General features: G+C 53.9%; 50 protein-coding genes and 2 tRNA genes (2 of these 52 cut by a window edge). 24 read left to right on the top strand and 28 right to left on the bottom strand.

Features of this window, described 5'->3' with window-relative positions:
* Window positions 1–3,389, bottom strand: partial view of an FISUMP domain-containing protein gene (locus BUA44_RS07290; protein WP_083579524.1) — the 5' portion only. It extends 466 nt beyond the left edge of the window; 3,389 of the gene's 3,855 nt are visible here — the first part of the coding sequence; it begins with the start codon at window positions 3,387–3,389; the stop codon falls past the left edge of the window.
* A 205-nt stretch (window positions 3,390–3,594) separates the two neighbouring features.
* Here BUA44_RS07290 and BUA44_RS07285 point away from each other — a divergent pair, with 205 nt between their 5' ends.
* Window positions 3,595–4,308: an Rpn family recombination-promoting nuclease/putative transposase gene (locus BUA44_RS07285; protein WP_072810285.1), complete on the top strand. Its 714-nt coding sequence runs from the start codon at window positions 3,595–3,597 to the stop codon at window positions 4,306–4,308.
* A gap of 83 nt (window positions 4,309–4,391) precedes the next feature.
* Here BUA44_RS07285 and BUA44_RS15790 read toward each other — a convergent pair whose 3' ends face one another.
* The 7 genes from BUA44_RS15790 to BUA44_RS07250 form a co-directional block, all read right to left on the bottom strand.
* Window positions 4,392–8,297 (bottom strand): fibrobacter succinogenes major paralogous domain-containing protein, encoded by a 3,906-nt coding sequence (locus BUA44_RS15790; RefSeq protein ID WP_072810282.1) that lies wholly within the window; start codon window positions 8,295–8,297, stop codon window positions 4,392–4,394.
* Between the two features lie 22 nt (window positions 8,298–8,319).
* Window positions 8,320–11,109 carry an FISUMP domain-containing protein gene (locus tag BUA44_RS07275; protein ID WP_178348762.1) on the bottom strand — a complete coding sequence of 930 codons (2,790 nt, stop codon included), beginning with the start codon at window positions 11,107–11,109 and terminating at the stop codon, window positions 8,320–8,322.
* An 11-nt stretch (window positions 11,110–11,120) separates the two neighbouring features.
* Window positions 11,121–12,803 carry a hypothetical protein gene (locus BUA44_RS15630; protein ID WP_072810277.1) on the bottom strand — a complete coding sequence of 561 codons (1,683 nt, stop codon included), beginning with the start codon at window positions 12,801–12,803 and terminating at the stop codon, window positions 11,121–11,123.
* 150 nt (window positions 12,804–12,953) lie between these two features.
* Window positions 12,954–13,400 carry a hypothetical protein gene (locus tag BUA44_RS07265; RefSeq protein ID WP_072810275.1) on the bottom strand — a complete coding sequence of 149 codons (447 nt, stop codon included), beginning with the start codon at window positions 13,398–13,400 and terminating at the stop codon, window positions 12,954–12,956.
* Window positions 13,397–15,253: a c-type cytochrome gene (locus BUA44_RS07260; RefSeq protein ID WP_072810272.1), complete on the bottom strand. Its 1,857-nt coding sequence runs from the start codon at window positions 15,251–15,253 to the stop codon at window positions 13,397–13,399. Before BUA44_RS07260 ends, BUA44_RS07265 begins: the two co-directional genes overlap by 4 nt.
* Window positions 15,250–16,125: a 4Fe-4S dicluster domain-containing protein gene (locus BUA44_RS07255; protein WP_072810270.1), complete on the bottom strand. Its 876-nt coding sequence runs from the start codon at window positions 16,123–16,125 to the stop codon at window positions 15,250–15,252. Before BUA44_RS07255 ends, BUA44_RS07260 begins: the two co-directional genes overlap by 4 nt.
* A 3-nt stretch (window positions 16,126–16,128) precedes the next feature.
* The gene (locus BUA44_RS07250) at window positions 16,129–16,779 is read right to left on the bottom strand and encodes a cytochrome c3 family protein (RefSeq protein WP_178348761.1); all 651 of its coding nucleotides are present in this window, start codon (window positions 16,777–16,779) and stop codon (window positions 16,129–16,131) included.
* A gap of 286 nt (window positions 16,780–17,065) precedes the next feature.
* Between BUA44_RS07250 and BUA44_RS07245 the strand changes: the two genes are divergently transcribed.
* Complete coding sequence (locus tag BUA44_RS07245) at window positions 17,066–17,341, top strand: type II toxin-antitoxin system RelB/DinJ family antitoxin (RefSeq protein ID WP_072810265.1); 276 nt, start codon at window positions 17,066–17,068, stop codon at window positions 17,339–17,341.
* Window positions 17,338–17,640, top strand: coding sequence for a type II toxin-antitoxin system YafQ family toxin (locus tag BUA44_RS07240; RefSeq protein ID WP_072810263.1), 303 nt, complete (start codon window positions 17,338–17,340; stop codon window positions 17,638–17,640). Before BUA44_RS07245 ends, BUA44_RS07240 begins: the two co-directional genes overlap by 4 nt.
* A gap of 9 nt (window positions 17,641–17,649) precedes the next feature.
* On the opposite strand, the gene BUA44_RS07235 is transcribed toward BUA44_RS07240, so the two are convergent.
* Entirely contained in the window at window positions 17,650–18,021 is a 372-nt protein-coding gene (locus BUA44_RS07235; protein ID WP_072810261.1) for a c-type cytochrome, read from the bottom strand.
* Entirely contained in the window at window positions 18,022–19,071 is a 1,050-nt protein-coding gene (locus tag BUA44_RS07230) for an NAD-dependent epimerase (RefSeq protein WP_072810258.1), read from the bottom strand.
* A gap of 206 nt (window positions 19,072–19,277) precedes the next feature.
* Here BUA44_RS07230 and BUA44_RS07225 point away from each other — a divergent pair, with 206 nt between their 5' ends.
* Window positions 19,278–19,571, top strand: coding sequence for a hypothetical protein (locus BUA44_RS07225; RefSeq protein ID WP_072810256.1), 294 nt, complete (start codon window positions 19,278–19,280; stop codon window positions 19,569–19,571).
* A gap of 74 nt (window positions 19,572–19,645) precedes the next feature.
* On the opposite strand, the gene BUA44_RS07220 is transcribed toward BUA44_RS07225, so the two are convergent.
* The 4 genes from BUA44_RS07220 to BUA44_RS07205 all read right to left on the bottom strand — a co-directional run bounded on the left by BUA44_RS07220 (window position 19,646) and on the right by BUA44_RS07205 (window position 26,079).
* Window positions 19,646–20,812, bottom strand: a complete 1,167-nt coding sequence (locus BUA44_RS07220) for a phosphoglycerate dehydrogenase (protein ID WP_072810253.1) — start codon at window positions 20,810–20,812, stop codon at window positions 19,646–19,648.
* Between the two features lie 66 nt (window positions 20,813–20,878).
* Window positions 20,879–22,618 carry a (E)-4-hydroxy-3-methylbut-2-enyl-diphosphate synthase gene (gene ispG / locus BUA44_RS07215; protein ID WP_072810251.1) on the bottom strand — a complete coding sequence of 580 codons (1,740 nt, stop codon included), beginning with the start codon at window positions 22,616–22,618 and terminating at the stop codon, window positions 20,879–20,881.
* A gap of 41 nt (window positions 22,619–22,659) precedes the next feature.
* Window positions 22,660–24,381 carry an HD domain-containing phosphohydrolase gene (locus BUA44_RS07210; protein WP_072810250.1) on the bottom strand — a complete coding sequence of 574 codons (1,722 nt, stop codon included), beginning with the start codon at window positions 24,379–24,381 and terminating at the stop codon, window positions 22,660–22,662.
* 3 nt (window positions 24,382–24,384) lie between these two features.
* Complete coding sequence (locus tag BUA44_RS07205) at window positions 24,385–26,079, bottom strand: HD domain-containing phosphohydrolase (RefSeq protein WP_083579522.1); 1,695 nt, start codon at window positions 26,077–26,079, stop codon at window positions 24,385–24,387.
* 115 nt (window positions 26,080–26,194) lie between these two features.
* On the opposite strand from BUA44_RS07205, the gene BUA44_RS07200 reads away from it, so the two are divergent.
* The gene (locus BUA44_RS07200) at window positions 26,195–26,965 is read left to right on the top strand and encodes a glycosyltransferase family 32 protein (protein WP_083535546.1); all 771 of its coding nucleotides are present in this window, start codon (window positions 26,195–26,197) and stop codon (window positions 26,963–26,965) included.
* 118 nt (window positions 26,966–27,083) lie between these two features.
* On the opposite strand, the gene BUA44_RS07195 is transcribed toward BUA44_RS07200, so the two are convergent.
* The 5 genes from BUA44_RS07195 to BUA44_RS15030 all read right to left on the bottom strand — a co-directional run bounded on the left by BUA44_RS07195 (window position 27,084) and on the right by BUA44_RS15030 (window position 33,636).
* Complete coding sequence (locus BUA44_RS07195) at window positions 27,084–29,009, bottom strand: FISUMP domain-containing protein (RefSeq protein WP_178348759.1); 1,926 nt, start codon at window positions 29,007–29,009, stop codon at window positions 27,084–27,086.
* A gap of 64 nt (window positions 29,010–29,073) precedes the next feature.
* Window positions 29,074–31,296, bottom strand: coding sequence for a polyribonucleotide nucleotidyltransferase (pnp, locus tag BUA44_RS07190; protein WP_369806413.1), 2,223 nt, complete (start codon window positions 31,294–31,296; stop codon window positions 29,074–29,076).
* Between the two features lie 57 nt (window positions 31,297–31,353).
* Window positions 31,354–31,626, bottom strand: a complete 273-nt coding sequence (gene rpsO, locus BUA44_RS07185; RefSeq protein WP_072810239.1) for a 30S ribosomal protein S15 — start codon at window positions 31,624–31,626, stop codon at window positions 31,354–31,356.
* A gap of 684 nt (window positions 31,627–32,310) precedes the next feature.
* The gene (locus tag BUA44_RS15930; RefSeq protein WP_255370480.1) at window positions 32,311–32,433 is read right to left on the bottom strand and encodes a hypothetical protein; all 123 of its coding nucleotides are present in this window, start codon (window positions 32,431–32,433) and stop codon (window positions 32,311–32,313) included.
* Between the two features lie 78 nt (window positions 32,434–32,511).
* On the bottom strand, window positions 32,512–33,636 hold the full coding sequence (locus BUA44_RS15030; RefSeq protein ID WP_083579520.1) for an FISUMP domain-containing protein: 1,125 nt from the start codon (window positions 33,634–33,636) through the stop codon (window positions 32,512–32,514).
* A 95-nt stretch (window positions 33,637–33,731) separates the two neighbouring features.
* Here BUA44_RS15030 and BUA44_RS07175 point away from each other — a divergent pair, with 95 nt between their 5' ends.
* Window positions 33,732–34,694 (top strand): DHH family phosphoesterase, encoded by a 963-nt coding sequence (locus BUA44_RS07175; protein ID WP_072810235.1) that lies wholly within the window; start codon window positions 33,732–33,734, stop codon window positions 34,692–34,694.
* A gap of 82 nt (window positions 34,695–34,776) precedes the next feature.
* Here the strand turns inward: BUA44_RS07175 and BUA44_RS07170 are convergent, their stop codons facing one another.
* Entirely contained in the window at window positions 34,777–35,481 is a 705-nt protein-coding gene (locus tag BUA44_RS07170; RefSeq protein ID WP_072810233.1) for a LysE family translocator, read from the bottom strand.
* 53 nt (window positions 35,482–35,534) lie between these two features.
* Window positions 35,535–35,918, bottom strand: a complete 384-nt coding sequence (locus BUA44_RS07165; protein WP_072810230.1) for a zinc ribbon domain-containing protein — start codon at window positions 35,916–35,918, stop codon at window positions 35,535–35,537.
* A gap of 123 nt (window positions 35,919–36,041) precedes the next feature.
* On the opposite strand from BUA44_RS07165, the gene mraY reads away from it, so the two are divergent.
* The gene (gene mraY / locus BUA44_RS07160) at window positions 36,042–37,190 is read left to right on the top strand and encodes a phospho-N-acetylmuramoyl-pentapeptide-transferase (RefSeq protein ID WP_072810228.1); all 1,149 of its coding nucleotides are present in this window, start codon (window positions 36,042–36,044) and stop codon (window positions 37,188–37,190) included.
* Between the two features lie 17 nt (window positions 37,191–37,207).
* Here the strand turns inward: mraY and BUA44_RS07155 are convergent, their stop codons facing one another.
* Together BUA44_RS07155 and BUA44_RS07150 are read right to left on the bottom strand one after the other, a co-directional pair.
* On the bottom strand, window positions 37,208–38,017 hold the full coding sequence (locus BUA44_RS07155) for a fibrobacter succinogenes major paralogous domain-containing protein (protein ID WP_178348758.1): 810 nt from the start codon (window positions 38,015–38,017) through the stop codon (window positions 37,208–37,210).
* A gap of 10 nt (window positions 38,018–38,027) precedes the next feature.
* Window positions 38,028–38,735 (bottom strand): FISUMP domain-containing protein, encoded by a 708-nt coding sequence (locus BUA44_RS07150; RefSeq protein WP_072810223.1) that lies wholly within the window; start codon window positions 38,733–38,735, stop codon window positions 38,028–38,030.
* 73 nt (window positions 38,736–38,808) lie between these two features.
* On the opposite strand from BUA44_RS07150, the gene BUA44_RS07145 reads away from it, so the two are divergent.
* The 4 genes from BUA44_RS07145 (at window position 38,809) to BUA44_RS07130 (ending at window position 42,053) form a co-directional block, all read left to right on the top strand.
* Complete coding sequence (locus tag BUA44_RS07145; RefSeq protein WP_072810220.1) at window positions 38,809–40,143, top strand: UTP--glucose-1-phosphate uridylyltransferase; 1,335 nt, start codon at window positions 38,809–38,811, stop codon at window positions 40,141–40,143.
* Window positions 40,144–40,170: 27 nt separating this feature from the next.
* Window positions 40,171–41,205: an LpxL/LpxP family acyltransferase gene (locus BUA44_RS07140; protein WP_072810218.1), complete on the top strand. Its 1,035-nt coding sequence runs from the start codon at window positions 40,171–40,173 to the stop codon at window positions 41,203–41,205.
* Between the two features lie 201 nt (window positions 41,206–41,406).
* A complete protein-coding gene (locus BUA44_RS07135) occupies window positions 41,407–41,898 on the top strand; it encodes a Smr/MutS family protein (RefSeq protein ID WP_083579519.1) in 492 nt (163 codons plus the stop codon).
* A gap of 81 nt (window positions 41,899–41,979) precedes the next feature.
* A tRNA-Pro gene (locus BUA44_RS07130) sits at window positions 41,980–42,053 on the top strand.
* 295 nt (window positions 42,054–42,348) lie between these two features.
* Here the strand turns inward: BUA44_RS07130 and BUA44_RS07125 are convergent.
* Complete coding sequence (locus tag BUA44_RS07125) at window positions 42,349–43,476, bottom strand: fibrobacter succinogenes major paralogous domain-containing protein (RefSeq protein WP_072810216.1); 1,128 nt, start codon at window positions 43,474–43,476, stop codon at window positions 42,349–42,351.
* A gap of 191 nt (window positions 43,477–43,667) precedes the next feature.
* Here BUA44_RS07125 and BUA44_RS07120 point away from each other — a divergent pair, with 191 nt between their 5' ends.
* On the top strand, window positions 43,668–44,210 hold the full coding sequence (locus BUA44_RS07120) for a TlpA disulfide reductase family protein (RefSeq protein ID WP_072810212.1): 543 nt from the start codon (window positions 43,668–43,670) through the stop codon (window positions 44,208–44,210).
* A gap of 261 nt (window positions 44,211–44,471) precedes the next feature.
* On the opposite strand, the gene BUA44_RS07115 is transcribed toward BUA44_RS07120, so the two are convergent.
* Window positions 44,472–44,545: transfer RNA gene (locus BUA44_RS07115), tRNA-Arg, on the bottom strand.
* Between the two features lie 96 nt (window positions 44,546–44,641).
* Between BUA44_RS07115 and BUA44_RS07110 the strand changes: the two genes are divergently transcribed.
* The 5 genes from BUA44_RS07110 to BUA44_RS07090 all read left to right on the top strand — a co-directional run bounded on the left by BUA44_RS07110 (window position 44,642) and on the right by BUA44_RS07090 (window position 48,665).
* Window positions 44,642–45,013 (top strand): hypothetical protein, encoded by a 372-nt coding sequence (locus BUA44_RS07110; RefSeq protein ID WP_072810210.1) that lies wholly within the window; start codon window positions 44,642–44,644, stop codon window positions 45,011–45,013.
* Window positions 45,014–45,119: 106 nt separating this feature from the next.
* Window positions 45,120–45,644 carry an HD domain-containing protein gene (locus BUA44_RS07105; RefSeq protein ID WP_072810207.1) on the top strand — a complete coding sequence of 175 codons (525 nt, stop codon included), beginning with the start codon at window positions 45,120–45,122 and terminating at the stop codon, window positions 45,642–45,644.
* 63 nt (window positions 45,645–45,707) lie between these two features.
* Entirely contained in the window at window positions 45,708–46,472 is a 765-nt protein-coding gene (locus BUA44_RS07100) for an EI24 domain-containing protein (RefSeq protein WP_072810204.1), read from the top strand.
* 104 nt (window positions 46,473–46,576) lie between these two features.
* A complete protein-coding gene (gene serC, locus BUA44_RS07095; protein WP_072810201.1) occupies window positions 46,577–47,683 on the top strand; it encodes a 3-phosphoserine/phosphohydroxythreonine transaminase in 1,107 nt (368 codons plus the stop codon).
* Window positions 47,684–47,774: 91 nt separating this feature from the next.
* Window positions 47,775–48,665, top strand: a complete 891-nt coding sequence (locus BUA44_RS07090) for a hypothetical protein (RefSeq protein ID WP_072810199.1) — start codon at window positions 47,775–47,777, stop codon at window positions 48,663–48,665.
* A 27-nt stretch (window positions 48,666–48,692) separates the two neighbouring features.
* On the opposite strand, the gene BUA44_RS07085 is transcribed toward BUA44_RS07090, so the two are convergent.
* Window positions 48,693–49,235, bottom strand: coding sequence for a hypothetical protein (locus tag BUA44_RS07085; protein ID WP_072810196.1), 543 nt, complete (start codon window positions 49,233–49,235; stop codon window positions 48,693–48,695).
* Window positions 49,236–49,513: 278 nt separating this feature from the next.
* Between BUA44_RS07085 and htpG the strand changes: the two genes are divergently transcribed.
* The 7 genes from htpG to BUA44_RS07050 all read left to right on the top strand — a co-directional run bounded on the left by htpG (window position 49,514) and on the right by BUA44_RS07050 (window position 55,064).
* Window positions 49,514–51,400, top strand: a complete 1,887-nt coding sequence (htpG, locus tag BUA44_RS07080; protein ID WP_072810194.1) for a molecular chaperone HtpG — start codon at window positions 49,514–49,516, stop codon at window positions 51,398–51,400.
* A 95-nt stretch (window positions 51,401–51,495) separates the two neighbouring features.
* Window positions 51,496–51,933 carry a Fur family transcriptional regulator gene (locus tag BUA44_RS07075; protein ID WP_143151899.1) on the top strand — a complete coding sequence of 146 codons (438 nt, stop codon included), beginning with the start codon at window positions 51,496–51,498 and terminating at the stop codon, window positions 51,931–51,933.
* On the top strand, window positions 51,926–52,192 hold the full coding sequence (locus BUA44_RS15305) for a hypothetical protein (RefSeq protein WP_143151898.1): 267 nt from the start codon (window positions 51,926–51,928) through the stop codon (window positions 52,190–52,192). The genes BUA44_RS07075 and BUA44_RS15305 overlap by 8 nt, the downstream gene beginning before the upstream one ends.
* Before the next feature lie 84 nt (window positions 52,193–52,276).
* Window positions 52,277–53,305: a metal ABC transporter substrate-binding protein gene (locus tag BUA44_RS07065; RefSeq protein WP_072810189.1), complete on the top strand. Its 1,029-nt coding sequence runs from the start codon at window positions 52,277–52,279 to the stop codon at window positions 53,303–53,305.
* A gap of 1 nt (window position 53,306) precedes the next feature.
* Window positions 53,307–53,963 (top strand): metal ABC transporter ATP-binding protein, encoded by a 657-nt coding sequence (locus tag BUA44_RS07060; protein WP_072810186.1) that lies wholly within the window; start codon window positions 53,307–53,309, stop codon window positions 53,961–53,963.
* Window positions 53,964–54,004: 41 nt separating this feature from the next.
* Window positions 54,005–54,859 (top strand): metal ABC transporter permease, encoded by an 855-nt coding sequence (locus BUA44_RS07055; protein ID WP_178348757.1) that lies wholly within the window; start codon window positions 54,005–54,007, stop codon window positions 54,857–54,859.
* Between the two features lies 1 nt (window position 54,860).
* Window positions 54,861–55,064, top strand: a complete 204-nt coding sequence (locus BUA44_RS07050) for a hypothetical protein (protein WP_072810184.1) — start codon at window positions 54,861–54,863, stop codon at window positions 55,062–55,064.
* A 299-nt stretch (window positions 55,065–55,363) separates the two neighbouring features.
* On the opposite strand, the gene BUA44_RS07045 is transcribed toward BUA44_RS07050, so the two are convergent.
* Entirely contained in the window at window positions 55,364–56,848 is a 1,485-nt protein-coding gene (locus tag BUA44_RS07045; protein ID WP_072810181.1) for a DUF1846 domain-containing protein, read from the bottom strand.
* A 105-nt stretch (window positions 56,849–56,953) separates the two neighbouring features.
* Window positions 56,954–57,671, bottom strand: partial view of a glycosyl hydrolase family 8 gene (locus tag BUA44_RS07040; RefSeq protein WP_072810178.1) — the 3' end only. Its footprint extends 917 nt past the window's final position; only the last 718 of its 1,635 coding nucleotides appear in the window; the start codon falls outside the window, past its right edge; the stop codon is at window positions 56,954–56,956.

Genomic DNA, 57,671 nt, shown 5'->3' with positions numbered 1-57,671 from the left:
GTCATCCATTGTTGAGTTCCAATCACAACCGTTTTGTACTCTTTTCCATAGGCTTTCATGACTGATTCTTCCTTGTCTACAACGCGCTCCCAACCATAACCAGACCAACACCTACGGAATAGTCCGTTCAATTTGTAAATTTGATCATCAATAAAGCTCACGCAAGCTCGGTTATAGCTTATCTCGTCACTATTTGCCGGCCTGAAATTATTTGCGCTCTGGCACGCATACAACTTATCCTTATTTACGCGTCCAGCCATAATGGTGCCATCACCATACGTACCGCTCTCATTGCAAGACGAGCGCGATTCATACGTATCATTGAAAAGATCAGGGGCAGGGACCCACTTGCGTAGGGTATCCGGAGTCGACTGAGCAGTACATACATAATACAGGTTATTGTATTTGTAGGTCTTCAAGGTATCGTTGTTTGTCGTACATGCTCTATAGCCAGCTTTCTTAAAGATGCTATCCAAGGCAGTTCCATGTCTCCATGTAAGGTTTTGGCGAACGTAAGTCAAATTCGCATTTACCTTTCCATTCTTGACATCACCCGTTGAATAGCTATAAGCACCCCAGCCCACGGTATCCTTTTCAATGTCTTTCGCCTTTCGCCAGTTATATGTAACCACAAATCCATCGATACTCGTAGAGAATTCGTTAACGCATTTGTACCAGTCATCAGCAGTACCGCCATTGCTCTGCTTGACATTGTTCTTTTGAGCCTGCGTACAAGCCTCGAGACCGGAGTTCTCCAAATCAGTCGCAGGTCTCCATCCATAAGAATCCATCACATAATGCAGGTTCGTATTCACCGCACCTGCGGAATATGTACCTACCGCTGCCGTAGCCGAAAGCGGATATGCGTCCATTTCGTAGTACGACGCATCAACCCACGCATTATTCCTATAAGCATAGTAATGCGAATGGTCTATGTTACCTTTTCTCACAGAATCAGCCCTTGAAGTCGGGGCGGACCAACCATAAATATCAGCCTCTTCAGCCGTTGAAGCGCGCCAGGCATTTGCAATTTCAACACCATTTTCTACAGTTTTTTCTGTAGAGCACGTGTAATAATACTTGTTGTCCCGAACCCTGATTGTACCTTCCTTTACAGCGATGCAACCTTCGTCAAGAATCAGGTCAAGGTTCGTACCACGACGCCACTCGCCATTTTCAAAGACGTAGACGCGACTCTTATCCATGTCACCCTGCTTTACCGCACCTTCCTGGTCAGGATTCTCGGTAAAGTAGTTGTCGGCCTCCTCGGCGGTAGAGTTTCGCCAGGTTTTACTGACAATCGCACCATCGGATAGGATTTTCGCCTCATCCGTACAGGTGTAGTACTGGCCAGCGGATGTCTTGACTACTTCGCCCTTGATGTCGTCAAGGCAGACCTTGTGCAACAGGTAATCGTTCTCGGTACCGCGACGCCACACGCCGTCATCGAAAACAAAGAAACGTCCCTTGTTGATGTGGCCCTGCTTGATGGAATCTGCCGCGGTTTCGGGGATTCTGAACTGAGCCGTATCGGCCTCTGCTTCCTTGGCGAGCCTCCAAGACGTGGGAATTACATAGTCACCGATTTTGCTGCCGTCCGTCGCACAGATGTACCACGTGGTATCGGTCGCATCGGCCGTAAACGTGGTGGTGTTCTTGATTTCGTTTACACAGGCTTCGAACTTTGCATCGAGTTCGGTGCCGCGGCGCCAAGCGCCATTTTCCGTCACGTACACGAAGTTCGTGTTGATCTTGCCGTTTGCAGCAGAGCCTTCGTCCGCATCACCTGCAAGTGCCGCAACATCCTTCTCGAGGTCAGCCGCATATCGCCATGCGGGAGTTTCGCCGGAGGCGTCGCAAATCAAACGCACCAGGCTGCTGTCGCCGTCGGTGTACACGGAATCGTTCGCGGCGTAGTAGGCGGACTTTGCATTCTTTGTGGCGAACAGCGCACCTTCGTTATCCCCGGTACAGGCGGGCACGCCGAGTTCCTGCATCCAGAAGTTCGTCACGTGCTGTTCGAACGCGGGAGCCTTGCTGTCGGCAAGTTTCCAGCCTTCCACGTTCGCACGGATAGTGGCTAGACGGCCATCAAGGTCAGCCTTCATCGCCCAGTCGGCAACCTGTGCACGGCGCAGGGAATCGTCCCACTTACCGTTGTCGCCCAGGTCAACGCTCAGTGCGGCCAAAAGGGCAGTGAGCTCGGACTCGTTGCGGTCACCCTGGAGCATCGCGGAAATAGCAAGCAGTTCGCCGTTGCCTTCGCCTTCCTTGAGGATGTTGAAGTCTTCCGCGTACCCCTTGAAACCGTCGCCATCGATGCCGAAAGTCCTAAAGAGTTCCCTTTCCGCTGCACGCTTTGCGGCAGGCACAGACATGTTTTCCTTGGTCACGAGGCGCTGCACGCGGTCGTATTCCAGGTGGGTCACCAGGTTGATGTTCGCTGTACGGCGGCCATCCAGGTTCGTGAGGGCACGGAGCTTGATTGTAGCCGCACTGTTCTTGCCCGTAACCTCGTTGCGGTAAAAACCGTCGGCAACAAGGTAGGTGTAGGTGCTCCTGAGCTTGACTGTCCTGATGTTGAAGGAACCGTCCTTGTTCTCGATCTTGCCGCCGAACGTCTTGCCAGTCTGCTTGAGGGACTTGCCGTTTTCCAATTCATAAGCAGTGACATCCGTGCCAGAAACAAACGGACCCTTCTGGCTCACGCCACCAAGTTGCACCTCGCCTTCAGGCACGGTGCAAGCGACGTCGGTGGTGTCGCATTCTTCGGGTACGTCCACATAGCCCGTGAGGTCCATCGTAAATGTTTCCGAACCGCAGGCAATGGTCGCGGTCAATGCAGTGGATTCCTTTATGATACAGCCGGTACCGTTGGCGCCGTCCTTGCCGTTCGTACCGTCGGTTCCGTTCGTGCCAGGTGCGCCGTCGTCGCCCTTGTCGCCCTTTGCACCAGGTTCGCCGTCTTTGCCAGCTTCGCCCGGGTCGCCCTTCGCGCCGTCCTTACCGTCCGAACCATCCTTGCCGTCAGCACCATCTTTGCCGTTCTTCACCATGCCGATGGATTCCCCGTTACAGAAAATCTCGAAACCCGTGCCGTCGCTGAGGCTCGTAGAGGAACAAACGTTGTCGCCCACGTTCACCGTATTGGCGCTCAGAGTCTGCCATTCCTTGCCATCGCAACCCAGGAACTCGTGGGTTTCCGTGACGTAAGCCGTCTGGCCAGCAATATCCTTGGTGCACTCGGGCAAGTCCTTGCTCGATTCCACCGCACCCATGTTGGTGTATATCTGTTCGGTAACTTCGTCACCACAGGCAGAAAGCCCGAAGGCAATGGACCCTATCGCCGCCAAGCGGCTCCAGGGTGACAGGCAATTTAAACACTTCATAGGACGGCTCCTTTTTATATAAGGAAAATGTAATAAATGCACAACTTTTCGCTACTGATTAAAATCGATAAATCAGTGATTTAATCGATTAATCACTAGGTATTCCTTCCTGAGCATGCCGTTTTTCGTTCAAAAAAGGCTTTTTTGTTTTGGCATGAATCTTGCAACTATATAGGCATGGAAAAAATACAAACTGAGGCACTTTATGAAACATAATTTTTCGCACGATTCCTACGTTCGCTCGGTGCTGAAGGATCCCGCACGAACAGCGGAACTGCTCGTCGGCATCATTGAGGAACACAAGAGTTATCCCGAATCAGGAATTGTTCCGCAACTGGTCAAGTATTGGTTCCAGATCATGGTTCGCAATCAAAAGAACATTCCGACACTCGCCATCGTCCTTTACAATGGAAAAGATCCTTGGCGCATTGAAAAAGAAGTCATGTTTCCGAACTATCCCGAATACTATCACAGAATTGGCCTTCCGTTCCTGTTGGAAGTCGTAGACGTGAGCGAGATTTTCGAGGATTATGAAATTCCGCAAATTTCGCCGAAAATTGCACTCGCACTGGTCGCCCTAAAGTATGTTTTTAACGGAGAAAAACTCAAGAAATACCTGAAAGCGGCAATGGCAGGGCTCAAGTCTCTCCCCCGCAATGAAGCGGAAGACCTTTTGTCGCAAACTTTTGTATATTTGAAGCAGTGGTTCAACGGTGATGCCAAGGAGCAGTTCAAAATGGATTTCAAAAAATGCAGCGAAGTTTACGGCTACAAGTCCATCGCCGAAGTCGAGGAAGAAGAGGCAAACAATCGAATCTGCGATTTCGCACAAACATTGATTGATGCCGGTAAAATCACGGCTGACGAAGCAGCCCATTTTTCACATCTTTCCAAAGAACGTTTCAAAGAAAAAAACTAACCTCACAGCAATTCAACAGCAGCCCATTTTAAGACAAAAGCCTCCCGAGGGAGGCTTTTGTCTGCATTATCTTATACCAGGCGTTAGTTTCTAGTGGGAGGGGCAGGAACACCAACAGAAACACAGCGTATGGCGCCCCATTTCACCTTAGATGCACTCACATCACTGAACGTATTATGCTCTTCATTATAAAGGATATGGTAGTTTCCGTCACGAGTTAAAAACAAAGCGCTACTTTCGATAAGAGAAACAGAACCAACCGATGTCGGGCGAGAGCTTGAACCATACCACATAAAAGCATTCCCTGTCGTCCAATATGTATTACCAGAAGGTTCCATTCCAAAGAATGATGAATTTGTCCCTGGGGCGTTCTTCCATTTACTTACTGACTTTAATTCCAGCGGCTCTTTTACATCTTGCCCATACAGTTGTTCCCATTCATCATAACTTGCCAAATGAAAATCATCCCAAGAGTAGTCTTCACTCGTTATTTCTGCACACTTACTTGTTCCCAAATCTCTGTTGAAATATGTTGTAACAACAGCCGTATCTCCGTCCACAACAGATGATACCAAATAAGGGCCACTACTAGTCGGCCATTCCCAGTGTACATTTTCCGCAGTCCAAATCAAGTTACTGATGCCGACAGCACTTCCGTACCACGATCTACCGCTTCCTTCACTTATTGCAAGAGAATTATGGAAGTATTTAGATTCTCCATTCCAAACATACAGACCATTCTTGCAAACAAACTTAGTTAGAACATTTTTTGCAACAATCGTTGAATTTTCATCATCCTTTGAGCATCTAATATTCATAGTGCTTCCATCTTTATTATTATCTAGCGCCCATTGTTCAGACCGGGTTAGCGTCCTGAAGGTATCTGCATCACAAACATAAGCGTACACATTTTCATTTGCCAGTTTCCCCGTATAAGCATACCTTGTATTTTTATAGCACATATTACCATAAGTCTGCCATCTTGCGTCACTTGCTACAGTCCAAACATAGTCGTCCGTTTTTTCATTGTACTTACACAAATACCACTTACTTGTAGTACTGTTTTGTTTTACAACACCCTTCGGATACAAATAATTCGTTCCATCAAAACCATAACCTGTATTAGCCATTTTCTTTGTACATCCAGCACCAATCCCCTGAGCCAATGTGCGCTGGCTCGGCACAGACAAATACCGCCATTTATCTTGCCACGAATCATAAGTATAGACTTTTGACGTAATATAACCTGTTATAAGCTGACCATCTTGCGGGCTAGAGTACGCTTCTCCAACCAGATATTGAATAGTATCTTTATCAGAATTCAATTCCACAACAGCCGATTTAACAGATGTTATAAAGTCCTGCTCGTCAGGGCTCACGACCATTCCATTCCTATACCATGTTTTTGTAACTCTACTTAATTTATACTTGTCTGTAGAAATTCCAATTCCCAATGTATCCATTTCCGCTATCGTCATCTCACGCCATGCTTCATCTGACACATTTGTGCATACAAAGAACATATCACGGTCAACCAAACCTCTATGAACATAATTCGGCCACCAGCAACTAAGACTCCACGTATTTACCTCTACATTGGTTGCAGGGCGCCAAGAATAAGGCTGCAAATTAGCGTCAACTGCATTATTGGCAGCACATTTGTATGAGTTACCATCTACACTTGTGGCAACTTTATTTAGTTTAGCCTTAGTACACGGGCCAAGTTCTGAATCATTGTCAAGAGAATTACCTCTGCGCCATTTATTTGCGGATATATCATAAACGTAATAAATGTCATTATTGACGGTCCCGGCTCTTACGGTATCACTAGAAGGAGCGTTAAGATTCCATCCGACGGTATCCTTTTCAAAATCAGTAGCTTCGCGCCAAGAGTTAATAACCAAAGCGCCTTCTACAGTCACGGCCTTATCGTTCGAACAGCGATACCAGCCATTTTTAGTACCAGTTGCATACGCCATCTGTCGAACCTTTCCAAGATTACTTTCTGTACACGCACCAAGTCCTTCAACAATGTCTTCCGCCGTTCCAAAACGCCACTTATTATCCTCAAAAACATAATAGTGCGACTTATTCACGTTACCAATTCTGACAATCGGGTCGCCTTCGCCGGGGGTGCCGAAGAGCGCGGTATCCGCTTCTGTTGTTGTCGCCTCACGCCATGCATAGGAATCGGACGCAGCATCGTCTTTGTCGCAGATATACCACACAGGTTCGTGCTTTACAATGAGGCTGTCGGTCATGCCCTTGTTATCAGCAACGCAGGCGGCGTCAAGGGAGGCATCAAGTTCGGTGCCACGACGCCAGTCGCCATTTTCCTTCACATACACGAAGCTCGTGTTGATCTTGCCGTTTGCAGCAGAGCCTTCGTCCGCATCACCTGCAAGTGCCGCAACATCCTTCTCGGAGTCCGTCGCAAATCTCCATGCATAAGAATCGCCGGAAGCCGCGCAAATCAAGCGCACCAGGCTGCTGTCGCCATCGGTGTACGCAGAGTCATTCGCGGCGTAGTAGGCGGAGTGATTGTTCTTCACAGCAAAGAGCGCGCCCTCGTTATCGACGGTGCACTCGCCTGCGCCGAGTTCCTGCATCCAGAAGTTCGTCACGTGCTGTTCGAACGCGGGGGCCGCGCTCTCGGCAAGCTTCCAGCCTTCCACGTTCGCACGGATAGTGGCTAGACGGCCATCAAAGTCAGTCTTCATCGCCCAGTCGGCAACCTGAGCACGGCGCAGGGAATCGTCCCACACACCATTGTCGCCCAGGTCAACACTCAGTGCGGCCAAAAGGGCAGTGAGCTCGGACTCGTTGCGGTCACCCTGGAGCATCGCGGAAATAGCAAGCAGTTCGCCGTTGCCTTCGCCTTCCTTGAGGATGTTGAAGTCTTCCGCGTACCCCTTGAAACCGTCGCCATCGATGCCGAACGCGGTGAAAATTTCCCTTTCCGCTGCACGCTTTGCGGCAGGCACAGACATGTTTTCCTTGGTCACGAGGCGCTGCACGCGATCGTATTCCAGGTGGGTCACCAGGTTGATGTTCGCCGTGCGGCGGCCGTCCAGGTTCGTGAGGGCACGGAGCTTGATGGTCGCAGTACTGTTCTTGCCCGTAACCTCGTTGCGGTAGAAGCCGTCTGCAACAAGGTAGGTGTAGGTGCTCCTGAGCTTGACGGTCCTGATGTTGAAGGAACCGTCCTTGTTCTCGATCTTGCCGCCGAACGTCTTGCCCGTCTGCTTGAGGGACTTGCCGTTCTCGAGTTCGTACGCCGTAACATCCGTACCGCTGACAAACGGACCCTTCTGGCTCACGCCACCAAGTTGCACCTCGCCTTCGGGCACTGTGCAGGCGGAGTCAGTGGGGTCGCATTCTTCGGGAACATCCACGTAGCCCGTCAAATCCATCGTGAACGTTTCGGAGCCGCAAGCAATGGTCGCGGTCAATGCAGTGGATTCCTTTATGACACAGCCGGTGCCGTTGGCGCCGTCCTTACCGTCCGTACCCGGCGCTCCGTCCTTGCCATTTGTTCCGTTCGTGCCAGGTGCGCCATCGTCACCTTTCTCGCCCTTCGCACCAGGTGCGCCGTCCTTTCCAGCTTCGCCCGGGTCGCCCTTCGCGCCGTCCTTGCCATCTGCACCGTCCTTGCCGTTCTTCACCGTGCCGATGGATTCCCCATTACAGAAAATCTCGAAGCCCGTGCCGTCGCTGAGGCTCGTGGAGGTACAAACGTTGTCGCCCACGTTCACCGTGTTTGCACTCAGAGCCTGCCATTCCTTGCCGTCGCAACCCAGGAACTCGTGAGTTTCCTTGATGTATACAGTCTGCCCGGCAATGTCTTCAGTACACGCAGGCAGGTCGTCGCTGGACTTGACCGCGCCAACGTTCGCGTTGATTTCGGTGATATCGTCACCGCAGGCAGAGAGCCCGAAGGCAAGCGCTATTGCGGCAAGGAGGTAAGCGAATTTTGCGAGGGCATCCATCGTGAATCTCCTATGGATTGAATTAATCCGGTATCTTTATACAGCGAACCGAGGCTCCGATATGCTTGGAGACATCATCATAAACATAAGCTTCGACATCATCTATAATCATGAGCAGCGCCTTGGTGGCATCATAATCATTACTGAATGTCCACATACCGAACTTGGTGCCAGCCCCAGTATAAGAACCTTCGGCAGTACGGTAACCGGAAGGTATCGCAGAGAATCCAAGCGTATTGTCCGTGTTCTTCCAAACCTTCTGAAGAGCCGTTTTAAGGTTTTTACCATAGGTATCCACCTCTTCCGAAGATAAAACTTTATACGGAATAACCCAGCCATCAGGACAGATTCCCTGATGATGCCACAGATTATCTACCACAGCGTTATCACCGTATTCTGATAGTTCAGGATTGTCATCCCTATAGAATATCACATCATATTTTGACGTTACCTCTATATCGAAATACTTGGTATCAAGATTCATTGCGCCAGTCCAACTGTAAAGCCTGCCACCAATTTCACAGTTGTAGTCCAGGTCGCCATAGCACCAGGACTGGCCATAGGCCTTGTCCGTGGGCTTGGGTTCGTAGTTCAAGTTTTCGGCCATCCAAATGAGGCTGTCTTTTTTACCGATAAAGGTATTATCGTAATAGATCTTGACCGTCCTATACACATGGCCGTCTCTCGGGTCAATCATGGTGTCGTTCACCACGTCGGTTTTGGTGTCATTAAGGAAGGCAATCTTGTCGTCCGGGGTAAACTTGGCGAAGTACGAATTCAGGTTGTGGGTGTTGACCCACTTGGCGCTGTCCATATCGCAGATATACCATTCGCCATCGGTAGCGCTCTTCTTGAGGTCGCGATTGGCCTTGGTATAGCAGGCGCCAATGCCGAGCGTGCTATCCAGCACGTTGCCCTTGCGCCAGGCGGCACCATCGTACACATACACGGAATCCGTATTGACCTTACCATTTTTGACCTGGCCATCCTTACCGGAAGTCCAGCCCTCGGTATCCTTTTCCAGGTCGGTAGCAAGTTCCCAGTTGCCGCTCTTGCAAACAAAGCGTGCCTTGGATTCCTTCTTGTTCTTGCTGTACTTGTTCTCGGTCCAGGTAATCTTGCCCTCGCTTGCACTGGTGCAGGGGTCCATCTCGTACATGGTTAGCCAGAAGTTGGTCAGGTACTTTTCGAAGTTACCCGGCTTGCCCAGGCCCCAGCCTTCCACGTTATCGCGGATGCTCTTGAAGTGGTCCTTGAATTCGGCGTTCGCGACCCAGTCGGCAAGCACAGTCTTGAGCGAATCGTTCTTCCATTCGCCCTTTTCCTGGTCCTTGATTTCATCTTTGAAGGTGTTGATGACATCGGTCAACTGCGCTTCCGTAAAGTCGCCCTGGAAAATCACGGAAAGGGCGAGCAATGCGGCATCTTCGTCGGAGGAGCCTACGACGGAGAGCTTTTCGGCAGCCTTGAATTCCGTGGCGTCGATAAAGAAGTTCTTGAAGATTTCCTTGTCTGCCTGGATCTTGGCCTTGCTCACGCGCATGCCCTTGTTCACCACGAGGTATTCGGCACGGAAGAATTCCAGATGGGTCAGGAGGTTCACGTTGATGGTCTTCATCTTGGTCAAGTCAGATACGGCGCGGAGCGTTATGGGGGCGACGCTTCCCTTGCCCGTAACCTCGTTGCGGTAGTAGCCTTCGGCCACGAGGTACACGAACTGCGACTTCAGCTTGAGGTTGGAGAGTTTGAACTTTCCGTCGTCGGTGGTAATTTCCGTGGGGAAAGCAGTGCCCTTGGGGCTCAGGTTGCGACCGTTATCCAGTTCGTAGACGCTCACCGTTGCACCCTTGATGAACGGGCCCTTCTGCGACACGCCGTCAATGCTCACGTCGTTCTGGGGGACAATGACATCTTCCGGGTCGACTTCTTCGGAAGAGGAGCTCTCGGTATCGGAGGAGCCTTCGGAAGAAGAGCTCTTGACTTCACCGTCCCCTTCGGAACTCGAGGACTTGTCGCCTTCACTGGAAGAAGTGTCGGCCTCTATGGAGTGGTTGGACTCGAGCACGCAGCGGACAGAGAGGCCGATGCCTTCGGAGTTGTAGGCGTCGATGGTTCTGAACTCGTAGAGGTTATCATCGGCGGACATCCTCACGTACTTGAACGAATCCTTGGAGTAGACCCACCAGTGACCATCGTTGTGGAATTCCTCGGTGTACTCTTCCTCGTCATCATCGTAAAAGCCTCCGGGCACGGCGCTGAAGCCGTACTTGTCGGTCGCCTTGGATGCTGTGCCGCCGGCAATCCATTCCTCGGCATTCTTCAGGATGTACGAGGAGTTCTCGTCGGGGTCAACAACCTTGAGCAGGTGTTCCCAGTCTTCCGAGGTAGAAACGCGGGTACCCTCGGGGCACACGCCCTTCTTAATTGCGGAACCCAGGTACAGGCGACCGTAAACCTTGCAGTTCTTCTTGTCGTCGTCGAGGCAGCGGGAATCGTCCTTCGCGTCGTACTTCAGGTTCTGCTTGAACCAGCAGCGGGCCTTGCTGTCGACTTCGGGGTCGTAGATGCGCACGATGTCGTAGACGTTTTCGTCGCGGGTATCCGTGAAGGTCTCGGGGCAGGTCGCGGAGTCGAGGTTCGCGATGGAATCCTTCCTATCCTGTTCGGCCTGCTTCACGGAATCCTTCTCGTCCTGGACAGCCTGTTCGTACCTGTCGACCAGTTCCTGGTCGTATTCATCAACAATAGAGCATGCGGTAAAGGCTATGGAAGCGGCACCGCCGGCAACGAGCAATTTCTTAAAAATCTTCATCTTGCCCTCCATTACATTTCAAAGAAGACGGAAACATAGCCGCCCTGGCCAAAGTTTGTAATCAGGTCGTGGCCGATTTCCACGCCCACGAAGCCGAACTTGTAGAACACGCCGCTCCTGAACTGCATCCATTCCTTGGAGTCATCCTCGGGGATTGCAATCACGGCAGTCTCGCGGATACCGAAGTCCTTGTAGCCCAGTTCGAGCTGTGCGAGAGGCGCCACGTACAAGCGCAGCAGGCCTCCCTTGAACGCGGCACCGATGTAACCGCCCGCGCCCACGGCAATGAAGCCGTCGCCGGTCTCGCCAAAGTTGAGCCTTACGCGCGCGGCGGCGGCACCGTCAGCGAAAATCACGAGGTCGTTCTTCTCTACGTCCTTGAAGCCTATGCGGCTCTTGTCGCCATAGGGAGCGAACACGCCCGAAACCGCGGCCCAGGGAGAGAAGTGCGTACCGCGGCGGCTCTCGATGGCCTTGGATTCCTCGGCGGCCTTTTCCTCGGCAGCCTTCTGCTCGGCGGCCTTCTGTTCGGCCTGCGCGGTGGCAAGCGAATCGGCATCGTAAACCGGTCCAAAGTCAACGCCTTCGGTATTGCCCTGGTTTTCCCAGATCCAGCGACCGTTCATCATCGCGGCCTTCTCGGCGAACTGGACTGCACCCTTGAACTGCTGCGGCTTGCCATGCTGGACAACCACCTCGGCGCCCTCGACCTTGGCAGCACCATTCTCGAACTTGATGCGGATGTTACTTTCGTCTACGGGGCCCGCGGCGATGCGGCTGTGGAACAGCTTGACACCGTTCAGGTAGTAGGCACTGCGGACCGGCTTCGCGATATCCATGTAGACCGTCGGGGCGGCGGCGGTATCTACCTTGTAGATGGCCAGGGAGCCGTCACGGGCAAGGTCCTTGTTCAGCCTATCCAGGCGTTCAATGAAGTACGGGGCAAAGCCTTCCCCATCCTGGCGCACGACCATCTCGCGGCAGGTCTCGCCCCACTTCTGGGCAATAGCGAGAGCGTTCTTGCGGTGGTTGGGCTCGTACTGCAGGGTGAAATCGTAATGGGCCTCGAAGCCCTTGGCGAGCGGTTCCAGGAACACGCCGCCCTTGAGGTTCAGGAACTGGTCCTTAGACGCGGCAAAGCTGTAGAGAGCGTCCACACAGGCGTTAATCTGCAACTTGCGGTCCTCGAGACCGCGGGCGGTTTCCATATGGCCCAGGCGAACCTCGCCGGTAACCTGCATGTACTTTTCTTCGAAGGCGGGCAACTCGACCTGGTAGAAGGTCCAGCACTCGTCGCCCATCACGTCGTTGATGCTCACCGCGGCACACTGGTCGTTCATCTTGGCGATGTGGCTTGCGTCGGCGAGCAGGGAATCAAGCCCCTCGTTCACGTTCTGGAGGCTTCCCTTCAACTTTTCCAAGTCGGCCTGGCGCTGGTGGAATATGGCCGGGTCCTGCACAAAGATAGATGCGGTCTTGGCTTCGCCACCCTCGGTTGCGGCAACTGCCGGCTCAGCCGAAGCGGCGGCGGGCTGTTCTGCAGCGGGGGCTGCGGCAGCCGGTTCGGTTGCAGTTTCAGGTTCAACAGAACCGGCAGGAGCGGCGGCAGGCTCTTGGGCAAACAGCATTGCCGTAGAAGCAAGAGCAAACAGGGCTGCCCTACCGAACAACGAAATCTGGGAATTCTTGTTCATAGGTATTCTCGGTTAATATTTTGTTATAAATCTAAAAAAGAGTTTACCAACATCAATAAAAATGCTTACATAATTATCACAATAAAGGGGATACGGCCTTTGACGGGAGGCTATCGGATCTTATTTGTAAAGTTTTTATTACAAAATCAACTAGAAGAACACCCAGACGGCAATCCAGTAAGCCATCAGGGCGAACTCCATGCCCTGCGAGATGCGCGAGAGGAACGTGGAGCCAAACACGGAGACGGCGATTGCCAAGAGGCGCGTCCACGGCATGTCGAAGCCGTGGTAGAAAAGCGATAAGGAGCCGAAGAACTCGACCCAGAACCACATGACCTGAGCCATGAGCAGGTAACGGCGGCGCTTGACGGGCAGGGCAGTCGTAGAGAAGCACAGGGCCAGCGCGAACATGCGGAAGGGGTAAGATTCCATCGCAGGGTCGTTCATGTCGCCCGAGAAGTAGGCGTAGACGCAGAACACGACTACGGCGGCAAGCAAGAAGAACGCCTCCTTGAACAGGCGGATGGGGCGGCGCCAGAAGAACTGGGCCATGGCGAGCGCGAGGAGGCAGGCGACAGCGTTCATCAGCGGGATCATTGTAGAACCTCCGCCGAATCGTTTGTTTCGGGCGTCGAATTGTTTATCTCGTGCGTCGAATCGTTTATCTCAGGCGCCGACTCGTTTATCTCGGGTGCAGTTTCTTTTATCTCGGGTGCAGGGATGTCCGCCGGGGCAAGCGAGCGCATGTATCGCACGAGGGCGCGGGCATCCGCTTCGGTTATGCGGTCAGCATACGGGTTCATGTTCGTGCGCCCGTACATAATCACGTGTACCAGGGAATCCTCCCCGAGGGAATCGAGACGAGCCGCAGTCAACTTTTGCGGAACCGGGTAGAACTCGCGGACAAACTTCGCGTTGAACTTGCCGTCTTTTCCGTGACATCCGCTGCATCGCGCGTTCCATACCGCGCGCGTCCGCAGCGTATCAAATGCGCCCGCTATTTTCGGGCCATCAGGTGCGATGGCATTTTTCGGGGTGTCAACATAGCTCGTGAATTTCGAGGGCGCAGACGAACCGCCCGCATAAAACACTCCCGCAAAAAACGCAAACATAAGCACACATATAGCAAAGGCGATTTTCAGGTAACGGGAACCGCATCCATCTGCATTATGCGCCGAAACCGCCTGCCATACCGGGCGTATGCATAGGGCAATAGCGGCCACCAGCGCCACAATCGGGTAGAATAGCGGGGCAACGTTCGGGATAGCGACCGCCACCGTATCGAACACGGGCTGCGACACCGCCCAGAGCGTGTAGACAAGCGCCACGAGCACGCCCAGCAACAACGGGAAACGCAACACGATAAACTCGCGGCTCGTGAGCGGTTCCGTATGGGGTTCCACAACCGGCGCAGAAGCCTCTTCCAGTTCGCCGAAAAGAAGTTCCCCACCCTCGATGGGCTTACGCAACTTTACACGCAAAATCACAAGCAACGTTGTAAACAACCCGATGGAAAAAGCGACAAGGCCCGCATCGACATACCCAAAGCCGCGCGGTTCGGCGGGCATTACCAGGTAGAAGCGTTCCAGCCAAAGCCCGAGCAGCACCGAGAGCGAAACCGCAAGCCGCCCGAACGGGCTCACGCGCACGGCAGACACCCACCAGAGCTGCGGTAACAGCGCCCCGAACGCGAACACCGAGAAGTTCCAGTCCCCCTTGAGCGCGAAGTTCCAAGCCCAGAATACGAGCATCACGAAGGAGCCGACCATCATGAGCTTTTCGAGCAGGCGCACGCGGCAGCCTTCCGCAACAAGCAGCACGTTCACCATCGCAAGGCCCGAATAGATGGCACCCGCGATAAAGTACAGCGGGAAAAACGCCCCGCGCCACTCGGGCACGAACGTCACTGCAAAATCGAGACTCACAATCGTGTGCACCCAGAGCACCAGCGGGAAGAGTAGCCATGCCATCGGGCGGCGCACATCTTCCAGCGCCTGCGACCTATCCGCAAACAGGTGAATTGCAAAAAACACGAGCGAGAGCAGCGCATAGATGGCGATGCAGCAGAAGTCCCACACCAGCGGGGAACGCACGTTCGCGAAGTTGCCCCGTGCATCCAGGAACGGGATGACCATGTAGAAATTTTCCACCACGCCGAGATGCATGAGCGGGTATATCGCGGCGACCACGAGCGCGCAGAGAGTCGTGAGTTCGGCAAGCATCGAGGTGCGACGATCGAGCGGCACACCTAGCGCCAGAAGAATTGCCGAAATGAGCGTACCCGCATGGGCGATGCCTATCCAGAAAACGAACAGGCTTACGGGAGTCCCCCAGAAGGTATGCGCGTCCACCGACCACACAGCAGGGCCTTCCCAGAGGGAATACCCTAGCGCGGCAAGGCCGGGCAACAGGAGCGCAAGCCCCGCATATAGGAGGATGCGGAAAATCAACGACGCCCCCTCATGTAGACGATAGCCGGGTCAAGCGCCGCAATAGCCTTCGGGGCATAGAGCACGCGGTTCTTCGCGGCCCTTACCAGCGGGGAACCTTCGTCGAGCCAGTTGCCGAATATAATCGCGTTCTTGGGGCAGGCGGCGGCACAGGCGGTGGTCACGCCGCGCCCGCGGAAACTTTCTCCCGGATGGAGCGCCTTGAAGTCGTGGCGCGCATCCTGCAGGCGCTGCAGGCACAGCGAGCATTTTTCCATCACGCCCTTCTCGCGCACGGGAACGCCAGCGTTAAACTTGAGCGAACGACCCGAAGCCACAGGGTCATCGAAATTGAACTTGCGGGCATGCACGGGGCAGTTCGCCCCGCAGAAGCGGCTCCCGGTGCAGCGCTTGTACATCATCACAGAGACGCCATCGGGAGTGTGGTTCGCGGCCCCCGTCGGGCAGACTTTCTCGCAGGGGGCATCCCCGCAGTGGAAACACATCGCGGGCGCACCGCCGCACATCTCTATCCAGTGCATGAACTGCCCGCGGTTCGCACGCTCGGGAGCACTAAGCGGGATGTTGTTCTCCTGGATGCAGGCAAGCACGCACTTGCCGCAGGCATCGCAGGCATCCAGGTCGATAGCCATGCCAAAACGGTTCTCCTGCGAGGCACCGGGAGTCTTGAGCGCTGCGGGCATCGGCACGCGCACGAGTTCCATACCGGGCTTCATCTTCGAGAGGGCGAGTTTCACCTCGTTCTCGAAGTCAGCAAGCTTGAGGCGCGCGCCCTTGACCGGCATATCGCCGAGCAAGCCGTCGCGGCACCCGAACAGCGCAAAACCCGCTACCGTCGCCGAAAGGATTTTCAAGAACTCGCGCCTATCCATAAACTACCTGTGGCACGCGGCGCAGTACGTTGCCGCCCGCCTGAAATTCTTCTGTTTGAACGTTTCTCCCCTGTGGCAGGCGATGCACATCTGCATGCTGAAATTCTCGCCGCCGTACACGTCGGCCTTCGCGCCAGGCTGAGCTCCGGTCGCGCCCGTGGAAAGGGGCGCGACAGATTTTGCTTTCGCGCCGGGCTGGGCTCCGGCAAAACCGCGGTGGCAATCCGCGCACTCCACCCCGGCGGCCGCGTGTACCCCGTGGTGGAACACCACGTGCTCCGGCAACGCGGACTCGTGCTTCCAGGGGTATGCCGGAGCGGCGGCCAGCGCCGAATCCAGCTTCTCGATGCCGGGATTTTCAGTGAGCGGCAGGCGGTGGCAATCCATGCAATCCGCCTTTGCGGGCATATATGCGCGCGCCCCGGAAACAGCACCCGTATGGCAGTGGCTGCAATCGAGCCCGATGTTTTCGCCGTGAAGTTCGTGCAAAAAGGCTATCGAATTCGGGCCGCCCGCATCGGCACCCACTCGCACAGGAGTCGCCTTCTGGCCGAACAAAAAGTCCGCCAATAAGAACACAAAGACAACCGCAAAAACGAGCCCCGCCCACTTGAACGGGGTTGCTCCGAAAGATGCGCCTTGTCGTTTAAACACACTCATCCCTTTAGCGTAAATCTAATTAAGAAATCGTCCAAATAAAAAGAAAATCCCCAATTTGCTCAAAAATTTCCTGTACCTTCCGGCACGCATTCCAATTTTCCCTTTTTTGTAAAAAAAAGCATGTAACCAAAAATTTCTGGCTTATTTTGGCCGCGAAACCGTTTTATATAGTAGATAGGGAGCCTTTTTCCTATTCGCCGCACTGGGCATCCGTGCATTTTTACAATATATATACTACAAATGCTTTACATTTGGAACTTTTTGTTGTATATTTAGAGGTATGAGTACCGTGGTTACAAATATCCGAATAGATAAAGAGCTCAAGGCTCAAGCTACCGAACTCTTCAACGACCTGGGATTGACCCTTTCCCAGGCGTTCACCGTTTTCCTGAAACAGGCCGTGCTGCATCACGGTCTCCCGTTTGCCGTCACCAGGCCCCCGTCCAAAGAACTCCTCGAAGCGATCAAGGAAGGTGAGCAACTCGCCCACGACCCCAACGCCAAGACGTACGCTACGCACGAAGAGCTTCTTGAAGAACTGGGGATCAAAATATGAGTTCCGAAAACGGATTCAAATACAACTTACGAGTCACAAATCGCTACAAGAAACATATTAAACAAATTGCCAAACGAAATATTGAAAACGTCAAAAAAATCAATGACGTCGTCCATATTTTGCAGAAAGGTGAAACTCTCGAAGAGCGGTTTAAGGACCATCCTTTAGTCGGAAACTGGATCGGGCACAGGGAATGCCATGTACTGCCAGACCTTCTGTTAATCTACAAGATCGTAGAAAATGTTTTGATTCTCGAACTTGTCGATACCGGGACGCATTCCGACCTGTTCGGGAATTAACGTTTCGGCTTACTTCGGTCGGCCCGGGTCATCTGGGTGCTCCAGAATATACAGCAGCCACGACGCCATCATCTTCGCGTCGGCTTCGCTCATGGGCGAAATTTCCATCGGATCCCACTGGTCGGGGTGCTTGGGCTCGGGCTTCATCAGGTACTGCACCAGAGCCTCGGGATTCTCCACATACTGCGCAACGTTATCCTTCATGGGCGGGGCCGCGAACTTGCGCGCCCAGCGGTGGCAGCCCTTGCACTCGTTGTTATAGTATTCCGAGGCCTTCGCCTTGAGTTCGGGCGTCACGGCAGGCAGCACAAACACGTCCGCCGCAAAAAGCGCACAGACAAGCAACAGTACCGCAACAACCGCCCGTGAACCGCGCATCATCTACCTCAGTGGATTCTTGTCGCTCTTGTACCACTTCATGAACTCGGCGATGCCGTCGTGCAGGCTCCAATGCGGCTTGTATCCGCATTCGGCCTCGAGCTTCGTGGTATCGGCGTTCGTCTGGTAAACGTCGCCGGGCTGCATCGGCAAGAATTCCTTCTTCGCGGGCTCGCCGTACGCGTTCTCGATTTCGGCAATGAAGTCCATCAGCTTTACCGGGTGGCTGCAGCCGATGTTGTATACTTTGTACGGAACGCCGTTCGGGCACTTTTCCGCGACAGGCATGTGGTCGAGCGCATGCACACTGCCTTCCGCGATGTCGTCGATGTAGGTGAAATCGCGAATCATGTCACCGTTGTTGAACACCTTGATGGGCTCGCCCTTCGAGATGGCGCGGGCAAAGAGCATCGGGCTCATGTCGGGCCTCCCCCACGGGCCGTAAACCGTAAAGTAGCGCAGACCCGTCATCGGGATGCCGTAAAGCTTCGCGTAGGAATGCGCCATCAGTTCGTTGCTCTTCTTGCTCGCTGCATACAAACTAACCGGATTGTCGACCTTGTCGTCTTCGCTGTACGGGACCTTGCTGTTCAGGCCATAAACAGAACTGGACGACGCATAGAGCAGATGCTTCACCTGATTATGGCGGCAAGCCTCGAGAATGTTGAGGAAACCAACCATGTTGCTCTGCATGTAGGCATACGGGTTCGTGATGGAGTAGCGCACGCCGGCCTGTGCCGCGAGGTTCACCACCTTATCAAACTTTTCTGCGGCAAAGAGCTTGTCGATAGATTCCTTGTCGGCGAGGTCCATGCGCACAAAGCGCGCACCCGCGAGCGTCGTGCTTTCGAGCATCTGCCCGAAGGGGATTTCGGCAAGCGCGCCTCCGTTCGCAGAACGGAAGCCGTTTTCCCACAGGCGCCCGTACTTGAGGCGCACATCGTAATAGTCGTTGATGTTGTCGAGCCCGACAACCTCGTCCCCGCGGGCCGAAAGCATCGCCATGATTTTCGAAGCGATAAAACCCGCCGCACCTGTCACAAGAATCTTCATTTCAGTAGTCCTATTTTGTAAAGAAAAGTAGAAAAAAAAATAGTGCCATTTTGGCTCATTTTCGCCGCGAAACCGTTTTATAGGTAGGAGCACAACTTTTTTCGAGTTATGCCCCTGTCAAAACTTGAAAATGTTGACAATTTCAAAATTTTAGAGTATATTTATCAAATCAAACTAGCCAAGCAGCGGCTAAAGGAGATGTAACGATGTCGTATGTCTATGTCAAAGATTCCGAAGGTTATGTCTTCAAAAAACTCAAGTCTGAAGTCTGCAAGGGCGAGAAGATTATCACAGAGAAGGCCTACCGTAAAGCCTCCGGCCTGGCGACCTATGAAAAGGAGTTCGGGCACGGTGGTGCCAGGGAAAACGCCGGCAGGAAACCCAAATATTCCAAGCCACTGACTATCCAGATGCGCGTTACGCAAGAGGAAAAAGAGTTCCTCGCCTATGCCCGTGAAAACGGGCTCAGTTTCGCCAGCCTGATGAAGACGGACTTTTAAATACATATAAAAATCCCCGCTCGTAGGCGGGGATAAATTTTGGCTAAAGCGAGGGGGATCCCTCCCCCACCTGATTAGAAGTGGATCACGCGGACCTTGATGACCTTGTCGAGCTTGGAGAGTTTCTCGATGATGGAGTCATCCACCTTGCTTTCGACGTCAACAAGGTTGTAGCCGATCTTGCCGTTGCTCTTGTTAGAGAAGCTGGCGATGTTGATGCCTTCGGCGCCGAACACCTTCGTGATTTCGGAAATCATGTTCGGAACATCCTGGTTGATGACCACGACGCGGCTCTTGACGCCAGCGTGCGGGTGATCAACGAGGGCCGGGAAGTTCACGGAATTGCGGACGCAACCGAATTCGATGTAGTCCTTCAGTTCTTCGACGGCCATCACGGCGCAGTTTTCTTCGGCTTCTTCGGTAGAGGCACCGAGGTGCGGGAAGCAGGTCACCTTGTCGTTCTTGATGAGGTCTGCATCCGGGAAGTCGCAGAGGTAGCCCTGGAGGGAACCGGAAGCGAGCATCTCGTTGACCGGGGCCATTTCCACAATGCCACCGCGGGCGAAGTTCATGATGTAGCTGCCCTTGAAGCCGGCGAGGTTCTTGCGGTTGAGCAAGTTCTCGGTAACGCCCTTGATGAACGGAACGTGCACGGTGAGGAAGTCAGACTTCGCAATCACGGTGTCGAGGTCGGCAATTTCCACCTTGTTGGAAAGTTCGTGCATGTTGGCGGCGTTCGGATACGGTTCGTAAGCGATGACGCGCATGTTCTTCCAACGGGCATAGTTAGCGACCAGCACGCCGATCTTGCCGAGGCCGATCACGCCGAGGGTCTTGCCTGCGAGTTCCATGCCGGCGAACTTCTTCTTTCCGCTTTCGACGGTCTTGGCGAGGTCCGGGTCGGTGGTGTCGAGGTTCTTGACCCATGCGGCGGCCTTGTCCACGTTACGGACGGCCATGCCGAGCACGGTCATCACGAGCTCGGCAACGGCGTTGGCGTTTGCACCCGGGGTGTTGAACACGCAGATGCCCTTCGCGGAAGCCTTGTCGATAGTGATGTTGTTCACGCCAGCGCCGGCGCGGGCGACAGCCAGCAAGCCGTCAAAGTTGTCGGTATCAACCTGGGCGGAACGCACCAAGATGGCATCCGGATTTTCGACGGAGTCGGAAACCTGGTAGAACGAGCCAAACAGGCTCAAGCCTTTCTTGGAAATGTTGTTCATCGTCTTAATAGTTGCCATTTTTATGTCCTTTGTTAATGTTTAAAATCTTTTCTTCAATGTCATCCTCGCGAAGGCGAGGATCTTTTAAGGTTCCTGCCAGCGACCGCGATCCTTGATCAAATTCACCAATTCTTCAATCGCGTCTTCTTCGGGGATGTTCTTCTTGACGGCCGTCTTGCCCTCGAACAGCGTAATGCGGCCGGGGCCACCGCCCACGTAACCGAAGTCGGCGTCAGCCATCTCGCCCGGGCCGTTCACGATGCAGCCCATAATGCCGATGGAAATGTCGGAGAGGTGTCCGAAGCGGGCCTTGATCTTGCCCATGACCTGCTGGATGTCGTACAAGGTACGGCCGCAGCTCGGGCAGCTGATAAAGTTCGTCTTGCTGCGGCGGCAGTAGGCGGCCTGCAGGATGTCGAACGCCAGGAGAACGCTTTCCTTCGCGCCCTTGTAGCCGTCGATAACGACGGCATCGCCAAGACCGTCGGTCACCAGGCTTCCGATGTCGGCGGAAACGCGGAGGGTTTCTTTTTCGGTGTCGCCGATTTTTGCGTAAAGCAAAATGGGGTCTTGGCGACCTGCCGCATCCAATGCGGCAGCAAGGGCGCGCACGCCAGAAACCATCTCAGCTCCGGTATAGCAGAACACGGAACCTGCAGGCACGCTCGCCGGATTCGCGGCGAACCCCGCGATGTCCATCGCATCCTTGAACTGCACCACGGGGGCAGCATCCAGGCTCGGCAGGGCAAATTCCGCATTGCGGCGTTCGCCGGTAAGTGCAATCGCATCGGCCTTCACGCCGACCTTCACCGGGTTAGAACCGCCGATTTCCACGCCGGAAACAGCGACGGGCGTCGTTGCCCTGCGCTCGTAATGGTACGGGTCCTTCTCGAGAACCGGCACGTTGTACGCCGTCGGCGCGGCAGGCAAAGCGCATGCCTTGATGAGTTCCTGCGCCACCGGGACTTCGGCTACCGGATCTTCGGTCAGGGACACGCGTATCGTATCTGCCAGGCCATCGAGCAGGAGTGCGCCGATGCCCGCGGCCGACTTGAGTCGTCCGTCGGCACCCGCGCCCGCTTCCGTCACGCCCACGTGGAACGGGTACGGCTTGAAGCCTTCCTGCTTGATACGTGCGGCGAGCATGCGGTAGGCGGCAATCGCCACGCGCGGGTTGCTGCTCTTGAGACTCAATACAACCTGGTCAAAATGTTCGGCCTCGCACACGGCCAGGTATTCCATGGCACTTTCCACCATGCCTTCCACCGTGTCGCCATAGCGGTAAATCATGCGGGCAGAGAGCGAACCGTGGTTCACGCCGATGCGGATGGCGCGTCCCAGGCGCTTGGCCTCCTGCACAAACGGAGTGAAGGCCTCGGCAACCTTTTCCTTGCCCTCGTCAAACGACTTGTCCGTCTGCTGGTCGAGCGTCAAAATGCCCGTGTCGACAAAGTTACCCGGATTGATGCGGACCTTTTCCACCCACTTGAGCGCCTCGAACGCGGCCTTCGGCTGGAAGTGGATGTCGGCGGAAACCGGCACCGTGCAACCGGCGGCACGCACCTGCTTCATCACTTCTTCAAGAGCGGCTGCATCTGCAAATGTCGGAGCGGTAATGCGAACCAGGCCACAACCCACCTTGGCGAGCGCCAAAGTCTCGGCCACCGTCTTTTCGACGTCCTTCGGCTTGGTGGTGGTCATGGACTGAACTAAAATGGGGGCGTTGCCCCCTATCAAAGCCTCGCCAACGCGGACTTGTACAGTTTCCCTGCGGACGGCGTTGAAGCGGTCGGCAACATACGGGAATTCGCTAAACTTTGTCATGCGTACAAAGATAGCAAATTAAAAGCCAAAGCAGGCTATTTTTACTTTTCGTTGGACTCCCAGCCGGGGCTATTCCTGTAATAGTTCTCGAGTTTTTCGCGGCATGCGACAAAACTTGCCTTGAGCCTCGGGTCAAAATGCGTCCCCATGGAATCCATAATCAAATTGTACGCTTCCTCGAACGACATCTGCTCCTTGTAGCAGCGCTTGCTCACCAGCGCGTCGTAAACGTCCGCAATCGCCATTACGCGAGCCTCGAACGGGATATTCGCGCCAAAGAGCCCGTACGGGTAACCGCTCCCGTCAAAACGCTCGTGATGGAAGCACGCCACGTTCTTCGCAATCTCCACAAAGAAGGGTTCCTCGATTTCGGCAAGCAGGTTTTCCACGATGGCGGCCCCCTTCTCGGCATGAGTCTTCATCACCTCGAATTCTTCGGGCGTAAAGCTGCCGGGCTTGCGCAGGATCTTGTCGTCAATCGCAATCTTCCCGAGGTCGTGCATCGGCGCCGCCGCAATCAGCGCATCGTAATATTCCTTCGTGCGCCCAAAACTGGAATCCTTCCTGAGCTCTTCGGCCAGGATTCCCGCGACTGCACTCGAGCGCATGATGTGGCCGCCCGTATTGCTGTCGCGGCTTTCGACCATCTTCGCCATGCCCACAATCATCTGCTCCTGGATGGCGTGAATATGCCTGTCGTTATCCTTGATGACGTCCTTGAGCTTCGTGTTGTGCGTATCGAGTTTCTTGATATAGCGCTGCAGCCTGGTCTCATCTTCGATGCGGAACAGCACGATATGCGAAATCTTGTTGCGGGCGACCTTGCGCACGCACACCCTATAGTTGCGCCTCCCGTACGCGAAGTAGCTGTCGCTCGGGGAATCCTTCCTCACGAACGATTCCATCAGCGAGCCAAAATGCTTGGAGATTTCAAGGTCTTTGGGCATCGCCCTATCCACGCGGAATTCACCAAGTTCCGGGAAGAACTTGTACGCAATGTCGTTGCACCCGAGGTAGATTCCCTTGTCCGAGAAGGCCACAAACGCGTTCTGGTTTTCCGCCTCCAGCGATTCCAGCATAGCATCCGAGATATCGCCCATCCTTACGCGCAGGCACACGAAGAACAAGATGAACTCGTCTATCACGTACACGAGCGGCACCACCATCGTATCGCTCCCGATCTCGCGCGAAATAAGGAACGAGATGATGGAAATGAGCGTCATGAGGGCAACCGCAATCAGGTTCTTGTAACTCACGTTTATGCGGGTACGGGCCGCGTAGGCGATTGTCACGATATTTGCAAGCGTGTAGCCCACCAGCACGACATTCCAGAGGAAATGCAGGGGGCCGTATTCGCAGGCGCAGTACGCCACACCGTACATGTGCGTGTACGTGACCGACTTGTAGTAGATATCGCTATGCCCTATGGTACACGAAAGCAGGAGCACAGTAACCGAAAGCGCCCCCAGCAGGAGTTTCGCCCAGTCAGGGAAGTTGAACTTGCAAATGCGCAGAATCACAAAATACTCGAACATCGGCAAGAACACCGAACCCAGGTAACACGCCTTCGTCGCGATAATGACCGTTTCTTCCGATTCGGCAAGCGCCCCGGTGAGGTAGCCGACGTTCGCCACCAGCACAGATGCAAATATGGACGCGAAATAGAAATTCAGCTGCTTGCGGTACAGGAGTACCAGCGCGAACAGGTTCAGGAACGAGACCACGCACATCAGCACCAAGTAAGAAATTACCATGTTTTCCATACGCTAGTGCTCCACCGTCCTGTAGTATTCACGAAGCTTGGCCTCGCAATCCATGAAATACTTCTGGAGAGTCGGGTCAAACTGGGTCCCCATCCCCGCAAGGATAATCTCCCCCGCCTTGTCGTACGACATGCTGTCCTTGTAGCAGCGGCTGCTCACCAGCGCGTCGTACACGTCCGCGACTGCCATGATGCGGGCTTCCACCGGAATCGCGTCGCCCTTCAGGCCAAGCGGGTAGCCAGTCCCGTCAAAACGTTCGTGATGGAAATTCGCCACGTTCTTCGAAAGTTGCACAAAGAACGGGTCTTCGATACCCGAAAGCAGGTTCTCGACAATCACCGCTCCCTTCTCGGCATGCGTCTTCATTTGCGCAAATTCGCTGTCGGTAAAGCGCCCCGGCTTCCGCAGGATTTCGTCGTCGATGGCGATTTTCCCGAGGTCGTGCATCGGGGCCGCCGAAATAAGCGCGTCGTAGAAGGAATCCGTCTGGGAATAAGCCATGTCCTTCCGCATCTCGGAAGCCAAAATGCGAATCACCTGGCTCGTGCGCTTGATATGGCCTCCCGTATTGCCGTCGCGGCTTTCGACCATATTCGCCATGCCAACAATCATCTGTTCCTGGATGGCGCTCACCGCCTGCGCGTTCTGCTCCACGACCTTCACCAGCTGGTTGTGGTCCTTGCCCAGCATGTCCACGTACATCTGCACCTTCGTGTCGTCCTCGATGCGGAACAGGCAAATCTGCATTACGTTCCATACCGGGATAGTGCGGGCGGTACACCTGAAATGACGGTTGGCATACCAGAACTTGAGGGCATGCCGCAACCTGGTGTTTACCGCCTGCTCGAGCAGCGGCTTGAAAAGATTCCCCATCTCGTGCCCGCTCGGGATAGGCAGGTCCACGCGGCACTGCGCAAGTTTCGGGAAGAACTTGAGCGCGATTTCGTTGCAGCCGAGATATTCACCCGTGGAGGTAAACGAAACAAATGCGTTCCCGTTGTCCTTTTCGAGCGACTGCATCACGCTACGCGCAATATCGTACCATTTCACGTTCAGGCTTATGTAGAGCAAGAACACCTGGTCCGCGAGATACACGAAGGGCATGCAGAGCATGTCGTTTTCCATGTGCCTCGAAATGAAAAACAACGACACGGTGACAAGTTCCAGCATGAACATCGCAAATATGTTCTTGAGCGAGACAAACCGGCGCATCATGCAGGCGTGCACAATGACCCCGATATCGAGTACGGCGTACAGGATAATCATCACGTTGAATACGTCGTGACCCCAGCCGTAGGTCGCCACGTAGTTGCCCGCCCCGCTCTGCACCACGAACTCGACGGTCTTGTAGTAGATGTCGCTATAACCCACCGTGAACGAGAGAAACAGCACAAAGCAGCTGAACACAATCAGGAGAATGCGCAACACAGGGAGAATCCGCAGGCGGCAGACTTCCGCAAGCGTAAAGAACATGAGCATCGGCAAGAACGCCGAGCCGAGGTAGTTTATCTTGTTCGAAAGGATGGCTCCGTCAACCGATTCCGAGAACCCCAGGAGCCAGTGACCGAAACAGCTGACGACGATGGCGACAAACGTAAAGAACATGTAATTGTTCTTCTGTTTGCGGAAAAGTTCCAAAAAGACAGCGAAATTCACTATCGATAAGACAAACGCCAATGTCAATAAAAGCTGTCCCATTACTTACCTTGTTAGAAAAATATAACAAAAAAGGGCACTTTTACACATTTACGTGCATTTTTTCACACAAAATCGCAAAATAGGGGTTACGCTCGGTCAAAAAAAATGTTAAAATATGGGTATAGACGGAGCAAATCGTATGATCCCGAAGATATTTCATTATTGCTGGCTTTCGAACGAACCTTTTCCGGAAAAGGTTCAACGTTGTATGGAATCCTGGGAAAAGTTCCTGGGCGACTACAACTGCATTTTTTGGGATTACCAGAAGGCCAAGGCGACAGGCATTCCCTGGATTCTTGAAGCCATGGAACAGGGCAACTGGGCGTTTGCCGCCGACGCGGTGCGCCTGTACGCGCTCTACACCGAAGGCGGAATCTACCTGGATTCCGACGTGCAACTGCTAAAGTCGCCCAACGAACTGCTCGACCGCAAGTACATCCTCGGGTACGAGAACGGTTCCAAGCGAATCGAGCCCTCGTTCCTGGGTGCAGAGAAAGGTTCGCCCATCATCGGCGAGGCGCTCAAGTACTATACCGAAAGGCATTACGAATACAGCGAGGAGAAGGTGGAACAGCTGGTACTCCCGCAGATTCTCGCGAACGCCTGTGACAAGTTCAACGGGCTGGATATTCTGCCCGAATGGTACTTCTCGCCCAAGCGCTTCTTGGACGGGGCAATCAATACCGCCGACGAGACGGTGAGCATCCACCACTTCGGTAGCAACTGGCGCCCCGAGAACATCCGCATCGGCATGAAGCGCAGGCAGTACATCTTCAAGAAGTTCCCGCGCCCCATCGCCGAACTGCTCGCCGTCCCGACCACCTTCTGGTCCGACATGAAGGCCCAGGGAATCGGCGCCGCGTTTAAGCACCTATTCTCGAAATAGCGACTAGGGAGGGCGACGCCCTCCCTAAGACCCTCCCGACACTCGATACAAGTATCTTCGTGGGCGCCTAGCCGGCGCAGTATGAGACTAGGGAGGGCGACGCCCTCCCTAAGACCCTCTATCTATTCTTGACGCACCTGACAGACACGAGCGCGCCTTCATGAAGGTACGCATCAACATCGAGATACATTTCGACTGTTTCGTTAAATAAGATTAAATTTATATTCACATCAGGGCTATCGAGCGCAGCGATATACGTCTGGTAGCCAACCCCGTCAAAAGCGCCTTTTTCCTTATAACCACAGGGCATCACCGACAAGCCATACTGATCAGCGAACCTTCCAGTAAAGAGGTCGGACTCCCAACCGAAGCGCGATGCGATATACTCCGGACGGCTACTGCTCAAGAAATGCTTTATTTCCGCTTGTGTCGGGATATGCCAACCTTCGGGGCAAATTCCCTGGTGATTCCGTTGAATATATTCTCGAATAATGTAGGGATTACTCATGTCGATACCTCCGTTGATATTCATGATGGCGTGAATATCGTAGAGCGTCCCGCAAACATCGCAGTATTCGGCGCTATCCTTGTAGCAGGCATACTTGTCCTTCATGTTTTCGACCAAGCTGGAATCTTCCAGGCTATTATCGACATATCCCCGGAAATCCAGATTCTGCGCCATCCAGACCATACCTTCGGCTGCTATCGTCTTATAAACCTTCCCGTCTCGCGGGTCTGTCACAGTGCCGTATTCGTGTTTCGGACTCAGCACGTAGTCCTTGTCGATATCCCAGCTCCAGCCCTGAGTGTTGATCCATTCTCCCTTCTTATTGCAGAAATACATATCAAAGCCCTGGTTTCCCAACTTGTATCCCGGAGTAGTACAAGGGCGTTCCCACTCGTAGGTATCAACCTCATAGGTATTCAAATGCCTCCATTCATGGTTATCGCAGATCATGCGTCTTGCTCCAACGCAACCAAAATCAAGCGTATCGATCACCCCTTCGTTTACCGCGGTGCATTTTTCGCGTCCACTCAAGGAATCACATACAGGGTACAACCTTTTATAAACGGCCGAATCACAGTAAACACGGCTCCTTACTTCTGGGCAATAGCTTAAACTAGTCTGAATATCTTTATCTATAATACCGGCGACACCAAGAGGGTCTACCGTTATTTCTCCCGTGTTAGTGTATTGACCGAAACCATACACACAGGAAGGGGCATAAAACAGCAGATTAACAAAGGATTTTGCCCACAGCGCACTATCGCTTTTGTCCGCCTCCAAATTGATTTTTTCAAGATTATGGAATCTCACGTCACCGAGTATAGGGCGTTGTACTTCGTTTTCCGCCTGAATTTTCGCCTGGTCAAAAGAGGTATTTGTCGTGTTGATTAAAGCTTCGATTCTTCTTGAAATAGTCACTGAAACCGGATAAACGTATAACGTATCCACACCGGCAAGATTGGCATAAATGCTTTGGCTAAATCCTGTTTTTTCTAGCGTTATTTTAGCATAGTTCAAATCCAAAGGAAGATTCTTAACGACGATGGCAAGCGAGTCAAGTGCGCCAGAATACTTGGTATCACTTTGAGGGTGCAAAGTTGCATCAAGACTTTGGACAGAAGCATTAGTAAAATTAATGGTTACCTCCATATAAGTCTTTATTACAAGTTTTCTTCCGGTATCGGCAGACGACGATGAAACTTTTCCGCTCGAAGACGACACCGCAGACGACGAGGAGTTCGTGCCGGAAGAACTTACAGCCGAGGAATTCGCGCCAGAAGAAGAATTCGGTCCAGACGACGAAGACTGCGCGCCCGAAGATGACGAGACGCCATCATCCACAGAGGACGGCCCGTTCGAAGAAGAACTACGGGTATCGGAATTCCCTTCGCTATACGGATCCTCTTGCGACAGGCTATCTTCAGCAACCTGACCATCGTCACCATCTCTGGATACCGGGGTGAAAGATTCGTCGTCACCACAAGAGGTCAAAACGACAAGGAACAAAAATGGGATAAATATTTTCATAACCTTCATGTAATCCAATATAAAAAAACGGCCGCGTTTATCACGCGACCGTTTCTGCAAATTTGTCTTGAAGTTAGCCTTCAGCAGGTGCTTCAGGTGCAGCCGGAGCTTCAGAAGCGGCATCGGCAGCCGGAGCTTCAGCAGCCGGGGCAGCCTTCGGAGGGAGGAGCGCCTTCATAGAAAGCTTCACCTTGCCCTTCGGGTCCACACCGAGGCAGAGCACTTCGACTTCGTCACCCACGTGAACGACGTCTTCGACCTTCTCGACGCGGTGGTCGGCAAGTTCGGAGATGTGCACGAGGCCGTCGCGACCCGGGAGGATTTCGACGAACGCGCCAAACGGCTGGATCGTCTTCACCTTGCCCTTGTACTTGCGGCCCGGTTCGGGTTCGGCAGTGAGCTCTTCGATCATGCGGCGGCAGACTGCAGCGGCCTTGCCACTCGGAGCGGCAATGTCGATGTTGCCATCGTCGTCAATGTTGATCGTGCAACCCGTCTGAGACTGCATGCCCTTGATCACGGAACCACCGGAACCGATGACGTCGCGAATCTTGTTGGTCGGGATGCGCATCTTGATCATGGTCGGCGCCTTCTCGGAAACCTTCGGACGCGGAGCGGCGAGGCCGAGTTCAGCCATCTTGCCGAGAATGTGCAGACGGCCTTGGCGAGCCTGTTCCAGAGCTTCGCGCATGAGTTCCGGCGTAATGCCGCGGATCTTGATATCCATCTGGAAGGCAGTGATACCTTCGGCAGTACCCGTCACCTTGAAGTCCATATCGCCGAGGTGGTCTTCCGTACCGGTGATGTCGGTCAAGATCTTGATCTTGCCGCCTTCCTTCACGGAACCCTTTTCGGAGATGAGGCCCATAGCGACACCTGCGACCGGAGCCTTGATAGGAACGCCAGCGTCCATCAAGCTGAGGCAGCCACCGCAAACAGAGGCCATGGAAGAAGAACCGTTGGATTCCTGAATTTCGGAAACCACGCGGATGGTGTACGGGAAGTCTTCCGGCAGCGGAAGAACGGCAGCGAGAGAACGTTCGGCGAGGTGGCCGTGACCGATTTCGCGGCGGCTCATGCCTAGGCGTTTGCATTCACCCACGCAGTACGGCGGGAAGTTGTAATGCAGCATGTAGCTCTTGGAGCCTTCGCCCTGCAGGCTTTCGTAGCGCTGTTCGTCGGCCTTGGAGCCGAGCGTGCAGACCACGAGACCCTGGGTTTCGCCACGCTGGAAGATCGCAGAACCGTGAGCGCTCGGGAGAACGCCCAGTTCAATTTCGATCGGGCGGACTTCGGTCGTCGTACGGCCGTCGAGGCGCACGTCCTCGTTCAGGATCATTTCGCGCATGGCAGTGCGTTCGTAGTCGCTGAAGATTGCCTTCGCGTCTGCAACGAGAGCAGGATCCTGTTCTTCGTCCTTGCCAATGATAGCGAGAATGCGTTCGTCTTCGAGCATCTTCGCGCAGAGGTCTGCCATAGCCGGATAGAAGTCGGTCTTCACCATGTTGGAGTGGACGTCCTTGTTCAGTTCGTCCCACACGACTTCCTTCACCGTGGCGAGAAGCTTTTCGTGGGCTTCGCCAACGTGCTGCGGCTTGAGTTCCATCTTGGGCTTAGCGCAGCGGTCCACCAGTTCCTGTTGGGCCTTGCACATGAGCTTGATGGCTTCGTGACCGGCGAGAATTGCGTTGATCATCGTGTCTTCGGACACTTCGTAGGCACCGCCTTCCACCATGCAGACGGAATCTTCGGTACCGGCGACCACCAGGTCCAGATCGGCGCAGGCCATCTGTTCGTAGGTGGGCATCACGATGTTCTGACCATCGACCACGGCCACGCGCACGGCGGCAACCTGCTGTTCGAAGGGCAGTTCAGAAAGACCGATGGAGAGGGATGCTGCAGACACGCCGAGCACATCCGGTGCAAACTTGCGGTCAGCAGAAAGAACCTGCACAATCACCTGGACTTCGCGCGTGAAGTTCTCGGGGAACATCGGGCGAATCGGGCGGTCGATGATACGGGCAGAGAGAGTTTCCTCGTCGGAGGGGCGACCGGCTTCGCGCTTGTTGTAGCCGCCCGGGAGGCGACCAGCAGCGTAGGCCTTTTCGCGATATTCGACGGTCAGCGGGAAGAAATCGCCTTCCTTCTCTTCGCCGTAGCAGACAGTAGAGAGCACGAACGCGTCGCCCATCTTGGCGACTGCGGCACCGCGTGCCTGCTTGGCAATACGGCCCGTTTCGAACGTGATGACGCGGCCGTCAGGGAGCGTAACCGACACTTCCTTCGGGTCGAGCATCTTGCCGTATTTTTGATGGTATGCGTCAATAGACATAGATTATCTCCAGTCCGCAGATTAGCCGCGGAGACCGAGTTCCTTGATGAGAGCACGCTGAGCGAGAATATCCTGCTCACCGTAGTACTTGAGGAGGTTGCGGCGCTTGGCAACCATGGCAGACAGACCACGGAGGGAGTGGAAGTCCTTCTTGTGGCTCTTGATGTGTTCCGTCAGATTCTTGATCTTTTCCGTGAGGATTGCGATCTGGACGCGGACGTTACCGGTGTCCTTTTCGTTTGCACCAAACTTGGCGGTGAGTTCTGCAGCTTTTTCCTTAGTGATAGTAGCCATTATAGCCATTCCTTTTTTTGATTGTTGTTTCATTACATGTTTTTGTCCGAGTTTCCCTGCTCTTGCACCAGTGGAATTGGCGAATCTGGTCACAGGACCCAGTCAAAAATGCAATTTGGGGGGAAATATAGTATATAGTTTGGCGGGCGATTGCACGAAAAAAGCAGAAATTGGGTGTAAAAACGGCCTAAAATGTCATTGCGAGGCCAGCCACACTCTTGTCATCCCCGGCTTGACCGGGGATCTCCTTTCCTTACAAAGGGGGACGCCTCCCCCTGGCTCCTGCGGCTCGTCATCCCCGCGCAGGCGGGGATCTTTTCAAAGAGGTAAAAAACGGCAAAAGAAAAAAAAATGTCATCCCCGCGCAGGCGGGCGGACAGCACTTAGCACTTTAGTGCTTAGTGCGCGTGGCCACCAAGGTGGGGATCTTTTCAAGCAGGTTCAGACCTGCTTTTCGTTAAAGAGTTTGCTTCGAGGTCCATTTCGCACGCAGACAAAATCACTTCGTTCCATTGTCTGCTTAGCAAAACGCCCCTCTCCGCAAAGAATCACGAGAGTGACTCTGGGAAAAGACTGTTTATCGCAGGAACGTTCCGATGCAGGTGCTGCGAAAGCCTCGTGACTAGTTAGTCCCATCGGCCTTCGCGAACAGCGGGTTTCGTATTAAACTGCAAGGAGATGTTTCTAGGCTTCCATAATCAGGCGCGGTTCGAGGGATTCGATTTTGTAGTTATTGCGGGTGGACTTTTTTGCCTTGGAAGCAGACTTCTTGGTGTTCTTGTTGTTGGACTTGACGTTCTTGGACATGATTTTGGCCCTTTTAGGTAAAAAAATTGGACAGGAAAAGCTTTTGCTTTTCCTAAAAAAGTGATGGTTTTGATGTTTTTATTCTTCTAGTTTAGTACAGCGGACGGAGAAGCCGGCGGTTTTCAACTCTCCATCATCAGATTGGGGCGCACGGTTGTTTGTGGCTGACACGTAACCCACTGTTGAGTATACAGTCTTATCATAATCGTGTTCTCGCGGGTAAAACCAGAAGACACTTTTTTTAAGGAAATCACCCCCCCCCTCAATAGTTCTTGCTCCCGCACCAGTCAGGGAGAATCCGCTGGTATTCGTTCCGCTGAAACCATATGTAGAGCGCAGCCCCTTTACGCCGTCATTATTGATATCCTCATACCCCATCACAACACAATAATCATCATACGTAAACAACCTCCAACCATCAGGGCAGATTCCCTGGTGGTTTTCCTGAATAAGGTCGGCGCAGCTCTCGGTATTGCAGCGGCTCGGCAGCTGCATCATCTCGGCCCACTGGTAGAGGCCACCGAACTCGTCGCACTTGGTGGTATCGTTATTGTAGCAATAGCGCTCTATCTTGGTGTCGTCATTCTGGTCGTTTTCGCCGAGCACCATATCACCGATATTCAGGTTCTCGGCCATCACGGTCACTGAATATCCCTTATATTCCGAGTAAATCGTGATGTAGTAATAACTGCGGCCATTGCGCGGGTCCTTAAAAGTTTTATATCTATCCTCACCTATACGCCAAGCACCAGCCAATGTTTGGGAATGGTCAAACGGCACATACTCGCTGCTGCTAGACTCGCTAGAACTCGATTTCGCACTGCTGCTCGATTTTGCAGAACTGCTACTGGATTTCGCAGAACTACTCGACAGATCCTCGACCGGAGCCGAGGATGACGAACGCACGGAGCTGCTGGATAGATCCTCGACCGAAGCCGAGGATGACGAGCGCACGGAGCTGCTGGACTTCGGTGTGACGCTGGACCCTTCGACAGGCTCAGGGACCTTAGAACTGCTACTCGACACGCTTGTCTCGCTTTCGCTCGACTGCGGTGTGACGCTACTGCTAGATAGATCCCCGGACGAGCCGGGGATGACAGAAGAAGAGGAATCTTCATCCCCCGGCCGAACGAAACTGCTCTCGTCGTCATCACAGGCGGCCACAAAAAATGCTAGACCCAATCCCAGCAAAAAACGCTTCATACAGAAAATCCTCCTACGTTACGTTGTATATTTAGCAAATTTTCCTTCTAGCCTCCACCCGGTTTTTATTATATTCCCCGCAAAAAGGATTGAACATGACGATTGACGAATTCCTGGGCGAAGCGAAGACGGTGGCGATTTTCGGGCACGTGAGGCCCGACGGCGACTGCGTGGGCAGCACCACGGCAATCTACAACTACATCCGCGACAACTTCCCGGGAATCCGCGCGGACCTGTTCCTCGAAAAGTTCCCCGAGAGCTACCGGATTCTGCGCGGGGCAAGCGATGCGCGCGAGGCCTACACCGCAGAATGCAACGGCGGGCAACCCTACGACCTCGCCTTCCTCATGGACACCCCGAGTTTCGAGCGCGTGGGGGCGAACGGCGCGGAATGCATCCGTGCCGCGAAAAAAACGATAAACATCGACCACCATATTTCTAACCCGCTGAACCTGTGCACCCTGAACCTCGTGGAACCCGAGGCGAGTTCCGCTTGCGAGGTGGTGTACGTGAACATCGACAAGGCGAAGGTCGGGCGCGAGACCGCGAACAGCCTGTACCTGGGCATAGTGCACGACACGGGCGCGTTCAAGTTCAGCAGCACGGGCAAGCGCACCATGCAGGTGGTCGGCGATTTGATCGAGAAGGGAATCGACTTCGCAAAAATCGTGAACGAGACGTACTACACGCGCACCTACAAGCAGACGCTCGTGACCGGGTTCGTGATGGAAAACTGCAAACTCGGGCTCGGCGGTAAAGTGGTCTACGCCCACATCACCCCCGAAGACATGGAACGTTTCGGCGTCACGCCCGTGGAACTCAGCAACGTCATCGACACCGTGCGGGAAGTCGGTGGCACCGAAGTGGCCCTGTTCCTGTACCCGGTGAACGGCAAGTACAAGATTAGCCTGCGCAGCAACTACATCGTGGACGTGAACGCGATTGCCCGCGAATTCGGCGGTGGCGGCCACACCCGTGCCGCCGGCGGCGATACCAGCGACGCGCCCGAAGTGACGATTGAAAAGATTCTCGAATTGGTGCAGAAGCAACTCACCTAAATGGAGATCCCCGCCTTCTCCCCAAAGAGGATAACTCTACTATGGCAACAAGTTGCCAAGTATCGTATAGCGGGGATGACCGTTAGAGCGCGAACAGCGCAATGGCGAGGGCGACAAACACGCAGCCGCTAAACCAGTTGAGGTTGCGGTTCGCCTTCGGGCTATTGAGCATAAACTTCTTCACGGCACCCGCAAGTAGCGCGATGGAGCCGAACACGATAAAGGTCGCCGTCACGAATTCCGCACCAAGAACTACCATCTGGAGTGACGGGCTCATGTCACGGCTCATGTCGACCGCCGGCGGGATAAACGAGAGCGCGAAAAGTACCGCCTTCGGGTTCGTGAGGTTCATGATGATGCCGCGCAGGTAGAGCCTGCGGAACGGGAGGCCCGCGCCTTCCCCACCCACAACAGCTTCGCCGCTCTTGGATTCTATCGCATCGCCCTCCGGGCTCGCTCCAGAATGACATTCGCCGGAATCCGCACCTTCCGAGCCCGCGTCAAGTTTCACGACGCCGGCACGGACCTGAAAACTCTTGTATGCAAGGTAGAGCAGGTATGCCGCCCCGCAGCACTGCAGCACGAAGAACGCAACCGGGCTAGCCGCAATCAGCGCTGACACCCCCACAATCAGGAGCGCCGTCTGCACGCAGATGCCCGTGCACAGCCCGCAAATCACGCTAAAGCCCGCCCGTGCGCCGTGGGTTGCGCTCTGGGCAAGCACAAACAGGTTGTCGGGGCCGGGGGCAAGCGCCACCACGAGGGCTGCTATGAAAAAGTTAAACATCTAAGTAGATCCTTCGACTCGCTACGCTCGCTCAGGATGACACAACGGAGACTTTACAATTTTTCCAGGAAGCTGTCCACATCCATCTCGTCGAGGCCCTTCTGCAGTTCCGCTAGCGCCTCGTCGGATATCGCGACAGCGGATTCGGACTCGCGCTCCTCGGCACGGGCGTTCGACTCATCCACGAGCTTCTTGAGGGACGCAGCGACCTCGCTTACCTCGCCCTCGCGCTTCATGACGGCGCTCAGCACGCGGTTCAGGCGTTCGCGGAGGCGCGCAAACTCCTCCCGGTCCAGTTCCGAAGTCACTCCGGCCATGTGCATCAGCGGGGTCTTGCACTTGGCACAGGCAAAGACCATCATGGACGAGGGCTCCCCGTCCAGCATGACGTTGAAGGTGGCTCCGCAATGGGGGCAATCGATACGCAATTCACTCATGCCCCATAATGTAGAAATTTCGGGCCGTCCAATGCCAACAGGGGCACAATATTTTATCTTTGCGGTGTATGGGACCCGAAACTTTAAACCTAACGGGAATCTAGCCCCGAGATTTTTATAACTATGCTCTGTCATTGGCTTTATCACGTTACCAGCATGGACATTTTCGATGGCCGTCTCTTCCGCGCAGGCTCGGCCGCCATGCTCTCCATCATCCTCGTGCTGTTCTTCATGCCCAAGTACATCCGCCTGCTGCAGGGGCTCGACGCCACCAGCGACTTCGACAAGGACGGCAAGACCAAGTCCCCACCCATCATGGGCGGGCTCCTCCTGGTGGTGGTGGTCGAGGTGGTTTCGCTCCTCGTCTGCAAGATGAACGGCTACACCATTTCGACGCTCGTGATTCTCGCGGCCTTCTCCGCCGTGGGCGCCATCGACGACATCGCGAAGGTCCGCGCCAAACGCCTCATCAAGCTCGGCAAGCTCAAGGCCGCCGACTACATGGACAAGGCCGACGGCATCTCCAGCAGCCTGCGCCTGTTCCTCTACTTCCTGTTCAGCCTTATCGTCGCGATTTTCTGCTACAAGTTCATCCCCGAGCTCAAGGGCGACCTGACCATCCCCTTCTGCCCCATCGACGTGTTCCAGCTGCACCTCCCCAACTGGATTTTTGTCGCCTTCATGACGTTCGTCATCGCGGCCAGCGCGAACGGGACGAACTTTACCGACGGTCTCGACAGCCTCGTTTCCGTGCCCATCCTTACCAGCATGATTTTCGTAGGGCTTGTCGCCTACGTGAGCGGCAACTTCATCTTCAGTACCTACCTGCACGTGCCGTACCTGCCCGGCTGCGATGAGCTATTCCCCATCGCCATGGCCATCGCGGGCGCACTGCTCGCCTACCTGTGGTTCAACAGCCCTCCCGCCGAAATCTACATGGGCGACGCGGGTTCCGTGGGCTTCGGCGCCACCATCGGCATCATGTTCATCTTGGTGCAGGCGGGGCTGTTCCTCCCCATCGTCTGCATCATCATCATCGCCGAGGCCTGCTCGGTGCTGCTCCAGATTCTCTGGTTCAAGTTCACCAAAAAAACAACCGGCACGGGCAAGCGCATTTTCCTTTGCGCGCCGCTCCACCACCACTACCAGAAAAAGTGGGAAGGCCGCTTCCCGAGCAAGCCCCTGATGAACTCGAAAATCGTGTGGCGCATGCACCTGATAAGCATCTTCGCGCTCATCGTGAGCATGGTGATATTCTTCGGATTAAGGTAATTTGGGCCGCCTCACTATTAATTTTTAAGGCAACGGACGGACAACAAGTTTCTCGTTTTTTGGCTATGGCCATCAACCATTTTGTCACGTTTATCAAAGCATATATCGTACACGTCCAGCTCACTATAGGCATAATCTGTCGATGTCCAGAAAATCGCAGATTCATATAAATCCCTGAATCCACTACCATGCAGATCCCTGAAGGCTCCGGCAGGCAAAACGGAAAAGCCATAGTCGTCAGTTCCTTCAGCATCGGGATTCATCCAGCCGGAAGTCGTCCTAAGTTTCGAAGCGGACGTATAAATTCCTCCCGCATAGGTATACAGAATTTTCCATTCATCCAGACTCGGCAAATGCCAGCCAGAGGGACAAACTTCCATAGCATCTGCCCACGAGTAAAGACGACCATAAAGGTCGCAATATTCTAGACTATCGTTGTAGCATTTGCTGCTTTCTGAAGCATAGTTCAAGTTTTCCGCCATCCAGGTCTGCTCACCGATATCAACCGTGCGGTAACTCTGCCCGTCGCGTTCATCCGCCAAGATGCCGTACTTGCAGTTATCATCTTCTTCATCACGACACGGAGACACGTACGGAATGGTATCAAGCCATGCATCCGAACTTGACGAACTGCGCTGTTCGCTGCTAGACGAGGAACGTGCAGAACTTGATGAATACGCGGAACTGGAGGAAAAATCGTCTTCGTCGTCCTGATAAGACCTGTAATCACCCCTTACAAGGAATGTGTCCGAATCATCGTCACTGCAGGCGAAAAGGAATGCAAGCGACAATGCGAACAAAACGTAAAAAAAAGCCGAATGTTTCATAAATCTCCTCTCAAATTTTGTCATTGACACAGCGGACGGATAAGTAGAAAGGTTTGTATTCCTCACTCACAAAAGCATGGCCTTTATCTAGGTAAAAAAAGTACGCCTGGTTCTGGTAATAATCATCAAACTCTGTAGAACTCCAAAAACAGGTAAGATTATCGCTAAAGTACTCAGTATCAACGTTGTGGTACCTTTTTACGTTTCTCATTCCTGCAGGAAGAGCAGAAAAACCATAAGCATCAGTGCCGTTTTCACCATCTTTCCAGCCGGTACTAGACCTAAGCACCGTAATAGCAACGGAATCGCCACCAACCATTTCAATAAGATTTTCAAATTCAGATTTTGTCGGCAAACGCCAATCCGTAGGGCAGTCAAACTTTGCACTAGCCCAAGTGTAAAGAGCTCCATACTTGGCACAATATTCTGCGGAATCGTTAAAACAGAGGCCCACATCATTGCTGAGATTTTCGGCCATCCACCACAGATTGCCTATTTTTACGGTCTTGTAAATTTTGCCACCACGATCCGTCACCGTTCCATATTCGCAATTGTCTTCGGTCTCCGTCTTGCAAGGTCCAAATTCTCTACTGCTCGATTCCGGCGAGACACTTGAAGACGAGATCTTTCCGTCCGGGCGCGAGATGAATTCGCTATCGCTGTCACCGCAGGCAACAAACATAGTTGCACACAACAAGGCACAAAGTAACCACTTCATATTTCCTCCTAATTAGGTATTCAAGTCTAAGATAGAAAAAAAGGACGGAACTGATATTTCTATATTAAGACGCATGGATATTATCGAGACTCTGAACGCGACCGGCCAGCAGGAACTGGCGGCGCACCTTGAAACACTCTCCGGGGATGCACGCAAGCTCCTCGAACGCGACATTCTAAGCCAGGACTGGGAAGAACTGAAGGCTCTCTACGCCGAAAAGTCAAGCGCGAGCAAGGCGGACAACGTATCTGCCGACCTGAAGCCCATGCCTTTCCGGATTGCGGAAGACAACCTGAAATACGACTACTGGAAAGAAATCGGAGAGATGCTGCTCGGGAAGGGCAAGGTGGCGGCGTTCCTCGTCGCGGGCGGCCAGGGTTCGCGCCTCGGGTTCGACGGCCCGAAGGGAATGTTCGATATCGGGCTCCCGAGCCACAAGAGTTTGTTCCAACTGCAGGCGGAGCGCTTGCAGAACCTCGCGGCTCGCGTAGGCCACCCGATTCCGTGGTGCATTATGACGAGCCCGCTGAACCACGAGGCGACCGTCAACTTCTTTACCGAACACAACTTCTTCGGGATGGACCGCGACAACATCCGCTTTTTTGAGCAGGGAACCATCTGCGCGCTTACGCCCGATGGCAAGGCCGTGCTCGACGGCGACAGGCTCGCTCTCGTACCCGATGGCAACGGCGGGTGCTTCCGCGCGCTTGCCCAGAGCGGTTCGCTCGCATGGCTCGTCGAGAAGGGTATAGAATACGTGTTCCTCTACAGCGTCGACAACGCGCTCTGCCGCATCTGCGACCCCGCATTCATCGGGGCTCTCGCCGACAACGGGATGATGGCCAGCGCATCGAAGGTCGTTCACAAGGCGAACGCGCAGGAACGCGTGGGCATTTTCGCCTTCCAGAACAACAAGCCCGGCGTGGTCGAATACAGCGACTTGCCCGAAGAATACCGCGACATGACAAATCCGGACGGAAGCCTGGTATTTGACGGCGGGAACCTCGCCATTCATTTGTTCAAAGTCTCGGCCCTGCGTAAGTTGCAGACTGGCAAACTCCCGTGGCACACGGCCCGCAAGACGGTTTGCGGCATCGAGAACTGCTTCAAGTTCGAGCAGTTTTTGTTCGATGCTTTCCCGCAGCTCGGCACCATGCTTCCCTTCGGTGTCATCCGCGAGGAGGAATTTAGCCCGGTCAAGAACGCGGAAGGCACGGACAGCCCGAAAACGGCCCGCACCATGATCGGCAAGCTCCACCGCGAATGGCTCGTGAAGGCGCATGTCGAGGTGAAGCCCGGCAAGCTCTACGAGGTCTCGCCCACAATCAGCTATGCAGGCGAAGGCCTTTCGCGACGCGTGTTCGAGCGCGAACTCGGAAGGAATATCCTGGAATTCGAGGACGCGTAATTCCTGATCGGCAGGCGCCGCGACCCCATGTACAAGTTCAAGGTAATTACATATAAATTATTGTTCAACATCCTGCTGCGGCTGCCGGACTTTTTCTACTCGTTCCTTTTCGCCATCGCATTCCCTGTCTACAAGGCGCTCCACACCGAGCGCGCTTACGGTCGTGTCGTAAAGCATCTGGATGCGGCTAGGGAGTATTTGGCAGCGCAAGATGAAGACCGTGCGCCGGGATTAAACAGTACAGCGTCGGAATTAAACTGTGCGCGGGTGTTAAACAGCGCTCCTTCTATTTTAAACTGCGCCGGCCCCTTGCAGAAAGTGACTGCACGCGACATGTTCCGCGGCATCTTCTGGAACGCGCTGGATTCTTACCGCGGCCTCGCCCGCTTCAAGAGCGTGGAACGCCGCATCGTGTTCGAGAACGAGGGCATCATCAAGGACGCCGTCGCTGAATGCGCAAAAAAAGGCGCCCCCATCGCAGGCATCAGCATCCACCAGGGGTCATTCGAACTCATGCACCGCGTGCTCTGCCGCTACAGCGAGCACGTGCACCTCATCACCGATTCCGTCGGGGATGCCGCCTTCCGCGACGTACTTGCAGAACTCCGCAGCGACCCGCACCTCACAGAATACCACCCCGAAGAGACCGGCAGGCTCATCCGCGAACTCTTCCGCACCAAGGGAATCCTCGCGATGGTCTATGACCAGGGGAAGAACACGAAGGGAAATACCGTCGAACTGTTCGGCCGACAAACCACGCTCTACCTGCGGCTCATCGAGAAAATCAACCGGATGGGAGCGGGCATCGTCACCTTCCGCACCTGGACAGAAATGCACGGCTCGCCCTCCCGCGACAGCAAGTACCCCGAAGGGAGCATCGTCATCCGGTTCGAAAACTACTACCCGCCTAAATACGACGAGACCGTTGCCAGCAAGGACGCAAGCCAGGCCGGAGAAAGCGCCCTCGTGAAGGACATTGCCCGCGAGACGGAGCGCTGGATAGCGGAGCACCCCGACCAGTGGAGCTGGAACTACCACGGGAATTTTATTACCCATCCCTAACGGGAAGGTATAAAATTCTTGCGGGCGGGGCCCCAGCTCGGAGTTGCGAAGGCCGCACGGGCCCCTCCCTGCACCCTCCCCATCCTTGGCCAACGCCTCCCTGGTAATAGCCGCTTATTACAATTATCAAAAGTTTATATTCTAAATTAAATCTGTTTATCGATGGCTATAAATGCCTATATTTGTGTCCGAGGATTTGAGATGCCCCTGAACGCAGAAGAAGAATTCCAGATGCAGTGGATTATGAACCACCGCATGGAAGACAAGGACGAGCAGATGCGCGTCGATGCGGAGAATGCCGCCGTGATGCGCCCCGCCCGCCTTGCGCGCGGGCGCAAGATGCGCCGCAACCCCGCGGCCTGGGACCTCCCCATGCCCGAAGACGAAATCGACCTGCACGGCATGACCGCAGACGAAGCCGCAGAGGCCGTCGAGCGGCGCATCGATGACCTAAACATCGCGGGCCTCAAGGTCCTGAGGGTCATCCACGGCGGCGGAAACCCGAGCTACGGGAACGTCAAGCGCATCATTGACCGCAAGGTTAGGTCCGAATGGAACCACCGCATCCGCCTGTACAAGGTCGAACCCGACAACGCAGGTTCGAGCATCATGGTCCTCGGGAAACCCGCCCAAAGCGACGCCCCCGCACGCCCCGACCCCAAAAAGGCCAAGAAAAACGCCCGAAAGAAGTAAATTTTGGGTATTTTTACAAATTTTTCGCCCCCTACCCCTTTGAAAACCCGCACTTTTTATCTATAATTGTGCCCACAAAACCGGAATATAGCTCAGCCTGGTAGAGCGCTTGCTTCGGGAGCAAGAGGTCGTGAGTTCGAATCTCGCTATTCCGATAAAAAGAAAAACCACCCTCCTGGGTGGTTTTCTTTTTATATCCGGAATAGCGAGAGATTCAGGACGAGCGACGTAGTCGTGAGTTCGACTAAATCGCCATTTGAACGCAGTGAATTTAGGCGATTTAGAGATTACGCCGCCAGGCGTAACCCGTAGGGCAAAAGTTGAACACCGTGAAACTTTTGTCAATCTCGCTATTCCGATGGGATGAGCGCCTGCGATTCCGACAGGAATGGCGTCCATCTCGCTATTCCGATAGGAAGAGCGATAGCGATGCCCAGCGAAATAGTGATCCTAGTCCTTCACACAACGCACCGTGAGCGCGATGTTCTTACCGGTGTCGCCCAGGGACGCATTGAGGCCGAAGCAGCTCAAGCTCATGTAGTACGCGTTGCTGCTATTGTTCTCAACCGAACTCCAGAAGAACGCGTAGTCGCCCTCGTAGCCGTAATTCCCGCTGTGGCCCCTGATGCCGGCAGGGAGTACCGAGAACCCGAAAGCATCCGTGCCGTTGCCGCTATAGCTCCAGCCTTCCTTGGACTTTAAATATCTGCCTGCGAACTGTTTATCGCCAACAGATCCGATCAATGTTTCAAATTCCGCCTTACTCGGCAAGTGCCAACCGCTCGGACAAGCCCTTAACGCATCATCCCATTTATAAAAGCGACCGTACTTGGCACAGTTGCTTTCCTCTTTGTCATAGCAGAAGCTAGAGTCCGCTTTGTAGTTCAGGTTCTTCGCCATCCAAGTCTGCGTACCGATTTTAAGAGTCTTGTAGGTTTGACCATCGCGAGAATCAGTCACCGAGTCCACGGTCACTTCGGTTGCAGGAACAACAGTTTCGTCCTTTATACAACGGACCGACCACCTGAAGTCCTTACTGCCGGATTCCAGGTTCACACTGTCGGCGCCAAAGTTCAACAGCAAGCCGAACGCTTTGTCGCAATCTTTCTCCATAGAACCCCAGAAGAGCGTGAGGTAGCCCTCAACGATGTAACGCCCACTGTTGTCCTTTGCGCCAGCAGAGAGCGCCGAGAACCCAAAATCATCCGTGCCGTTGCCGTTATTGTTCCAGCCTTCCTTGTTCTTTAATTTTTTGCCTGCGACCTGTTTACCGCCGGCAGATTCGTACAATGTTTTAAAATCAATATTGCCCGGCAAATGCCAACCTACAGGGCAAGCATATAGCGCAGCCTTCCAAGAGTACAAACGGCCATGCTTTTTGCAATTTGATTCGTCGTCATTATAGCAATAGCTATCCTGCACCTCGTAATTCAGGTTCTCCGCCATCCAGGTCTGGTCGCCAATCTTCACAGTCTTATATTTTTTCCCGTCACGTTTATCGACCAAGGTTCCTTGCGTCTCCGCAAAACCAGAGACCGCCAAAAGTGCTACCAAGATGAAAAGAAGCCTATTCTTCATAACAAAATCCTTTACCTCTGTTCAATTATATATTTTTTCCACCTACCCCCACCAAAAATGTGATTAAAATTCCCTTTTTGCGACAAAAACGCGAAATTTTGCGTTTTCATGACACTTTTCACGCCATTTTTTGGTATTTTACAAGGCGTGAAAGGCCGTTCATACCGGCCAAACGATTTTCAGGAGTATCTATGCGATTCGCAAAACGTATTTTGACATTATTGACTTTGACCGCCACCATGTCGCTGGCCCAGCTAGCCCCCGAACCGCAGATGGCAGACGTGCCCCTCATGAAGGATTCCGCGGGGACCGCCATCAAGATGGATTTCAGCCTGCCGCTCTCCGGAGTGAGCGACCCGGGCATTCTCTTTAGTCACTTTGCCAAGCGCCCGCTGATGATATACTACTTCAGTCCCAAGTGCCCGCACTGCCAGAAGCACATGCCCGAAGTGCAGGCCATCATGAAGGAATACGAGGCGGCAGGAGTCACGGGTATCGCAATCGCTATTGGCGGGAACATCAAGAAGAACGACATCCGCATGTTCATCGACCAGTTTAAAGTGGTCATTCCGGTATTCCAGGACGGCTCGCAGAAATTCGGCCCGCTCTACGGCAACGGCTACGTGCCGGTGCTCTACCTCGTGATGCCTGACGGCACGTTCTACCGCTACGAGAGCATGGACGAGTCGCACATCAACCACCTGCGGACGATGCTGAACAAGATAAAGAAATAAGCCGGATTTTTCACGGCGGGAGGCTGCTCGGCAAAGCCGAGCAGTTATTGCTTGGGCTCGAAAATAAATTGAGGGGACTCACGGCGGGAGGCTGCTCCGCTTCGCGTAGCAGCTCCGGCTTCGGCTCGGATATGCCGGCGAACAAGTTCGCCGTCGCATCACTCGCCTTCTGCCGTAGTCGAACCCACACTCGCCCGCTCGTGGGTTCGACCACCCGCAAAAATAAAAACCCTGGACGCCAAATGGCGCCCAAGGTTTTTATACTCACGGCGGGAGTCGAACCCACGACCCGCTGCTTAGAAGGCAGCTGCTCTATCCAACTGAGCTACGCGAGCAAGTCGCGCACAATATAGAAAATTTCACCCAGTTTGTGCACAAACTTTCTTTTTATGCTATATTAAGAAAGGAAACTCCCCAAAAAGGACATTCAAATGACCGACGAACAATTCGAGAGACTCCTGCAAACGATTCAGGCACAGACCCGCGCACTGGAAGCCCAGGCCGAGGCGCTTGCAAAGATTGCAACCGCCGTAGCCAGCACGGAAACCGTACACACGGAACTCGCGACCGAAATCAAGCAACTCCGCAACGTGAACGTGCTCGGGACCGCCCTCAGCCTGTGCCGGTCCAGGTCTACAGAAAACAAGCCCCTGCAAGAAAGCGGAGGCCTCGCGGGCGCCATCGCCGACATCTGCAAGTTCGTCAATACGGGCAAGACCCCCGAAAACTGGAAGGATTACATCACGAACGAGATTTACGTGAAGACGTTCTCCGGCAAACCGCTAAAAATGGAAGAAATCTGACAATCATTCCATTTTGGACGATAATGCAACAAACTCTCCGGTTCATTTTATATATATTGTGCTAGAGCCCACCGGGCAAACAAGTTTTTTATCACAAGGAACAAACATGCTCTCTTACGCAGACGCCTACAAGATTGCCGCCGAAGTCCACAAAGACCAGAAGGACAAGGCCGGCGGCCCCTACATTGACTTTCTCCAGAACGTTGCGGATTACCTCAAGAACAAGGGCGAATCCGAAGACGTACAGGTTCTTGCGATTCTGCAGGACCTGATTACGGGCGCCACCAAGAAGACCCCCGAAGAAGTCATCGCGATGGGCGTTCCGGCAGACATGGTCGAACTTATCCAGAAGATGACCTACCACAAAAACCAGGGCTGGATTGACGAGTACAGCTGCAGGCTCATGGAAAAGGGCGTACCCGCAGAAGACGCAACTTACGACGCCCGCGAGAAGGACTTTGTGCGCTTCGTGGAAACCCTCAAGGACAATCCCATCGCAGCAAAAGCCAAGAGCGCCATCTTGAACGTGCTCATGGAAGACAAGTACATCCACAGGCAGGAACGACGCGAACTCAAGACGAAGTTCCGCCTCAAGAAGTACAAGGCCGCCATCGAAGCCCTCGGCGTGTAGACCCCAAACAACACCGTTTCGCCCCGCATCGCGGGGCATTTTTTATAAGGGAAAAATCAAGGAATGAATCGAATAAAGGAACAGATTGTAAGCGGACTCGCCGCATACCCAAAGGCGCTCCGTCTGATATGGACAAACAAACTCACCAAGTACCTGGCGCTGCCCGTCGTCCTTAACATCATCGTGGTTGTCGCGCTCCTATTCTCCGGAGTCGGCATCGGGGACTGGATTAACGGCATCATCGAGCGGCACACCGAGAACATGAACAGCTGGATACAGGCCGGCATGGTCGCCATCAAGATAGTCCTCCCCATCATATTCTTCATCGTCTTCATTTTCATCGGCGGCACCATCGTGAACGTCTTGATGTCGCCCATCTACACGATGCTTTCAGAAAAGGCCGAAACCATCCTCACCGGCAACGAGTTCCCGTTCGACGCGAAGCAGACCCTGAAGGACATCTGGAGAGCACTCCTCATCGCCCTCCGGAACACGGCAAAGCAACTGCTGCTGACCGCACTCTGCCTCCTCCTGAACCTGATTCCCGTCGTCGGGAGCGTAATCTCGATTTGCCTGATTTTCATCATCAACGCCTACTACTTCGGGAGCGGCTTCATGGACTACACCTTCGAGCGCTGGCGTTACTCCGTCAAAGACAGCCTCAAGGGCACGAGCGAGCTGAAGTACCTGGCTATTGCGAACGGCGCCATCTATTCCTTGCCGCTATACCTGTTCTGCGGGGCTTTTATCGCGGCTTTCATCGGGGGCGTTTCTGCCGTAGCCGCGACAATTTCACAAATAGAGATAAAGGGAAAAACGAGGCGATAGGTAGCACCCGTAGACCATTGCCGAGCAGGGCGCAATTTGCTATTTTTACGCCCGTAAATTTATAGTCCGGGACGTTCCCCGGCAAAACAAAAAGGAACACAACCATGGCAAATAAGGTCTATAACTTTAGCGCAGGCCCGTCCGTCCTGCCCGAACAAGCACTCAAGGAAGCATCTGCTGCATGCATCGACTACGCGAACAGCGGCATCAGCATTCTCTCCATGAGTCACCGTTCAAAGCCGATCGAAAACATGTTCGCCGAAACCGAACAGTTCCTCCGCGACTTGATGGGCATTCCCGAGAACTACGACATCGTCTTCCTCGGTGGTGGTTGTTCACTCCTGTTCTGCATGCTCCCGATGAACTTCCTCGACCAGAACGCAACGGCCGACTACGCGCTGACCGGCGTTTGGGCCAACAAGGCCTGCAAGGAAGCCAAGCTGTTCGGTAACGTGAACGTCGCCTGCGACACTAAGGCTGATGTGTACAACCACATCGACAAGAACCTGAAGATGAGCGACAACGCCACGTACCTCCACGTGACTGCCAACAACACCATCTACGGTACGGAATGGCAGAGCTTCCCGAAGCCGAAGTCCGGCTTCCTCATGGCCGACGTGAGCTCCGACTTCCTCGCAAGGAAAATCAACGTTTCTGACTTCGGCGTTGTGTACGGCGGCGCCCAGAAGAACATCAGCTGCGCTGGCGTGACCGTGACCATCATCCGCAAGGACTTGCTCGGCAAGGTGAACCGCACCATCCCGACCATGCTGAACTTCCAGACCCACATCGACGCGAAGAACATGTTCAACACTCCGCCGGTATTTGCCGTGTACGTGATGAACCGCACGCTCAAGTGGCTCAAGGAATTCGGTGGCGTGGAAGCTATCGAAAAGGTGAACCGCTCCAAGGCAGCTCTCCTCTACAGCGCCCTCGACAACTCCAAGGTGTTCGTCGGTACCGCTGCCAAGGAAGACCGCTCCATCATGAACGTCCCGTTCGTGTTCAACAAGGACGTGGTCGCTGCCGACAAGGCTGACGATCTCGCCAAGGAATTCCTCGAATTCGCGAAGGCTCGCGGCCTCCAGCAGCTCAAGGGTCACCGCTCCGTGGGTGGCTTCCGCGCATCCATCTACAACGCGATGCCGGTCGAAGGCGTTCAGGCTCTCGTGGACTGCCTCGGCGACTTCGAGAAGAAGGTACTCGGCTAAGCGGCCAGACCATCCATTTTAAAAAGAGGTGCTCTTGACAGGGCGCCTCTTTTTGTGTTATTATTACAATATCAAGAAAGGAGAATAAATCATGAAATTCACCAAATTTCTATTTGCGGGCGCGTTTTGCGCAGGCGCCTTAACCACAAGCCTACATGCGGCGGAATGCAACGTCACCCACCATCAGGGCGGGGGCGGCAGCACCGACGTCTACATGGGCTACCCGGCGACAGCGCTCTACCTGTTCGAAGGCGACTACCTGGACCTCTCCAAGATGAGCCAGCGCGAGCCCGCGGTCAAGAACGCCTCCGGCACCGATACGGCATGGGTATACAGGTCCGCCCTGGATTCCACCATGATCGTGATTGTCACCGAGAAGGTGGTCAAGGTAGCACGAGTTTCCTATTCCGAAGACGAGAGCTCACGCGTCGATTCGCTTTTCAGCGTGAACCACAAAGACGTGTACAAGGACGAATTTCCGCGCCTGCAGAAGGCGGGCGTATTCAAGGGTACGGCGGAACAGGCAGATTCCCTCGTGAACCATGTATTTGATTTGTGCCAGAAGTTCTACTGCAAAGAATTGGGTTACTCCGGCTGTGAATTCAATCCGCCCGAGCTGAGAGGAAGAAACGGCGGGAAAGACGTCGATATGGTTGACATGCCTCTCGCACTTGCGACCGTTGCCGGAGAATTCACCATCCTTCTCGACACGCTGAACACGTGCCCGGACATCAAGTTTCCGCCCGAATCCACGACAGCCTCCCCCGCAATCCCGGGACTATCACAGGCAAGAATCAGCTTCGCGAAACTCGGCCAAAGCCGCTACCTGATTGCAGGCGCCAAGCCTAACGCCCAATACAAGGCGTTCAGCCTGAACGGCCAGCTGCTAAAGAGCGGAAACCTCGAAGGCAGAACCTTCGCTGCACCGGCACTCCCCGTCATCCTAATGCTAAGCGACGAGCAAAGGATTTACCTGAAGTAACGTAACTTACTTTATCTTGAACGTAATTTATTTCTGGTAGCGGGTGTACTCGCCCTCTTCCCAGTCACGCTCGTAATCTTCGCAGTCTTCCCTGAAGGATTCCGCATATGACGCGAGTCGTTCCAGCTTGACTTTTTCAAACTCAATCACGAAATACGAAACGCCTTCGCCACAATAGGAATCGGTAACATTTTTATCTGCAAGGTCTTCCCGCAGCGCCTGTTCGAATTCCAAACACATCTCGGCCTTATCCATCGGCGATATCTTGAAATAGGACTCTTCATAGTACTGCGAGCCGTTACCCGCATCGTCGAACACGATCCGTTCCACAAACCCCTTGTAGTTCGGGATATTCAACTTTATCTGGCTCCAGTTTTTGCCGTCGGAATCAACACCGATGGTCGCTTCGCAGTAAAAATCCGAGTCACCGCCTGCAGGAAAACTCCCCTTCGATTCCGCAGTTTTACCCGAGTCGCCCCCGTTTTCGGGAGAACCCGACGCGGAATCGTCGCAGGCACAGAACGCTACTGCCAGCGACAGGATAAACATGTTCAAGAACGCCTTTTTCATAAATCTCCTTTTAGCCCCAAAAAGCAGGCTTTTCCGAAATATAATATATTGGTGCACTTCGGCAAACTCAGCGCACCGGCTCAGCGACCTTATGTCGAACCACGGTTGGTGAGCTTGTCAAACCATTGGCACGGTTCTTGCAATTACTATAGCGAAAACAAGGCTGGGCCGTCAATTTGTTTCATTTTGAAACATTTTGACAGTCTAAACCGCTCGAAAATTAAACATAACGGAGATTCCCGCCTGCGCGGGAATGACAAAAAGGAAAAGGACGTAAAATGGCAACAGAGAAGATGGAATTCCAGACCGAAGTTCGCGACATGCTGAACTTGATGATCAACTCCCTTTACAGCAACAAGGAAATCTTCCTCCGCGAACTCGTTTCCAACGCGGCGGACGCACTGGACAAGCGCCGTTTCCTCTCGCTTTCAAACGCAGAACTCTTGCCGCAGGGCACGCAGCTGCGCATCGACATCTCGGTGAACAAGGAAGGCAAGCGCATCGTTGTGGAAGACAACGGTATCGGCATGAACAAGGACGACTTGATCAACTGCCTGGGCACCATCGCCCGTAGCGGCACCAAGAACTTCATCAAGAATTTGAAGGAAAGCGACAAGGGCAGAGTCGATCTCATCGGTCAGTTCGGTGTGGGCTTCTACTCCGTGTTCATGGTCGCAAAGAAGGTCGAAGTTTTGACCCTTAAGGCCGGCGAAACTCAGGGTTACCTGTGGTCTTCCGAAGGCACGGGCGAATTCGAGATTTCCGAAGCCCCGCGCGACAAGGTGGGCACCAAGATTACTTTGTACCTGAAGGACGACGAAGACGCCGAAGACTTCGCAAGCGAATGGAAAATCAAGGACATCGTCCAGAAGTACAGCGGCTTCGTGAGCTACGGCATTTACTTCCACCCCGAAGCAACGAAGAACGACAAGGGCGAACTCGAAGAAAAGCCCGAAGAACGTTTGAACGAAAAGCAGGCATTGTGGCGCCAGAGCGAAAAGGAAGTCACCGAAGAACAGTACAAGGACTTCTACAACGTCATCAGCCACGAAGCCGACGAACCGGCCGCTTGGAGCCACAGCCACGCCGAAGGTTCCCAGGAATTCTGGAGCCTCGTGTACATTCCGTCCAAGGCCCCGTTCAACATCTGGCACAACGATGCACTGCACGGACTCAAGCTCTACGTGAAGAAAGTCTTTATCATGGACGACTGCAAGGACCTGCTGCCGCCTTGGCTCCGTTTTGTGCGCGGCGTGGTAGATAGCGAAGACTTGCCGCTGAACGTGTCCCGCGAAATCTTGCAGAACAACAAGATTATCACCAACATCCGCAAGCACGTCATCAAGAAAGTGCTCGACACCTTGCAGAACATGGCCGACAAGGATGCCGCGAAGTACAACGCCTGGTGGCGCGAACTCGGCATGGTCTTGAAGGAAGGCTTCTACATGAACTGGGAACATCTTGACGAACTCAAGAAGCTGCTCCGCTTCGAAAGCACCAAGACGGAGGGCGACGCTCTCGTGGGCCTTGACGAATACGTGAAGCGCATGCCGGAAGGCCAGAAGGAAATCTACTACCTCATCGGCGACAAGAACGCCGTGAAGTCCAACCCGATGCTCGAAGCTTTCAAGGCCAAGGGCTACGAGGTGTTGCTCATGAGCGACGGCATCGATGAATTCATGATGTCGAGCCTCACCGAATTCGGCGACAAGAAGTTCCACGACATCGCCCGCGGCGACGTGGATTTCGAAAAGACCGAAGACGAAAAGAAGGCCGAAGAAGCCAACAAGGGAATCTTTAAGGGCCTCTGCGAAAACCTGCAGAAAGTCTTGGACGAAGACATCAAGGAAGTCCGCGTGTCTAGCCGCCTGAAGGATAGCCCCTGCTGCCTCGTGACGAGCGAAGACGCCATGAGCGCCCAGATGGAACGCATGATGAAGGCCATGGGCCAGAAGAACTTGCCGAAGTCCAAGCGCATTCTGGAAATCAACCCGACGCACCCGATTTGCGAAATGCTCAAGAAGAAGGTCGAAGCGAAGGAAGATTTGGGTGACTGGCCGAAGGCCCTCTACGGTCAGGCTCTGCTTGCCGAAGGTTCTCCGCTTCCGAACCCGGCTGAATACGTCAGTGCGATTACAAAATTGCTGACAGCAAGTGTGAAGTGACGCTAAATACAACCACATTTACGAGAAGCCTGCGGCCCATTCGCAGGCTTTTTCGTTGACAACGCACCCACTTTTTGTTAAATTTAAATTTGCGAATGATTTGCAAATTAGAATACAAGACGAAAACGCGACAAGTCATCATGGACTTCATGGTCAAGAATCCTGACCGGATTTTCAAGGCCTCCGACATTGCCCAGGACCTGCGCTCCGTTTCCCTGAGCACCATCTACAGGAACCTCGCCCGTCTCGAAAAAGCGGGTATCGTCCAGATTGTCGGGGCCGAAGAGAACAAGGAACTCCAGTACCGCTACACGGGCCCGAGCAAGTGCCAGGAGAAAATGCACCTCGTGTGCAAGGAATGCGGCAAGTTTTTCCACCTGGAAGGCCCCGCACTCAAGATGCTGCAACTTTCGGTACAGCGCGTAAGCGGCTTTGAACTGGACCAGCAGCAGTCGGTTCTGCTCGGGCGCTGCGCCGGATGCTCCATAGCCGCGAAGAAGCCCCTCCCGCGGAGTCGTATGCACCATGTTTAAGGCCCTGTTCGACAGGCTTCTGGTTGTCATGGCGTCGCTCTACGTGTCACGCCACCTGGAACACCATTGCCACGGCGAACATTGCCACGTCTGTCACCATATCCATCGCTGTCTGGAACTGATTACGGTCTGCATGGAAATGGTCGTCGCACCTTTTGAAATCGCGCTCTGCTGCGTGTTTTTCAGGCTCCCCCGCATCAAGGTTCTCGATACGTGCCGAGCCACTCTTGTTTCGCAAAAGGTCCTGTTGTTGAATTGAAGTGCGTCGCACCCAAGACGACGAGCGGTACAAAGCCGCATAACAACATCAACAACATTTGTCCATACGGACAAGGACCTTTATATGAAAAAAGTTGCATCCATTGCAATATCGTTTTTCGCGTTAGCGTTCATGCTGACCGCATGCAACACGGAATCCGGGAAAAAGGATTCCGCACCGAAAAAGATTTCCGTCGTCGCAACCATCTACCCGCAGTACGACTGGTTGAAGAACGTGATTGGCGAGCGTGCCGATGCAGTTGACCTGAAACTGCTCATCAAGAACGGCACCGACCTTCACAGCTACAAGCCCTCGGCCAAGGACATTGCGACCATCGCCAAGGCCGACCTTGTCGTTTACGTGGGCGGCGAGTCTGACGAATGGATTGAGAAGGCACTTGCGGCTACCCCGAAGGAAGGGCGCGTCGCGCTGAACCTGATGAAGGCTCTCGGCGACCGCATCAAGGAAGAAGAAGTCGTGGAGGGCATGCAGGTAGAGGAACATCATGAGCATGCCAAGGTCACCGAGCCTGCCGAGGCGACCTCCGAGCATCATCACCACGAAGAAGTCGAGAACGACGAGCACATCTGGCTTTCGCTGGTAGCGGCCAAATACCTGGTTGGCGTGGACATCGTCAAAGCCCTGGTCAAAATCGACACCGCAAATGCCGAAACATACAGATCGAACGCAGCTGACTATACTGTCAAGCTGAACGAAATTGACGACGAATATGCCGATGCCGTTGCCGAGGCGACCCACGAAACTATCCTGTTCGGCGACCGTTTCCCGTTTCGCTATCTGGTGGACGATTATGGCATTAAGTACTATGCCGCATTTGCCGGCTGTTCCGCCGAGAGCGAAGCGAGTTTCGAGACTGTAACCTTCCTTGCGAACAAGATGGATTCGCTTGCGCTCCCCGCCATTTTGACTATCGACGGCAGCGACGGGAAAATCGCCCGGGCGATTCTCGATGCGAGCAAGAACTCCAAGAACGCGCAGGTCTTGACGCTCAATTCGATGCAGTCGGTGACGGACGAACAGATAAAGGCCGGCGTCGATTACCTCTCCATCATGCGCGACAATCTGGAAGTATTGAAAAAGGCTTTAAAATAACATGAACGAAATAATCCCTCTGATCAAATGCCGCCAGCTGACGCTCGGCTACGGAAGCAAGGACCTGGTCCGCGACTTGGATTACGACGTGAATGTCGGGGACTACCTCTGCATCATCGGACGCAACGGTTCCGGCAAGACAACGTTCCTCCGTGGAATCGCAGGCTTGCTCAAGCCCAAGTCCGGAGATATCGAACTCTGCGAAGGGCTCAAGCGCAGTGAAATCGGTTACCTGCCGCAGATGACGCTAGTCCAGAGGGATTTTCCCGCATCGGTGGAAGAAATCGTTCTTTCCGCATTCCAGGGCAAGTTCCGCCTGCTGCCGTTTTATGGACGGGCCCAGCGGGAGCGCGCCATGGAATGCATGGCGCTCACCCGCACCGAAAGCTTGCGCAAGTCGTGCTTCCGCGAGCTTTCGGGGGGCCAAAAGCAGCGCGTGCTTTTGGCCCGGGCCCTCTGTGCTGCCGAACGCTTATTGCTTCTCGACGAACCGGTGACGGGACTCGATCCCGAATCTACGGAAACGATGTACCGCGTCATCAATGACCTACACAAGAAGGGCATGACCATCGTGATGGTCACGCACGACGTGGACTCCGCCCTGGACGATGCTACCCGCGTGATGAACTTCGACCAAATATCAGTTAAAGGAAGATAAAACCTCAAGTCAAGGAGATCCCCGCATTCGCGGGGATGACAATGTACGGTATGCCAATTGATACGCTTCTTTTCTACCTGGACTTTCCCTTCGTGCGCTACGCGATTATCGTAGGCGTACTCGTATCGCTCTGTTCGTCGCTGCTGGGCGTTACCCTCGTACTCAAGCGCTACTCCTATATCGGCGACGGCCTTTCGCACGTCGCATTCGGCGCACTTGCCATTGCAGCAGTACTCAAGGTGACAAACAACATGCTCATCATCTTGCCGGTAACCATAGCCGTGGCAGTACTCCTGCTCTGCACCGGGAAAAACGCTCGCATCAAGGGCGATGCCGCCGTCGCCATGGTATCGGTCGGTGCGCTTGCCATCGGCTACCTGCTGATGAACATATTTTCCACTTCGGCAAACATCTCGGGCGACGTGTGCACCACGCTTTTCGGTTCCACGTCCATCCTCACGCTGAAACTGGAAGAGGTCATCCTGTGCATAGCGCTCTCGTGCGTGGTTCTTTTCTGCTTCGTCCTCTTCTACAACAAGATTTTCTCCATCACGTTCGACGAGAATTTCGCACGAGCCACAGGCGTCAACACTGCGCTTTTCAACCTGCTGATTGCGGTCATCGTCGCAACGATTATCGTACTCGCCATGAACCTTGTGGGTGCGCTTTTGGTATCGGCCCTCGTGGTTTTCCCGGCACTTTCGGCCATGCGCGTATTCAAGAGCTTTTTCTCGGTAACGGTCGCTGCGGCCACCATATCCGTGATTTGCTCGCTTATCGGCATCGTAGTCGCTATTCTCGCCGGAACTCCCGTGGGTTCGACCATCGTGGCGGCGGATATCGTAGTTTTCGGTCTATTCTACCTGATAGGTATTGCACGAAACGGCGGTAACTAATTTGTCCAAATATTTCAAGAAAACAGCAATCGCATTCATTGCTGTGTTCCTGTTCGCGCTGAACGCCTCCGCGAAGGAAGACCTGGGCGATTGGCCGAAGGCCCTCTACGGTCAGGCTCTGCTTGCCGAAGGTTCTCCGCTCCCGAACCCGGCTGAGTATGTGGCAGCAGCCACACGACTGCTCGGCCAAGCCGCTGGCAAGTAAATCCCGTTAGGCCTCGCTCTCGTTGCCACGCCCGGTTAATACCGGGCGCTTGCAGCTCACAACAAAACTGCTGACTGCATCCGTCAAATAAGGTCCCCGAGCTTGCCGAGGGGCCGCACCGCAAACATCAAAAAGACCGCGATTCAATCGCGGCATTTTTTTCAAATCTTCGCACCAACTAGAGAAAAGTCATTAAAAAGTCGTATAGACGAGTATAACGAGGCCGCAGACCCCGAAGCCGTACAACTGGTACGGCGAGTTGGGTTGAGAACGAAGTTAGACGAAGTCTAGACGACTTTTTATCCATGGTAAAGGTTGCCGGACTGATAATTCGGTTCCGTCGTGAGGTTCACGCCCAGGCGGCGGAACACGCCCACATCGACCTGCGAGAGGATAACGCTGGAATGCACTTCGCAGTGGCGGAGTTCCGGCAACTTCTCTAGGGCGATTTTCGCGTTGTAGTCCGTGAGGGCACACACAGAGAGCGCCACGAGGGCCTCGTCCATGTGCAAGCGCGGATTCCTGTGGCCAAGCTGTTTCGTCTTCAGATTCTGAATCGGCTCGATGACCATCGGCGAAAGCAGGCGCACTTCGTCGGGGATACCCGCAAGATGCTTGAGTGCGTCAAGCAGCATGGCAGAAGATGCACCCAACAGCGAAGAGGTCTTCGCCGAGATGATTGCACCGTCGTTCAGCTGGATGGCGACCGCGGGACCTTCGGTCAACTGCGCGCGTTCCACGGCAGCCGCAATCACGGGGCGGTCGGCAGTGCTAATCTGCGCCTGCTCCATGATGAGTTCCTGCTTGTAAATCTGGTCCTTTTCCGCATTGCCCTTGCGCACGTCGCAGAGCGTGTTATAGTAGCGGCGGATGATTTCCTGCTTGGCGGCCTCGCAAACAGCTTCATCGTCGATAATGCAGTTGCCCGCCATGTTCACGCCCATGTCCGTAGGGCTTTTGTACGGAGATTCTCCCAGAATGCGCGTAAACAGCGCGTTCAGCACCGGGAAAATTTCCACGTCGCGGTTGTAGTTGATGGTAGTTTGTCCGTAAGCTTCCAGATGGAACGGGTCAATCATGTTCACGTCGTTCAGGTCGGCGGTCGCCGCCTCGTACGCGAGGTTCACCGGATGCTTGAGCGGGATGTTCCAGATGGGGAACGTCTCAAACTTCGCGTAGCCCGCCTTGATGCCACGCTTGTTCTCGTGATAAATCTGCGAGAGGCACACGGCCATCTTTCCACTCCCGGGGCCGGGAGCCGTCACCACCACAAGTTCGCGAGTCGTTTCGACAAACTCGTTCTTGCCGTAACCGTCGTCGCTTACAACCAAAGGAATATTGCTCGGGTAACCCGCAATCGGGTAGTGGCGGTAAACCTTGAGTCCCAGTCCTTCCAGCTTCTTCTGGTAGGCAACGGCACTCGGCTGTTCCTGCCAGCGGGTCAGCACCACAGAGCTCACGTAGAGGCCATAACCGCGGAACGCGTCAATCAGGCGGAGCACGTCCTGGTCGTAGGTAATACCGAGGTCGCCGCGGACCTTGTTCTTTTCGATGTCACCCGCATTAATGGCGATAATGACTTCGGCCTTGTCCTTGATTTTTTCGAGCATGCGGATTTTACTGTCGGGCGCGAAGCCAGGCAACACGCGGGATGCGTGATGGTCATCAAACAGTTTTCCGCCAAATTCCAGGTAAAGTTTTCCGCCGAACTTCGCGATGCGTTCGGCAATTTTTTCGGACTGCGTCTTGAGGTACGCTTCGTTATCAAAACCTACTTTAAACATCTTTTTCTACCGATTCAAAATTAAAATTCAACATCCCAAAAATAAAAAATTTTTCGGGGCAAACACGATGCCTGCCCCGAAGCAAAAACACGCGGTCAAGAAAATTTATTTCACGACTTTGTACGCCCTGTTACCGACAATCACGAGCAGCGCTCCCCTGTTTTCGATACGCACTTCGTGCATCGCGGACTGCGTTCTTGATTTCACAAGCACGCGACCGTTGAGGTCGGAAACCGTGAACCTGGAACCGGCAGGCGCATTCTCGATAAAGATGGAATTTGCATGTGCACGTATCTTTATGTCAGTATTAAAGTTAAGTGCATTTGAAATTGCGTCCGGACCCGGAGCAACCTTCTTCGCAGTCACCGCCACCTCGTAGAGCTTGCACGATTCAAAAGCGTGAAACGTGGTGTCGTTTTCATAACTCACGCCGTTGTATTCACCCTCTGCCGTCTTTTTCTCGATCTCGGGCTTCTTCTTCCAAATCTTGAAGTTGCCGGTGAGATGGAGCATGGCGAGGTAATGCACCAGGCCGTCGTAGTAACGCTGGCTACCGACGATGGGCTTGGAATCCCAGGCCTTCTGCAGCACCTTCTTCACCAAATCCTTGTAGCCCTCTTCTTCAAGCAGGGCATAGGTAGCAACCGCATTCGCACCCGCCTGGCCGATGGTGAAATCGCCGTATCCGTTGGTGCCGTCCCAGTTGAAATGCCCGTGCCTGTACCCGTCCTTTTCGAAGAAGTCGGTAATCACCTTCGCGATTTTCGTCTGGCGTTCCATATCCACGCCGAACAGGTAGCTGTCCATGCCGTAGTTCATGGGG

The organism is Fibrobacter sp. UWR3, assembly GCF_900143055.1.
Taxonomy (GTDB): Bacteria; Fibrobacterota; Fibrobacteria; order Fibrobacterales; family Fibrobacteraceae; genus Fibrobacter.
This window is presented reverse-complemented; position numbering and strand designations above follow the sequence as displayed.

Bases quoted from the DNA above. Each gene is read 5' to 3' on its own strand.
- BUA44_RS07105 (WP_072810207.1), top strand. From the start codon at position 45,120: ATGCTCTCTTACGCAGACGCCTACAAGATTGCCGCCGAAGTCCACAAA.
- BUA44_RS07235 (WP_072810261.1), bottom strand. From the start codon at position 18,021: ATGATGCGCGGTTCACGGGCGGTTGTTGCGGTACTGTTGCTTGTCTGT.
- BUA44_RS07060 (WP_072810186.1), top strand. From the start codon at position 53,307: ATGAACGAAATAATCCCTCTGATCAAATGCCGCCAGCTGACGCTCGGC.
- htpG (WP_072810194.1), top strand. From the start codon at position 49,514: ATGGCAACAGAGAAGATGGAATTCCAGACCGAAGTTCGCGACATGCTG.
- BUA44_RS07085 (WP_072810196.1), bottom strand. From the start codon at position 49,235: ATGAAAAAGGCGTTCTTGAACATGTTTATCCTGTCGCTGGCAGTAGCG.
- ispG (WP_072810251.1), bottom strand. From the start codon at position 22,618: ATGACAAAGTTTAGCGAATTCCCGTATGTTGCCGACCGCTTCAACGCC.
- BUA44_RS07220 (WP_072810253.1), bottom strand. From the start codon at position 20,812: ATGGCAACTATTAAGACGATGAACAACATTTCCAAGAAAGGCTTGAGC.
- BUA44_RS07285 (WP_072810285.1), top strand. From the start codon at position 3,595: ATGAAACATAATTTTTCGCACGATTCCTACGTTCGCTCGGTGCTGAAG.
- BUA44_RS15030 (WP_083579520.1), bottom strand. From the start codon at position 33,636: ATGAAGCGTTTTTTGCTGGGATTGGGTCTAGCATTTTTTGTGGCCGCC.
- BUA44_RS07110 (WP_072810210.1), top strand. From the start codon at position 44,642: ATGACCGACGAACAATTCGAGAGACTCCTGCAAACGATTCAGGCACAG.
- BUA44_RS07170 (WP_072810233.1), bottom strand. From the start codon at position 35,481: ATGTTTAACTTTTTCATAGCAGCCCTCGTGGTGGCGCTTGCCCCCGGC.
- BUA44_RS07055 (WP_178348757.1), top strand. From the start codon at position 54,005: ATGTACGGTATGCCAATTGATACGCTTCTTTTCTACCTGGACTTTCCC.
- rpsO (WP_072810239.1), bottom strand. From the start codon at position 31,626: ATGGCTACTATCACTAAGGAAAAAGCTGCAGAACTCACCGCCAAGTTT.
- BUA44_RS15790 (WP_072810282.1), bottom strand. From the start codon at position 8,297: ATGGATGCCCTCGCAAAATTCGCTTACCTCCTTGCCGCAATAGCGCTT.
- BUA44_RS07090 (WP_072810199.1), top strand. From the start codon at position 47,775: ATGAAATTCACCAAATTTCTATTTGCGGGCGCGTTTTGCGCAGGCGCC.
- BUA44_RS15930 (WP_255370480.1), bottom strand. From the start codon at position 32,433: ATGTCCAAGAACGTCAAGTCCAACAACAAGAACACCAAGAAGTCTGCT.
- BUA44_RS07165 (WP_072810230.1), bottom strand. From the start codon at position 35,918: ATGAGTGAATTGCGTATCGATTGCCCCCATTGCGGAGCCACCTTCAAC.
- BUA44_RS07145 (WP_072810220.1), top strand. From the start codon at position 38,809: ATGGATATTATCGAGACTCTGAACGCGACCGGCCAGCAGGAACTGGCG.
- BUA44_RS07065 (WP_072810189.1), top strand. From the start codon at position 52,277: ATGAAAAAAGTTGCATCCATTGCAATATCGTTTTTCGCGTTAGCGTTC.
- BUA44_RS07225 (WP_072810256.1), top strand. From the start codon at position 19,278: ATGTCGTATGTCTATGTCAAAGATTCCGAAGGTTATGTCTTCAAAAAA.
- BUA44_RS07200 (WP_083535546.1), top strand. From the start codon at position 26,195: ATGGGTATAGACGGAGCAAATCGTATGATCCCGAAGATATTTCATTAT.
- mraY (WP_072810228.1), top strand. From the start codon at position 36,042: ATGCTCTGTCATTGGCTTTATCACGTTACCAGCATGGACATTTTCGAT.
- BUA44_RS07240 (WP_072810263.1), top strand. From the start codon at position 17,338: ATGAGTTCCGAAAACGGATTCAAATACAACTTACGAGTCACAAATCGC.
- BUA44_RS07120 (WP_072810212.1), top strand. From the start codon at position 43,668: ATGCGATTCGCAAAACGTATTTTGACATTATTGACTTTGACCGCCACC.
- BUA44_RS07135 (WP_083579519.1), top strand. From the start codon at position 41,407: ATGCCCCTGAACGCAGAAGAAGAATTCCAGATGCAGTGGATTATGAAC.
- pnp (WP_369806413.1), bottom strand. From the start codon at position 31,296: ATGCTCGACCCGAAGGAAGTGTCGGTTACGCTCCCTGACGGCCGCGTC.
- BUA44_RS07075 (WP_143151899.1), top strand. From the start codon at position 51,496: ATGATTTGCAAATTAGAATACAAGACGAAAACGCGACAAGTCATCATG.
- BUA44_RS15305 (WP_143151898.1), top strand. From the start codon at position 51,926: ATGTTTAAGGCCCTGTTCGACAGGCTTCTGGTTGTCATGGCGTCGCTC.
- BUA44_RS07275 (WP_178348762.1), bottom strand. From the start codon at position 11,109: ATGAAGATTTTTAAGAAATTGCTCGTTGCCGGCGGTGCCGCTTCCATA.
- BUA44_RS07140 (WP_072810218.1), top strand. From the start codon at position 40,171: ATGTACAAGTTCAAGGTAATTACATATAAATTATTGTTCAACATCCTG.
- BUA44_RS07255 (WP_072810270.1), bottom strand. From the start codon at position 16,125: ATGGATAGGCGCGAGTTCTTGAAAATCCTTTCGGCGACGGTAGCGGGT.
- BUA44_RS07195 (WP_178348759.1), bottom strand. From the start codon at position 29,009: ATGAAGGTTATGAAAATATTTATCCCATTTTTGTTCCTTGTCGTTTTG.
- BUA44_RS07150 (WP_072810223.1), bottom strand. From the start codon at position 38,735: ATGAAGTGGTTACTTTGTGCCTTGTTGTGTGCAACTATGTTTGTTGCC.
- BUA44_RS07245 (WP_072810265.1), top strand. From the start codon at position 17,066: ATGAGTACCGTGGTTACAAATATCCGAATAGATAAAGAGCTCAAGGCT.
- BUA44_RS07100 (WP_072810204.1), top strand. From the start codon at position 45,708: ATGAATCGAATAAAGGAACAGATTGTAAGCGGACTCGCCGCATACCCA.
- BUA44_RS07210 (WP_072810250.1), bottom strand. From the start codon at position 24,381: ATGGAAAACATGGTAATTTCTTACTTGGTGCTGATGTGCGTGGTCTCG.
- BUA44_RS07205 (WP_083579522.1), bottom strand. From the start codon at position 26,079: ATGGGACAGCTTTTATTGACATTGGCGTTTGTCTTATCGATAGTGAAT.
- serC (WP_072810201.1), top strand. From the start codon at position 46,577: ATGGCAAATAAGGTCTATAACTTTAGCGCAGGCCCGTCCGTCCTGCCC.
- BUA44_RS07045 (WP_072810181.1), bottom strand. From the start codon at position 56,848: ATGTTTAAAGTAGGTTTTGATAACGAAGCGTACCTCAAGACGCAGTCC.
- BUA44_RS07175 (WP_072810235.1), top strand. From the start codon at position 33,732: ATGACGATTGACGAATTCCTGGGCGAAGCGAAGACGGTGGCGATTTTC.
- BUA44_RS07155 (WP_178348758.1), bottom strand. From the start codon at position 38,017: ATGAAACATTCGGCTTTTTTTTACGTTTTGTTCGCATTGTCGCTTGCA.
- BUA44_RS15630 (WP_072810277.1), bottom strand. From the start codon at position 12,803: ATGAACAAGAATTCCCAGATTTCGTTGTTCGGTAGGGCAGCCCTGTTT.
- BUA44_RS07230 (WP_072810258.1), bottom strand. From the start codon at position 19,071: ATGAAGATTCTTGTGACAGGTGCGGCGGGTTTTATCGCTTCGAAAATC.
- BUA44_RS07125 (WP_072810216.1), bottom strand. From the start codon at position 43,476: ATGAAGAATAGGCTTCTTTTCATCTTGGTAGCACTTTTGGCGGTCTCT.
- BUA44_RS07265 (WP_072810275.1), bottom strand. From the start codon at position 13,400: ATGATCCCGCTGATGAACGCTGTCGCCTGCCTCCTCGCGCTCGCCATG.